Source organism: Nakamurella multipartita DSM 44233 (assembly GCF_000024365.1).
In the GTDB taxonomy this organism is placed as follows: Bacteria; Actinomycetota; Actinomycetes; order Mycobacteriales; family Nakamurellaceae; genus Nakamurella; species Nakamurella multipartita.
Window position 1 is genome coordinate 5,958,999 of sequence record NC_013235.1, and the last position, 56,488, is coordinate 6,015,486.

Annotated in this window: 49 protein-coding genes and 3 pseudogenes (2 of these 52 only partly in view); 15 read left to right on the top strand and 37 right to left on the bottom strand. The window is 70.6% G+C overall.

From position 1 onward, the window contains the following. Positions 1 to 702 carry the 3' portion of an ISL3 family transposase gene (locus NAMU_RS26420; RefSeq protein ID WP_015746744.1) on the top strand. The gene continues 600 nt to the left of window position 1, outside the view, so only the last 702 of its 1,302 coding nucleotides appear in the window; its start codon lies off the left edge, out of view; it ends in the stop codon at positions 700 to 702. Positions 703 to 834: 132 nt separating this feature from the next. Here the strand turns inward: NAMU_RS26420 and bar are convergent, their stop codons facing one another. Further along, positions 835 to 1,974 (bottom strand): barbiturase, encoded by a 1,140-nt coding sequence (bar, locus tag NAMU_RS26425; protein ID WP_015750397.1) that lies wholly within the window; start codon positions 1,972 to 1,974, stop codon positions 835 to 837. Between the two features lie 422 nt (positions 1,975 to 2,396). On the opposite strand from bar, the gene NAMU_RS26430 reads away from it, so the two are divergent. Next, entirely contained in the window at positions 2,397 to 3,833 is a 1,437-nt protein-coding gene (locus NAMU_RS26430; RefSeq protein WP_015750398.1) for a glycosyltransferase 87 family protein, read from the top strand. 48 nt (positions 3,834 to 3,881) lie between these two features. Here the strand turns inward: NAMU_RS26430 and NAMU_RS26435 are convergent, their stop codons facing one another. The 3 genes from NAMU_RS26435 to NAMU_RS26445 all read right to left on the bottom strand — a co-directional run bounded on the left by NAMU_RS26435 (position 3,882) and on the right by NAMU_RS26445 (position 6,994). After that, positions 3,882 to 4,754, bottom strand: a complete 873-nt coding sequence (locus tag NAMU_RS26435; RefSeq protein WP_138180497.1) for an AlbA family DNA-binding domain-containing protein — start codon at positions 4,752 to 4,754, stop codon at positions 3,882 to 3,884. A gap of 186 nt (positions 4,755 to 4,940) precedes the next feature. Then, positions 4,941 to 6,338 (bottom strand): IS1380-like element ISNml2 family transposase, encoded by a 1,398-nt coding sequence (locus NAMU_RS26440; RefSeq protein ID WP_012814030.1) that lies wholly within the window; start codon positions 6,336 to 6,338, stop codon positions 4,941 to 4,943. 101 nt (positions 6,339 to 6,439) lie between these two features. Further along, positions 6,440 to 6,994, bottom strand: a complete 555-nt coding sequence (locus tag NAMU_RS26445) for a recombinase family protein (protein WP_015750400.1) — start codon at positions 6,992 to 6,994, stop codon at positions 6,440 to 6,442. 255 nt (positions 6,995 to 7,249) lie between these two features. Between NAMU_RS26445 and NAMU_RS32055 the strand changes: the two are divergent. Continuing rightward, positions 7,250 to 8,463, top strand: a pseudogene (locus NAMU_RS32055) (IS110 family RNA-guided transposase). A gap of 57 nt (positions 8,464 to 8,520) precedes the next feature. Here the strand turns inward: NAMU_RS32055 and istB are convergent. Both istB and istA read right to left on the bottom strand, forming a co-directional pair. After that, positions 8,521 to 9,300, bottom strand: a pseudogene (gene istB, locus NAMU_RS26455) (IS21-like element helper ATPase IstB). Beyond that, entirely contained in the window at positions 9,297 to 10,901 is a 1,605-nt protein-coding gene (istA, locus tag NAMU_RS26460; protein WP_015748251.1) for an IS21 family transposase, read from the bottom strand. The pseudogene istB and the gene istA overlap by 4 nt, the downstream one beginning before the upstream one ends. Before the next feature lie 357 nt (positions 10,902 to 11,258). Between istA and NAMU_RS26465 the strand changes: the two genes are divergently transcribed. Continuing rightward, complete coding sequence (locus tag NAMU_RS26465; RefSeq protein ID WP_083785981.1) at positions 11,259 to 12,014, top strand: phosphatase PAP2 family protein; 756 nt, start codon at positions 11,259 to 11,261, stop codon at positions 12,012 to 12,014. A gap of 297 nt (positions 12,015 to 12,311) precedes the next feature. Here the strand turns inward: NAMU_RS26465 and NAMU_RS26470 are convergent, their stop codons facing one another. Continuing rightward, complete coding sequence (locus NAMU_RS26470) at positions 12,312 to 13,709, bottom strand: IS1380-like element ISNml2 family transposase (RefSeq protein WP_012814030.1); 1,398 nt, start codon at positions 13,707 to 13,709, stop codon at positions 12,312 to 12,314. Between the two features lie 265 nt (positions 13,710 to 13,974). Between NAMU_RS26470 and NAMU_RS26475 the strand changes: the two genes are divergently transcribed. Beyond that, a complete protein-coding gene (locus NAMU_RS26475) occupies positions 13,975 to 14,244 on the top strand; it encodes a hypothetical protein (protein WP_015750402.1) in 270 nt (89 codons plus the stop codon). A gap of 42 nt (positions 14,245 to 14,286) precedes the next feature. Here NAMU_RS26475 and NAMU_RS26480 read toward each other — a convergent pair whose 3' ends face one another. Then, complete coding sequence (locus tag NAMU_RS26480) at positions 14,287 to 15,693, bottom strand: glutamate decarboxylase (RefSeq protein ID WP_015750403.1); 1,407 nt, start codon at positions 15,691 to 15,693, stop codon at positions 14,287 to 14,289. Positions 15,694 to 15,828: 135 nt separating this feature from the next. Here NAMU_RS26480 and NAMU_RS29660 point away from each other — a divergent pair, with 135 nt between their 5' ends. Then, on the top strand, positions 15,829 to 16,017 hold the full coding sequence (locus NAMU_RS29660; protein ID WP_015750404.1) for a hypothetical protein: 189 nt from the start codon (positions 15,829 to 15,831) through the stop codon (positions 16,015 to 16,017). A 6-nt stretch (positions 16,018 to 16,023) separates the two neighbouring features. On the opposite strand, the gene NAMU_RS26485 is transcribed toward NAMU_RS29660, so the two are convergent. From NAMU_RS26485 to ilvA, 3 genes are read right to left on the bottom strand one after another with little or no spacing between them, the layout of a single operon-like run. Next, the gene (locus NAMU_RS26485; protein ID WP_015750405.1) at positions 16,024 to 17,925 is read right to left on the bottom strand and encodes a hydantoinase B/oxoprolinase family protein; all 1,902 of its coding nucleotides are present in this window, start codon (positions 17,923 to 17,925) and stop codon (positions 16,024 to 16,026) included. Further along, positions 17,889 to 19,988 carry a hydantoinase/oxoprolinase family protein gene (locus tag NAMU_RS26490; protein WP_015750406.1) on the bottom strand — a complete coding sequence of 700 codons (2,100 nt, stop codon included), beginning with the start codon at positions 19,986 to 19,988 and terminating at the stop codon, positions 17,889 to 17,891. Before NAMU_RS26490 ends, NAMU_RS26485 begins: the two co-directional genes overlap by 37 nt. Before the next feature lie 8 nt (positions 19,989 to 19,996). Then, on the bottom strand, positions 19,997 to 21,259 hold the full coding sequence (gene ilvA, locus NAMU_RS26495; protein WP_015750407.1) for a threonine ammonia-lyase IlvA: 1,263 nt from the start codon (positions 21,257 to 21,259) through the stop codon (positions 19,997 to 19,999). 109 nt (positions 21,260 to 21,368) lie between these two features. Here ilvA and NAMU_RS26500 point away from each other — a divergent pair, with 109 nt between their 5' ends. Further along, positions 21,369 to 22,199: a DeoR/GlpR family DNA-binding transcription regulator gene (locus NAMU_RS26500; protein ID WP_052308096.1), complete on the top strand. Its 831-nt coding sequence runs from the start codon at positions 21,369 to 21,371 to the stop codon at positions 22,197 to 22,199. A gap of 9 nt (positions 22,200 to 22,208) precedes the next feature. Here the strand turns inward: NAMU_RS26500 and NAMU_RS26505 are convergent, their stop codons facing one another. The 6 genes from NAMU_RS26505 to deoC all read right to left on the bottom strand — a co-directional run bounded on the left by NAMU_RS26505 (position 22,209) and on the right by deoC (position 29,016). Then, complete coding sequence (locus tag NAMU_RS26505; RefSeq protein WP_015750409.1) at positions 22,209 to 23,462, bottom strand: ROK family transcriptional regulator; 1,254 nt, start codon at positions 23,460 to 23,462, stop codon at positions 22,209 to 22,211. A gap of 117 nt (positions 23,463 to 23,579) precedes the next feature. Continuing rightward, positions 23,580 to 24,866 carry a sugar ABC transporter permease gene (locus NAMU_RS26510; protein WP_015750410.1) on the bottom strand — a complete coding sequence of 429 codons (1,287 nt, stop codon included), beginning with the start codon at positions 24,864 to 24,866 and terminating at the stop codon, positions 23,580 to 23,582. Beyond that, entirely contained in the window at positions 24,863 to 25,648 is a 786-nt protein-coding gene (locus NAMU_RS26515) for an ATP-binding cassette domain-containing protein (protein ID WP_015750411.1), read from the bottom strand. The genes NAMU_RS26510 and NAMU_RS26515 overlap by 4 nt, the downstream gene beginning before the upstream one ends. Positions 25,649 to 25,744: 96 nt before the next feature. Continuing rightward, entirely contained in the window at positions 25,745 to 26,869 is a 1,125-nt protein-coding gene (locus NAMU_RS26520; RefSeq protein WP_015750412.1) for a sugar ABC transporter substrate-binding protein, read from the bottom strand. A 481-nt stretch (positions 26,870 to 27,350) separates the two neighbouring features. Further along, the gene (locus tag NAMU_RS26525) at positions 27,351 to 28,175 is read right to left on the bottom strand and encodes a shikimate 5-dehydrogenase (RefSeq protein WP_015750413.1); all 825 of its coding nucleotides are present in this window, start codon (positions 28,173 to 28,175) and stop codon (positions 27,351 to 27,353) included. 76 nt (positions 28,176 to 28,251) lie between these two features. Beyond that, positions 28,252 to 29,016, bottom strand: coding sequence for a deoxyribose-phosphate aldolase (gene deoC / locus NAMU_RS26530; RefSeq protein WP_169312559.1), 765 nt, complete (start codon positions 29,014 to 29,016; stop codon positions 28,252 to 28,254). A gap of 175 nt (positions 29,017 to 29,191) precedes the next feature. On the opposite strand from deoC, the gene NAMU_RS26535 reads away from it, so the two are divergent. Next, positions 29,192 to 31,228, top strand: coding sequence for an MFS transporter (locus NAMU_RS26535; RefSeq protein WP_015750415.1), 2,037 nt, complete (start codon positions 29,192 to 29,194; stop codon positions 31,226 to 31,228). Positions 31,229 to 31,231: 3 nt separating this feature from the next. On the opposite strand, the gene NAMU_RS26540 is transcribed toward NAMU_RS26535, so the two are convergent. Continuing rightward, positions 31,232 to 31,753, bottom strand: a complete 522-nt coding sequence (locus NAMU_RS26540; RefSeq protein WP_015750416.1) for a flavodoxin family protein — start codon at positions 31,751 to 31,753, stop codon at positions 31,232 to 31,234. A gap of 128 nt (positions 31,754 to 31,881) precedes the next feature. On the opposite strand from NAMU_RS26540, the gene pdxY reads away from it, so the two are divergent. Continuing rightward, positions 31,882 to 32,754: a pyridoxal kinase PdxY gene (pdxY, locus tag NAMU_RS26545; protein ID WP_015750417.1), complete on the top strand. Its 873-nt coding sequence runs from the start codon at positions 31,882 to 31,884 to the stop codon at positions 32,752 to 32,754. On the opposite strand, the gene NAMU_RS26550 is transcribed toward pdxY, so the two are convergent. From NAMU_RS26550 to NAMU_RS26565, 4 genes are read right to left on the bottom strand one after another with little or no spacing between them, the layout of a single operon-like run. Then, positions 32,751 to 33,365 carry an SRPBCC family protein gene (locus tag NAMU_RS26550; RefSeq protein ID WP_015750418.1) on the bottom strand — a complete coding sequence of 205 codons (615 nt, stop codon included), beginning with the start codon at positions 33,363 to 33,365 and terminating at the stop codon, positions 32,751 to 32,753. The genes pdxY and NAMU_RS26550 overlap by 4 nt on opposite strands. Then, complete coding sequence (cutA, locus tag NAMU_RS26555) at positions 33,362 to 35,761, bottom strand: aerobic carbon-monoxide dehydrogenase large subunit (protein WP_015750419.1); 2,400 nt, start codon at positions 35,759 to 35,761, stop codon at positions 33,362 to 33,364. The genes NAMU_RS26550 and cutA overlap by 4 nt, the downstream gene beginning before the upstream one ends. Next, positions 35,761 to 36,249, bottom strand: coding sequence for a (2Fe-2S)-binding protein (locus NAMU_RS26560; protein WP_015750420.1), 489 nt, complete (start codon positions 36,247 to 36,249; stop codon positions 35,761 to 35,763). The genes cutA and NAMU_RS26560 overlap by 1 nt, the downstream gene beginning before the upstream one ends. Next, entirely contained in the window at positions 36,246 to 37,103 is an 858-nt protein-coding gene (locus tag NAMU_RS26565; protein ID WP_015750421.1) for an FAD binding domain-containing protein, read from the bottom strand. The genes NAMU_RS26560 and NAMU_RS26565 overlap by 4 nt, the downstream gene beginning before the upstream one ends. A 119-nt stretch (positions 37,104 to 37,222) precedes the next feature. On the opposite strand from NAMU_RS26565, the gene NAMU_RS28765 reads away from it, so the two are divergent. Beyond that, positions 37,223 to 40,237 (top strand): bifunctional FdrA/YlbE family protein, encoded by a 3,015-nt coding sequence (locus tag NAMU_RS28765; protein WP_015750422.1) that lies wholly within the window; start codon positions 37,223 to 37,225, stop codon positions 40,235 to 40,237. A 24-nt stretch (positions 40,238 to 40,261) separates the two neighbouring features. Here the strand turns inward: NAMU_RS28765 and NAMU_RS26575 are convergent, their stop codons facing one another. Further along, positions 40,262 to 40,900 carry an SIMPL domain-containing protein gene (locus tag NAMU_RS26575; protein ID WP_041369491.1) on the bottom strand — a complete coding sequence of 213 codons (639 nt, stop codon included), beginning with the start codon at positions 40,898 to 40,900 and terminating at the stop codon, positions 40,262 to 40,264. 151 nt (positions 40,901 to 41,051) lie between these two features. Between NAMU_RS26575 and NAMU_RS26580 the strand changes: the two genes are divergently transcribed. Then, positions 41,052 to 41,489, top strand: coding sequence for a hypothetical protein (locus NAMU_RS26580; protein WP_015750424.1), 438 nt, complete (start codon positions 41,052 to 41,054; stop codon positions 41,487 to 41,489). A gap of 141 nt (positions 41,490 to 41,630) precedes the next feature. Here NAMU_RS26580 and NAMU_RS26585 read toward each other — a convergent pair whose 3' ends face one another. The 3 genes from NAMU_RS26585 to dnaB form a co-directional block, all read right to left on the bottom strand. After that, positions 41,631 to 42,692, bottom strand: coding sequence for an IS30 family transposase (locus NAMU_RS26585; RefSeq protein WP_083785983.1), 1,062 nt, complete (start codon positions 42,690 to 42,692; stop codon positions 41,631 to 41,633). A gap of 96 nt (positions 42,693 to 42,788) precedes the next feature. Then, entirely contained in the window at positions 42,789 to 43,214 is a 426-nt protein-coding gene (locus NAMU_RS26590; protein ID WP_015750426.1) for a VOC family protein, read from the bottom strand. A 19-nt stretch (positions 43,215 to 43,233) separates the two neighbouring features. Beyond that, a complete protein-coding gene (dnaB, locus tag NAMU_RS26595; protein WP_015750427.1) occupies positions 43,234 to 45,732 on the bottom strand; it encodes a replicative DNA helicase in 2,499 nt (832 codons plus the stop codon). Between the two features lie 882 nt (positions 45,733 to 46,614). On the opposite strand from dnaB, the gene NAMU_RS26600 reads away from it, so the two are divergent. Continuing rightward, on the top strand, positions 46,615 to 48,021 hold the full coding sequence (locus tag NAMU_RS26600) for an amino acid permease (protein ID WP_052308259.1): 1,407 nt from the start codon (positions 46,615 to 46,617) through the stop codon (positions 48,019 to 48,021). Further along, positions 48,018 to 48,980 (top strand): universal stress protein, encoded by a 963-nt coding sequence (locus tag NAMU_RS26605; RefSeq protein ID WP_015750429.1) that lies wholly within the window; start codon positions 48,018 to 48,020, stop codon positions 48,978 to 48,980. Before NAMU_RS26600 ends, NAMU_RS26605 begins: the two co-directional genes overlap by 4 nt. Before the next feature lie 66 nt (positions 48,981 to 49,046). Here the strand turns inward: NAMU_RS26605 and rplI are convergent, their stop codons facing one another. The 5 genes from rplI to NAMU_RS26630 all read right to left on the bottom strand — a co-directional run bounded on the left by rplI (position 49,047) and on the right by NAMU_RS26630 (position 51,282). After that, complete coding sequence (rplI, locus tag NAMU_RS26610) at positions 49,047 to 49,502, bottom strand: 50S ribosomal protein L9 (RefSeq protein WP_015750430.1); 456 nt, start codon at positions 49,500 to 49,502, stop codon at positions 49,047 to 49,049. A gap of 19 nt (positions 49,503 to 49,521) precedes the next feature. Beyond that, complete coding sequence (gene rpsR / locus NAMU_RS26615; protein ID WP_015750431.1) at positions 49,522 to 49,758, bottom strand: 30S ribosomal protein S18; 237 nt, start codon at positions 49,756 to 49,758, stop codon at positions 49,522 to 49,524. Between the two features lie 59 nt (positions 49,759 to 49,817). Further along, the gene (locus NAMU_RS26620; protein WP_015750432.1) at positions 49,818 to 50,315 is read right to left on the bottom strand and encodes a single-stranded DNA-binding protein; all 498 of its coding nucleotides are present in this window, start codon (positions 50,313 to 50,315) and stop codon (positions 49,818 to 49,820) included. An 11-nt stretch (positions 50,316 to 50,326) separates the two neighbouring features. Next, a complete protein-coding gene (gene rpsF / locus NAMU_RS26625; RefSeq protein WP_015750433.1) occupies positions 50,327 to 50,635 on the bottom strand; it encodes a 30S ribosomal protein S6 in 309 nt (102 codons plus the stop codon). A gap of 203 nt (positions 50,636 to 50,838) precedes the next feature. Then, positions 50,839 to 51,282, bottom strand: coding sequence for a hypothetical protein (locus tag NAMU_RS26630; RefSeq protein WP_015750434.1), 444 nt, complete (start codon positions 51,280 to 51,282; stop codon positions 50,839 to 50,841). Between the two features lie 77 nt (positions 51,283 to 51,359). Between NAMU_RS26630 and NAMU_RS26635 the strand changes: the two genes are divergently transcribed. Continuing rightward, a complete protein-coding gene (locus NAMU_RS26635) occupies positions 51,360 to 52,529 on the top strand; it encodes a thiolase family protein (RefSeq protein ID WP_015750435.1) in 1,170 nt (389 codons plus the stop codon). Between the two features lie 75 nt (positions 52,530 to 52,604). On the opposite strand, the gene NAMU_RS26640 is transcribed toward NAMU_RS26635, so the two are convergent. Next, positions 52,605 to 53,066 (bottom strand): hypothetical protein, encoded by a 462-nt coding sequence (locus NAMU_RS26640; RefSeq protein WP_138180503.1) that lies wholly within the window; start codon positions 53,064 to 53,066, stop codon positions 52,605 to 52,607. Between NAMU_RS26640 and NAMU_RS30195 the strand changes: the two genes are divergently transcribed. Further along, the gene (locus NAMU_RS30195) at positions 53,041 to 53,283 is read left to right on the top strand and encodes a hypothetical protein (protein WP_015750437.1); all 243 of its coding nucleotides are present in this window, start codon (positions 53,041 to 53,043) and stop codon (positions 53,281 to 53,283) included. The genes NAMU_RS26640 and NAMU_RS30195 overlap by 26 nt on opposite strands. Positions 53,284 to 53,400: 117 nt before the next feature. On the opposite strand, the gene NAMU_RS26650 is transcribed toward NAMU_RS30195, so the two are convergent. From NAMU_RS26650 to NAMU_RS26665, 5 genes and pseudogenes are all read right to left on the bottom strand, one after another. Further along, complete coding sequence (locus tag NAMU_RS26650) at positions 53,401 to 54,087, bottom strand: TIGR00266 family protein (protein WP_015750438.1); 687 nt, start codon at positions 54,085 to 54,087, stop codon at positions 53,401 to 53,403. A 70-nt stretch (positions 54,088 to 54,157) separates the two neighbouring features. Continuing rightward, positions 54,158 to 54,520, bottom strand: coding sequence for a DNA alkylation repair protein (locus tag NAMU_RS31295; RefSeq protein ID WP_217180673.1), 363 nt, complete (start codon positions 54,518 to 54,520; stop codon positions 54,158 to 54,160). 106 nt (positions 54,521 to 54,626) lie between these two features. Next, a pseudogene (locus NAMU_RS32030) lies at positions 54,627 to 54,758 on the bottom strand (DNA alkylation repair protein); the annotation flags it as partial. Positions 54,759 to 54,848: 90 nt separating this feature from the next. Next, positions 54,849 to 56,195, bottom strand: coding sequence for a TetR/AcrR family transcriptional regulator (locus NAMU_RS26660; RefSeq protein WP_041369496.1), 1,347 nt, complete (start codon positions 56,193 to 56,195; stop codon positions 54,849 to 54,851). Between the two features lie 38 nt (positions 56,196 to 56,233). Further along, a protein-coding gene (locus NAMU_RS26665; RefSeq protein ID WP_015750440.1) for a 2-oxoacid:ferredoxin oxidoreductase subunit beta crosses the window boundary here: on the bottom strand, positions 56,234 to 56,488 show its end. The gene runs 879 nt beyond the window's last position; only the last 255 of its 1,134 coding nucleotides appear in the window; its start codon lies off the right edge, out of view; its stop codon occupies positions 56,234 to 56,236.

Sequence of the window (56,488 nt, forward strand, 5' to 3'; positions counted from 1 at the left end):
CTGGGCCCGGATCGGTGCGCTCTGCTGACCCATGTCTCGGCCGACGGCGCCACCTACATCAGCACGGTCGTCAAGCAGCGATGCCCGAACGCGGTCCGGTGTGCTGACCCGTTCCATGTTGTTGGGTGGGCTACCGACGCCTTGGACAAGCTACGACGCATCGTGATCAGCACGGCCCGTCGGCAGGCCCGCCGGGCCGCCGTCGACCGCATCGCGGGCGGCTCGAGCCCGGTCGTCACTGCCGGGCAAGCCGGCGCTGACCTGGTCAAGGGCATGGCCGGGGCCCGGTCGGCGTTGCTGCGAAACTCGGAGGACCTCACCGAGAATCAGCAGGTCAAACTGGCCTGGATCGCGCTGACCGACCCCGACCTGCACCGCGCGTATCTGCTCAAGGAAGGCCTTCGACTGATCTTCAAACTGCCGGTCGAGCAGGCCGCCACCGCCCTGGAGAACTGGATCACCTGGGCGCGGACCGCCGGCATCGGACTGTTCAGCAGCCTGGCGAAACGGATCACTCGACATCGAGCCAGCATCCTGGCCGCGATCGAGCACCACATGTCCAACGGCCGCGTCGAGTCCGTCAACGCCAAGATCAGGCTGATCACCCGAGTCGCGTTCGGGTTCGCCTCTCCACACGCCCTCATAGCCCTGGCTATGCTCCGGCTGGGCGGACACCGCCCAGCACTCCCAGGCCGCGGCTAACCCACAGACACGGCAGGAGAGCCCATTCGGTGCAGGTTCATCCGCGCAGGGGAAGTTGATCCGCGCGGCAAGCCGGGGGAGTTGATCCGCGCGACAAGCCGGGGGCGTTGATCCGCGCGACAGGCCGGGGGGTTAGCCGAGGTCGACGATCGCGGCGACGGGGCCGCCGCCGTCGGGGCCCTGGTGGGCCGCGGACACCGAGACGAAGGCGGCCGGGTCTCCGGTCACCGCGGCAGTGACGCCGCCGACGCAGGCCTTGATCTGCCGGTGCCAGTGCACATCGGAATCGTCGAGCATGGCGTTGCGCCGGCCGCGGACCTGCCCGTCCTGGGAGGCCTCGCACTTGAGGAACACGTTGACCAGGCGGCCGTCCAGGTCACGGGGATGGGGCCGGTCCGGCAGGTCCAGGCCGGCGTCCCGGATCGCCGCCCAGATGCCGTCGGCGTCCAAAGCGTCCTGCATCACCGAATGGCCGATGCGGTAGCGGCCACCGACGCCGCGGGCGTTGCCGACGACCACCACCTGGGCCTGGTCCAGCTCGACCCCGGACGAGCAGGAGGCGACCGAGGAGAACAGCGACCGGTCGTGCATGACGTCGGCGTCCCCGGGCATCTCGATCTCGCCCAGCGCGACCGCGACCCCCAACGCGGTGCAACCGTTGGACAGGTCCATCGACTCGTGGGTGTGCTCGGTCCAGACCGTCTGCCCGCGTTGCTTGGCGTCCCGGATGGTGTGGATGGTCAGCAGGGGCGTCTTGGTCTGCACGTAGTGCACGTCGGCCGGGTCGGTGATGCCGGCCCGGGCCATCGCCTCACGGACGGCCGCCGCGACCTTGGTGATCATCGCCGTCCGGCCGATGTCCTCGGGCCGCAGCTGCTCGCTCATCGCGAAGCCGACGGTCAGCCGGGGTTCGTCGGTCGCCGGCACCGAATCGGCCGGCACCGTGGCGAAGACCGTCGCGTGCGGGGACAGCACACCGTCGGTGCCGCCGGACCAGACGATCGGGATCTGCCGGACCTGGTCCAGGGTCCGGGTGCCGCCGGCGACGATCGCCTCCCGGAAGGCCCGGTCGGCGATGATCCGGGTGTAGTCGTTCACGCCGCCGTTGCCCTCGGTCTTGCCGATCACCGCGACCACCCGGTCGGCGTCGATGATCCCGGCGTCGAACAGCGCGGTCAGCTCGGAGGCGTCGGACACGCTGTGCAGCGGGATCTTGCGCACCTCGATCGGCTCGGGGGTCGACGGTGCGCTGGACAGGCCTGATTCGGGCATGCGGCTCCTCCCGGGGTCGGTGTGCGCCGACCGTACCGACCCCAACCGGGCCGGGCGCGACCGCGGTCGGTTCCCGCGCGTGCGGCGGCGCGCCGAAATGCAGCCGAATCGTGATGTGCGCTGGCTCACATTTGGTCTGAAGTTTACTCGGACGCACCCCGCCGGGCCATTGTTTGACCATTCCTTTACGTTTTCCCACCCGAGCCGACTTATGGTCGACGGGACCCGGTCAGCGGTCCAATCGTGACTCCGGCAGCGCTGTGAGCTGCACCGATGTCCCAGTATTGGGATCGAAGGCGAGGGTTGCGTCCGAACCCAGTGATCTTTGCGATGTACCGGAATGGTCAAAAGTGTTCCGTAGAAATGACCGGTCTTGGATAATCACAGACGTGACACAACCCGATCGAACAACCGTGACGTCCATGCGCGTGGTGCGCTGGTGGGATTCGCTGCCCCGCGCCACCCGGGTCGTGACGGTCGTGCTGCCCGTGCTGATGGCCGTGTTCGCGGCGTGGGCGTTCAACGAGGTCATCGGTCAGGACCACAACCAGTTCGATCTGCGGCTGTACTACGACGCCATCAACTTCTGGCTCTCCGGGCATGACCTGTACTCGTACTCGCAGCCCGATCCGGTCAACATCGAGCTCGGCTTCACCTACCCGCCGGTGGGCGCCCTGCTGATGACGCCGATGAGCCTGTTCAGCTACCCGGTCGTGCACGCCATGTCGATGCTGGGCATCGTGGCCGCCGGTGCGGCATTCGTCTACCTGACCCTGCGCGAGCGGGTCCGCCTGCCCAAGCCACTGATGCTGGCCGCCGTGGGCGTGGCCACCGCGTTCGCATTCACTCTCGAGCCGTTCCGGCAGACGCTGTCCTTCGGCCAGATCAACATCTACCTGACCCTGCTGGTCGCGGTCGATCTGCTGATCCTGCGTCGCCGCGGCAGCAAGTGGACCGGGGTGGGCATCGGCCTGGCCACCGCCATCAAGCTGACCCCGGGCATCTTCATCATCTACCTGCTGGTGGTGGGTCGCTGGCGGGCCGCGCTGACCGCGGTCGGCACGGTCATCGCCGCCAACCTGGTCAGCCTGGTCATCGCGCCGGCCGAGACCTGGAAGTACTTCACCGCGCTGATGTGGGAGACCTCCCGGGTCGGTTTCCTGGACACCACGGTCAACCAGTCGGTCAACGGCCTCATCGCCCGGCTCGACTCCCCGCTCGCCCCCGGCCGCCTGCCCTGGCTGGCGCTCGCCCTGGTGGTGCTGGTCGTCGGCTTCTGGCGGGCCCGGCGGGCCGCACTCGGCGGCGACGAGCTGGCCGCGATGACGCTGGCCGGCCTGGTCGGCGTGCTGGTCAGCCCGGTCAGCTGGGTGCACCACATCATCTGGATCTTCCCGGCGATGCTGATCATCGCGGTGCGGCTCAAGCGGACCATCGGTGAGCTGGCCGCCGACGACAGCGGGTACGGCTCGTCGGATCGGGCGCTCATGGGCCGCATCGGTCAGGCCATCGGGTACTCGGTGCTGATGACCGCGGGCCTGACGTTCTGGTGCATCCCGACGGCCGCGCTGATGGACGTCAAGGACTGGGAGTACGAGAACGGCGGCACGCTGCTGGCGTTCGCCGGCAGCGTGCAGCTGCTGTGGATGCTGGTCGCGCTGGTCGTGTTGCCGCTGGAGAAGTCGGGCGCCATGACCGGGACGCGTCCGGCCGACCGGATCCCGGGCCCGTCCGCCGATCGGGTCGACGAGCTCGAGGCCCAGTTCGCCGCCGTGGACACCGGCTCGGTTCCGGCCGCCGCCCGGGCCACCCGGGTGGTGCTGCCGGCGCCGGCGGCCAGCCCCGACATCCGGTCCTGACGCTGTCCTGACACTGTCCGGTCCCCGCCCGGTCCGGCCGGGCGGCGCTCAGGCGGCCGTTCCCGACCCGCGGGCCGCGGCCCGCAGCTGCGCGGACAGGGTTCGACCGACCCCCAGCGGCCAGCGGTGCATGACGTAGTCGACCGCCTCGTCGACCTTGAGCTGCCGGGTGGAGTTGCCGATGCGCACCCACAGCTCGGAGACGGCGCCGCCCTTGCCCGGCCGCAGGAACACCGGGCGGGGTGAGGCCGGGCAGGTCACCCGGCAGACGTAGGTGTCGGCGCCGTCCACGGTGACCGGAGTGAAGTCGATGACAACCTGGCCGGCGGCGGTCTGACCGAGCGCGGTGGCCAGGTAGTCCCGCAGCCATAGCTCGAACCGGTCCGCGTCGGGCGACTTGACCACCGTGAAGTCGTTGGCCAGGCCGATCACGTCGCCGGCGTCGTTCACCCCGATCAGCAGGGTCCCGCCGTCGGAGTTCAGGAACCCGGACACCGCCTTGGCGATGACCAGTTCGATCCGTTCGTCGCGGGCCTTGGTGTGCAGGTTCCAGCGGGCGCTGGACTTGAACTCGAGCCGGTCGGATTCCCCGCGCCGGATCAGCTCCTGCACGGGTTCGGCCGGCCGCGGCGGCTGCAGGCGGGCGGCGACCGCGGCGAACATCGCCAGCAGCGCGGTGGTGACCAGGACGGCCAGCAGCACCACCCGCAGGCTCCACGGGTTCGACGCGGAGTCGATCAGGCCACCGATCAGCATCCCGCCGGAGACGCCCAGCACCGCGATGACGGTCGTGCTGCTAGTGGACAGCGACACGCGCCCCCGGAGCAGCCAGCGGGCCAGCTGCCCGATCAGGTAGGCGACCAGCAGCCACACCGGCAGGGCAACCGCAATCGCGATCACCGAGTCCTGTCCGAATTCCACGATCGGGCAGCCTAGCCTCGATCTTTCTTCCGGTGGTCGGGCGGCCTCGTAGCCGTTCCTCATGATCATTTTTGTCCTCCTCTGTTGATCATGGGTTGGCTGCTGAACCCGTGGTCGCCTGGGTGGGCGCCGGGTTCCACTGCCCGGTTCGGGTCCTTGGTCGGAGATGGTGGTCGGGTCGGTGGGTCAGGTCAGTTGCGGCAGGTTCCGCAGCCGGGCCAGGCCGTGCAGGAGGAGGTCGCGGTGGGGTGCGTGCGCGGACAGGCGGAGCCAGGTACGGCGGGCTTTGCGGCCGATCCGGGCGGCGACGCTGAACAGTCGGTGCCGCAGCTTCTTGGGCTCCCAGGTCCGCGCCGGGGTGCCGGTGAAGGCGAGCATCTGCATCCATGCGGTCAGTTCGGTGGCCAGTTGCACGACCGCGATCCACACTTGATTCTGGGCAAAGTCGTTGAGGGGCAGGTTGTTCAGGCCGGTGTCCTTCGAGTTGCGGATCCGGTCCTCGCAGCGGGCGCGGCGCCGATGCCGCAGTTCCAGATCCGCGAGCTGTCCGCCTTTGGTGTTCGTGGCGAACGCGGTGAGCCGGTTGCCGTTCGAGTCGGTGAACTTCAGCTGGGCACCGGGATGGGGTCGTTCGGCGCGGACGATGACCCGCATGTCCTTGGGCCAGCCCTTGAGCTTGAGGACCCCGGTCAGTTCGGCCACCCAGGCCCCGTCCCGGGGCTCCTGGTCGGCGTTGTACGCGGGTGTCCACGCCGCCTCCGGCAGGGCGTCGACCTTGGCGGTGATGTCGGTGGTCAGGGTGAACCCGACCGAGTACTGGACCCGTTGCCGGGCCATCCAGTCCACGAACTCGTGGGTTCCGCCGGCCCCGTCGGTGCGGACCAGCACACCGCGGCCGGGCCGTCGGTCCGCCGTGGTGCAGGGCAGTTGCGCGAGCGCGGCCTTGACCACGCTGATGTGGTCGGCTGCGGTGTTGGAGCCGGCGTTGCCCGGCCTCAGCAGCATCGCCAGGGGTTCACCGGTGCCGTCCGGGCCGTGGTCGGCCCACGCGCCGATCGGGTGGAACCCGAAGCCCTTCTTGAATGTTGCTGCTGCCAGCTGCTTTTCGGAGTGCGCGGTGACCAGGGTGGCGTCCACGTCGACGACCAGCGGCGCCTTCGCCGACCGGTCATGGTTCGGTGCGGCGGGTCCGGCCAGCTTCCACGCCCGGGCGCGGGCTGCCGCCCGCGCGGTGTCGATCGCCTTCAGCGCTGCCGTCGCGTCCGAGGCGAGGGTGTCGATCAGCCGGGACACAGTCGGGTCGGACGCCACATGACCGAACACGGCGGGCTCGGCCCGCAGTTGGGCGATGTCGGCCAGGCAGTCACCGCCGATCGCCAGCGAGATCGCCAGGTCGAGCAGGATCTTGCCCGGGTCGTGCACCGCCATCGGCTTGCGCCACGGCCTCAACGCCGCCGACAACCCACGACCCAAACCGACCCTGTCCGCGGCCAAGGCCAGCAGCACCGACCCGCCGTGGGACACCACCCGCTTGCCGGTGGCATCGACTCGGAGCGACGGGTACAGCCCGGTAGACTTCCGCATCGGAAAGGTGCTCCTGGTTCTGGTTCGATTGGTCCCTCAGCAAGACCTATCTTCCCAGGTCAGAGCACCTTTCCTCATGATCAACACTCTGCCGATCAGAATTACGATGAAAGCGGCAGGCTAACACCGAACTCTCCCGCGATCTGGGCGACCGTGTATCGGCGGCGACCGTCCTCGCTGGTCTCGTCGTACATGTCGCGTGCCATCCGAGCCTGCCGCGGGCCGAGCTTCTTCTTCTGGCCTCCTGTGCGGCCGCGCGCCCGGGCTGCCTTGAGTCCGTCGATGGTTCGCTCGGAGATGAGCGCGCGCTCGAACTCCGCGATCGAACCAAGGATCTGAAAGAACATCCGTCCGACCGCGGTCGACGTGTCGATTCCCTGATCGAGCACCACCAAATCGACATCACGGATCCGCAGGTCCTCCGACAGCCGGTTCAAGTGGTCCAGTGAGCGCCCGAGCCTGTCCAACTTGGTCACGAGCAGTTGGTCACCCGCGCGGCTGGCGGCGATGAGCGCCTTGTCGAGCTCAGGGCGGCTGGCCAGCTTGCCACTCGCTCTGTCGATGAACACCTGGTCGCAGCCCGCGGCATCCAGAGCATCCTGCTGGGCTTCTGGTCGCTGGTCCCGAGTCGACACTCGTCCGTATCCGATCCGCATGGCCAGACGGTAACGCGAAGGTCCGACAGTGATGCTGTTATGGCGTCCTCTGGGGTTGTGACTCTGGGTCCGACCGACGCCCTGCTGGGCTGTCTTTCCGATGTTCCGTCCAACCCTGGGGGACGCGTTCCACCCGGGCTGCCGGGCTGGTTGGACATGACCTCATAGGGGCCTGGCCTCACCTGCTTGATCATTGTCCTGTCTGACCAGCCGGCCTGGTAGCCGCAAACGACAACGGATAGGACACCTGCTCTGATGACACCACCGGAGGTGATCGGCGGCGCCGACACCCACACCGACACACTGCACGTCGCCCTGATCACCACCCTTGGCCAGCAGCTCGCCGACCACGAGTTCCCGACCACCGCCGCCGGCTACACAGCGGCGATCACCTTTCTGACCGGCCAGGGCGCTCTGCAGCGAGTAGGGATTGAGGGCACCAGCTCCTACGGCGCGGGCCTGGCCACCGCCTGCCTGACTGCCGGGATCGAGGTGGTGGAGGTGAACAGTCCCAGCCGAGGTGACCGCCGCCGGCAGGGCAAGTCCGATCCGCTCGATGCCTTCCACGCCGCCCACGCGGTGCTGTCCGGCCGCGCGACCGCCGCACCGAAGGATCCCTCGATCGAGGCCATCCGCAGCCTGCACACCGCTCGCCGGTCGGCGGTCAAGGCCCGGACTGCGACGATGCAGCAGATCCACACCGGGCTGGTCCGCGCGCCTGAGCCGGTGCGCGGCAAGTACCGCGAGCTAACCGATTCGAAACTCGTCTCGGCGCTGGCCCGCTGCCGGCCCGCAACAGCCAGCGACCCGGTCGTTCGCAGTGTGCTGACCGCGCTGCGCAGCCTGGCTGAGCTGAGCGGCACCAGTTCCTCGGCGCTCAGATCAAGGAACTGGACTCAACTGTCGACGATCTGGTGACCACCGCGAACCCCGGGCTGCGGGCCAGCCATGGCGTCGGGTCCGACACCGCCGCGCAGCTGCTGATCACCGCCGGCGGCAACCCCGAACGCCTCGGGTCGGAGGCCTCGTTCGCCGCGCTGTGCGGCGTCGCACCCGTCCCGGCATCGTCGGGTCGGACGGTGCGGCACCGGCTGTCCCGCGGCGGGGACCGGCACGCGAACAACGCCCTGTACCGGATCGCGATCGTGCGAATGTCCAGCCACCCGCAAACCCGGGCCTACGTTGCTCGGCAGATCGCCGCCGGCCGATCGAAACCCGAAATCATCCGGATGTTGAAACGCGCCATCGCCCGCGAAATACATCGCCACCTCACCCGAGCGACCCCGGTACCGGCCTACGACGACCTCCGGCCAGCCCGACAGGCCCAGAACATCACCCTGACCGCCGCCGCGAACCACTTCGGTGTCTGGCCGATCGTGATCTCCCGCATCGAACGCGGACTCCAACGCCACGACCAACTCGCCAACCACTACCGCCAGTGGCTCGCCGCTCTGGCTATGTCAACTTGAGCTGGCCCCGGGGTGACGGTTTGATCTGGCCCCGTTCGGATTGGTTGCTCGGCCGTGCTACTTGCTCTTTGCGGCTCGGGCGTGGGCGAGCCGGTAGCTGGTGGTCCCGGTTTCGATGATTTGACCGGCGAAGGTGAGTCGGTCGACGATGGCGGCGCAGAGCCGGGGGTCGGTGAAGGTCTTCGTCCAACCTGAGAATGCTTCGTTGGAGGCGATGGCGATGGCGGACTTCTCTTCTCGTTCGGTGAGGACCTGGAACAGCAGTTCGGCGCCGCGGCGGTCGAGTTCCATGTAGCCAAGTTCGTCGATGCAGAGGAGGTCGACTCGGCCGTAGCGGGCGATCGTCTTCGACAGTTGTTTCTCGTCGGCAGCTTCGACGAGTTCGTTCACGAGCTTGGACGCCAGGGTGTAGCGGACCCGGTAGCCCTTCTCGGCGGCGGCGGTGCCGAGCGCGATCAGCAGGTGGGTTTTGCCGGTGCCGGAGTCGCCGATCAGGCACAGCGGTTGACCGGTCTTGACCCATGCGCAGGTCGCGAGCTGGTTGATGACCGCCGGCGTGATGGAGGTGTTGGCGGCGAAGTCGAACTCCTCGATCCGTTTCGGGCGAGGGAATCCGGCCGCGGTGATCTGCCGGATGGATCATCGTTTGTCCCGGTCATCGCACTCGGCCATGACCAGTTCGGCGAGGAATCCGAGGTAGGTCAGTTGTTCTCGTTCCGCCGCGGATGCGATCTCGCCGAACCGGGACCGGATCGTCGGCAATCGCAGCAGCCGGCAGGCGGAATCGACCGCAGCGACGGCGGCTTCCTCGGTGACGCCCCGTCGGGTCGCGGTCATGACGATTCCCTGGTCAGCAGCTCGTCGTACTGCGACACCGACGGCAACGGGCGCGAGTCGGCGGGCAGCTCCGCCAGGCGCCGCTCGGTCAGGCTGACCACCCGATCCCCGGCCGGTGTGGTGTTCGGTGATGCGATCACTGCGTCTGCGCTGCACTGGTGCGCGGTTTTGCGGGCCTGGACAGCGACGACGTCCGGGCTGACCGAGCCCACCGTGAGAGCGGCGGTGATCCCCGCGATCACATCGGAGGCGGCCAGGTGCCGGTGCAGCAGCAGCACCTCGATCAACGCTCGGGTGCCGCCGGAGTCACCATGAGCCTTGCGGGCGGCGGCCCAGAACGCCTCATGCGCCGCGGTGAACATTCCGGACGCGCGGGCCTGCACCAACGCGGTCGCGTTGGGCAGTGCGCCGGGTTTGCGTTGCAGCACCTCGAGGTAGTGGTCCAGGACCAGGGACTGGCCGCCCTTGAGCATGACCCGTTCATGGGTGGCGATGACGGTGCGACCGTCGAACGCGGTCACCGATGAAGCGCCGAGCTGCACCCGGACCCGGCGGCCGATGAACCGGGCCGGCACCGAGTAGTGCCGTTGCCGGACGGTCACCCGGGCATACCGGTCAACCCTGGGGGTCAGAGTCAGCCAGGTCGGGAACACCTCGGACGGCAACGGCCGCAGCGTGTCCCGTTCGAACGCCCAGTCCTGGGCGACGGTGTTGGTGCGGCTCGCGATCCGCCGGTAGTTATCCTTCGCGTCCGCCGCGACGAGCAGCTCATTGAGCTGCTCGATGGAGTCCACGACCGGCATCGGGACGCAGTGGTTGCGGCGGAACCGGCCGCCCTCGCCTTCGACGCCGCCCTTCTCGTGGGCACCTTCCTGCCCGGGGTGGCAGTAGAACGCATCGAACCCGAAATGGGATCGGAACGCCACCCACCGGCCGGATTCCTCCCGGCCACGACCGAACAGCACCCGGGACACCGCGGCTTTGAGGTTGTCGTAGCGGATCTTGTCGATCGGGGTGCCGCCCAGTTCGGTGAACGCGTGCACATGACCTTCCAGGAACGCCTCCTGGCCCTGGGTGGCGAACGCCCGGTGCACCGCCTTCCCGGAATACGACAGGCGCAGGGTGAACAGGAACGTCTTGGTCTTCACCCCGCGCAGCACGACCCACAGATCGGCAAAGTCGACCTCGGCCTCACCACCCGGCTCATGGGTCTGCGGGACGAAACCCTGCGACAAGGTCCGGCCGGCCGCGGCGGCGATCTCCGGGCGTCGCCGGGCGACGTAATCCCGCACCGTCGAGTACGACACATCGGCGGCGCCGTGTTCGTCGAGGAGCCGGTCCAGCACCCGCTTCGCGGTGTGGCGTTGCTTCCTCGGCGCGTCCAGGTCCGCCCGCAGCCAGTCGTCGATCGTGACCTTGAACGGTTCGAGCTTCCGGGAGACCCGCACCGGTGTCTTCCGCGGCGGCGGTAACGCACTGGCCATCGCCTGCCGAACGGTTCTGCGGTGCACGTGATGCCGATCAGCGAGCTCGCGGATCGACAATCCCTCGACCCGGGCGTCGCGCCGGATGACAGCGAACAACTCCACCCTCGACCCCATCCCTGCCCCTTCACCCGAGAACACCGAACAACTCGGATTCACCGTCGGGGTGGGGCCAGATCAAACCGTCACAACGCGCCCGGCGTGTCGAAGGTGGGGCCACTTCAAACCGTCACGCCTCGACCTGCCGACACCGGTGGTGGGGCCAAGTCGAACCGCCAACCCGGGGCCAGATCAGACTGTCAGGGCCACCGCTCCTTAGCTCCGTCCCCGTCCCGGGGTCTGTTCGTGCCGGACACGGCCTGGCAGACGACCACATGACGAACAGTCGCGGCGCTTGCGATCGGGGCGAAGGATCTTGATGTGCCTTGTCCATCTGCCGGTGACGCGCGGGTACGGTCGCCCGATGGTGACGTCATGAACGGCGCTGACCGGCCGGCTGAGGCACGTCCACACTCACGTCTCGCTCCGCACGGGTGGCGTCGCCCGGCGGTCGAGCTGGCCGGCCTAGCAATCGGACTGGTGTTGTTCTCGTGGTTGCACAATCGCGCAGGCACGGACGTCGCTGCAGCGACGGCGCACGCGCAGGCACTGCAATCCATCGAACGTTCGCTGCACCTGGACATCGAGCTGGCCGCCAACCAGTGGCTCGCCGAGCGACCGGCGCTGATACAGGCGGCAGCGCTGTACTACCGGTTGTACTACCTACCGCTGATCGGGGTGTTGCTGTGGGTGCTTTTCGCTCGTGCCGATGTGTATCCCAAGGTCCGTCGCACGTTCGTGGTCATGGCACCGCTGGCCCTGCTGATCTTCTGGCTCCTGCCGATGTCTCCGCCGCGGTTCGCCCTGCCAGGGATCGTCGACATCGTGGCCCAGCACGACCTGTTCGGGAATGACACCTCGCGCGATCTGACCACTGGCCAGAACCACTTCTCGGCAATGCCGAGCCTGCATGTCGGGTGGTCAGCGCTGTGCGCCTATACAGCGTGGCTGGCGCTGCGTGACAAACATCCGAGGTTCGGATTGCTCGTCTGGCTGTTTCCCATCGTGATGGTCGCCGTCGTCATCACGACCGGTAATCACTACGTCCTGGACGTGGTTGGAAGCGTGCTGCTGCTAATCATCTCGATCGCCGCGACAACAGTGTGGAATCGGTGGCGTCGCTCCCCATAGACAAACACCTAGCACATACTCCTCAACCCGACGAGTTCCGTTTGACAGACATAGGAGCATCAGCGTGACATAGTCGCGGACACGGCACGTGTTACACGGACGGCCGCACGGCTGGAGCCGATCTAGCCTCGATCTTTCTTCCGGTGGTCGGGCGGCCTCGTAGCCGTTCCTCATGATCATTTTTGTCCTCCTCTGTTGATCATGGGTTGGCTGCTGAACCCGTGGTCGCCTGGGTGGGCGCCGGGTTCCACTGCCCGGTTCGGGTCCTTGGTCGGAGATGGTGGTCGGGTCGGTGGGTCAGGTCAGTTGCGGCAGGTTCCGCAGCCGGGCCAGGCCGTGCAGGAGGAGGTCGCGGTGGGGTGCGTGCGCGGACAGGCGGAGCCAGGTACGGCGGGCTTTGCGGCCGATCCGGGCGGCGACGCTGAACAGTCGGTGCCGCAGCTTCTTGGGCTCCCAGGTCCGCGCCGGGGTGCCGGTGAAGGCGAGCATCTGCATCCATGCGGTCAGTTCGGTGGCCAGTTGCACGACCGCGATCCACACTTGATTCTGGGCAAAGTCGTTGAGGGGCAGGTTGTTCAGGCCGGTGTCCTTCGAGTTGCGGATCCGGTCCTCGCAGCGGGCGCGGCGCCGATGCCGCAGTTCCAGATCCGCGAGCTGTCCGCCTTTGGTGTTCGTGGCGAACGCGGTGAGCCGGTTGCCGTTCGAGTCGGTGAACTTCAGCTGGGCACCGGGATGGGGTCGTTCGGCGCGGACGATGACCCGCATGTCCTTGGGCCAGCCCTTGAGCTTGAGGACCCCGGTCAGTTCGGCCACCCAGGCCCCGTCCCGGGGCTCCTGGTCGGCGTTGTACGCGGGTGTCCACGCCGCCTCCGGCAGGGCGTCGACCTTGGCGGTGATGTCGGTGGTCAGGGTGAACCCGACCGAGTACTGGACCCGTTGCCGGGCCATCCAGTCCACGAACTCGTGGGTTCCGCCGGCCCCGTCGGTGCGGACCAGCACACCGCGGCCGGGCCGTCGGTCCGCCGTGGTGCAGGGCAGTTGCGCGAGCGCGGCCTTGACCACGCTGATGTGGTCGGCTGCGGTGTTGGAGCCGGCGTTGCCCGGCCTCAGCAGCATCGCCAGGGGTTCACCGGTGCCGTCCGGGCCGTGGTCGGCCCACGCGCCGATCGGGTGGAACCCGAAGCCCTTCTTGAATGTTGCTGCTGCCAGCTGCTTTTCGGAGTGCGCGGTGACCAGGGTGGCGTCCACGTCGACGACCAGCGGCGCCTTCGCCGACCGGTCATGGTTCGGTGCGGCGGGTCCGGCCAGCTTCCACGCCCGGGCGCGGGCTGCCGCCCGCGCGGTGTCGATCGCCTTCAGCGCTGCCGTCGCGTCCGAGGCGAGGGTGTCGATCAGCCGGGACACAGTCGGGTCGGACGCCACATGACCGAACACGGCGGGCTCGGCCCGCAGTTGGGCGATGTCGGCCAGGCAGTCACCGCCGATCGCCAGCGAGATCGCCAGGTCGAGCAGGATCTTGCCCGGGTCGTGCACCGCCATCGGCTTGCGCCACGGCCTCAACGCCGCCGACAACCCACGACCCAAACCGACCCTGTCCGCGGCCAAGGCCAGCAGCACCGACCCGCCGTGGGACACCACCCGCTTGCCGGTGGCATCGACTCGGAGCGACGGGTACAGCCCGGTAGACTTCCGCATCGGAAAGGTGCTCCTGGTTCTGGTTCGATTGGTCCCTCAGCAAGACCTATCTTCCCAGGTCAGAGCACCTTTCCTCATGATCAACACTCTGCCGATCAGAATTACGATGAAAGCGGCAGGCTAGTGGGCCGCCCGGGCTGTCCCCCGATCGGAGGAGGTCGGTTCCTCCGGCGGGTCGGCCGATCGGCCGACCCAGCGAGCCGACCGTGGACGGGAAGCTCAAGGCACGGCCACGACAGGCCGGAGATTCGATGAGGAGCCCGCCATGCCCAGCCCGCTGAACCAGACCGGCAACACCCCGAACGAGACCGCGAACCAGACCGGACGGCGCAGCGCCAACCCGCTGCGGCTGGCCCTGGCCGGGGCGGCCCTGATGGTGGCGATGCTCTTTCAGTTCCTGCGCTCGGTGCCGGACTGGTCGGCGGTCACCGCCGACCCGGCCGGGTTCGCCAGCAGTCACGTGTGGCCGCTGGCCGGCCTGGTGGTCGGTGGCGTGCTGGTCGTCGTCGGGGTGGTCCAGGGCCTGCGGCGTTGAGCCGCCGGCCCCGGACCGGGCCCCGCGCCCGGTCAGCCCAGCTCAGTGCCGGAAGCCGGACGGCCCGCTCATCGCGGCCGACGTCGATTCCTCGTTCAGCGACTGCACGGCGCCCTTGAGCTCCTGGAAGAACAGGTGCGCCATGTCCTGGGAGAACCCGTTACGCACGACGATGCGCAGGACGGCCAGATCCTCGCGGTGCTCGGGGAAGGTGTAGGCGGGCACCTGCCATCCGCGCTCGCGCATGCGGCGGGAGAGCGCGAAGACGTCCCAGCCGGTGACCGACTCGGACGTGGTGAAGGCGAAGACCGGCAGCTGGTCGCCCTTGGTGATCAGCCGGAATTCGGGCAGTTCGCCGATCTGCTCGGCCAGGTTCATCGCCACGTTGCGACTGGCCTGCTGGACGTCGACGTAGCCGGAGCGACCGAGCCGGAAGAAGCAGTAGTACTGGGCGATGACCTCGGACCCGGGCCGGGAGAAGTTCAGCGCGAAGGTGGGCATGTTCCCGCCCAGGTAGTTCACGTTGAACACCAGCTCGTCGGGCAGATGGTCCTTGTCCCGCCACACGACCCAGCCGACACCGGGGTAGACCAGCCCGTACTTGTGGCCCGAGGTGTTGATGGAGGAGACCCGCGGGAGGCGGAAATCCCACTCCAGATCGGGGTCCAGGAACGGCGCGATCATGCCGCCGGAGGCGCCGTCCACGTGCACCGGAACGTCCGGACCGCCGCTGGCGGCCAGCTTGTCCAGGGCGGCGGCGATCTCGGCGACCGGCTCGTAGCTGCCGTCGAAGGTGGAACCCAGGATGGCGACGACGCCGATGGAGTTCTCGTCGACCGCGGCCACCGCACCGTCGGCGTCCAGGTGGAACCGCTCACCCTCCATCGGCACGATCTTGGGCTCGACGTCCCAGTAGCGACAGAACTTCTCCCAGCAGACCTGGACGTTGGCGCCCATCACCAGGTTGGGCTTGCGGACGTTCAGGTCGCCGCCCTCGGCCCGGACCTTGGCCTCCCAGCGGCGCTTGAGCGCCATGCCGGCCAGCATGCAGGCCTCGCTGGACCCGGTGGTCGAGCAGCCCGTCGCGTCGTCGGGGGAGGGCGCGTGCCACAGGTCGGCGATGATCCCGACGCAGCGCCGCTCGATCTCCGCGGTCTGCGGGTACTCGTCCTTGTCGATCATGTTCTTGTCGGCGCAGTCCGACATCAGCTGCTTGGCCTGGGGCTCCATCCACGTGGTGACGAAGGTGGCCAGGTTCAGCCGGGCGCTGCCGTCCAGCAGCAGCTCCTCCCGGATGAGCTGGTAGGCGATGTCCGGGGGGACCGGATCCTCGTTGAGGGAGATCTCCGGGAGCGCGAAGGCGTCGCCGACGGCCGGCGAGGCCAACGTGGCCATCGGATTCGTGTGCGGGGGGTGAGTCGGCTCGGACGAACCGGTATGCAGGGCCATGCGCGTGAGTATCACGGAGCCGAAGATGGCTCGCGTCGTCCTGGCCGGGTGAGTACCCGAAAGGGTTCCGGTCCGGGCCGACCCGTGGCATGCTGTCACCATCGATTCCGACAATTAGTGCATATAGGAGGAATCATGTCTGACGCTCACCATGACCTTCGCTGCCGGCTGGGCCGGCACCACTACGTCGGCGTGATGGACGACAACCCCGAAAAGCGGGGCGGCTCGCACCTGGAGTGCACGCGTTGCGGACACATCAAGGACGTCAACGAATACGGCCCTCCGCCGCCGGGAACCGCCCTTGGCACGGTCGGCGGCGGCTGAGCCGGCTCAGCGGTGGTCCACCTCGGCCCAGGAGCGTCCACCCGACAGGCGGGAGTACCCGGGACCACGGTCGAACATCGGTTCCTCCCCCGCGCGGTCGGCCACCAGCGTCGCGCGCAGGGAAGCGGTGGCCGGTCCGTCCACGCCCAGGGTGTCGGCGCCGGCGTCGGGTGAGCCGGTCAGCACCACGCCGTAGTCCCGTCGCGCACCGTCGACGGAGACCTTGCGCCACTGCACGTCCCGCAGCACCTCGACGACCGGCCGGGTCAGCGGGTCGCCCCACCCGCCGCCACCGGTCGTGCGGATGCGGATGATCTCCCCGGCGCGCACCGGCTCGGCGTCGGCCAGGGCATCGACGGCGCGCTCGTGCGGTCCGCCCGGGTCGATGACCACCTCGAACGGCCGGCCGGCCCGGCCGCCGGCCACGCCCCAGCAGGACAAAATCGATCGGTCGGCGATCGACATGAAGTGGGCGTCCACCAGCATCCGGATGTGCTTGTCGTAGCCCAGGCCGCCCCGGTGCCGGCCGGGCCCGCCGGAGTCGACGGCCAGGCCCAGGCGTTCGACGACGAACGGGAAGCGGGCCTCGGAGAACTCGGTCGGCAGGTTTCGCGAGTCCGGGACGACGTGCACGGTGTCCTCGCCGTCGGCGTAGGGCCGGCCGCCGGACCCGCCGCCGAGCACCTCGCGCATCAGGTACGGCCGTCCGTCCAGGTCGGTGCCGTAGACGCCGGTGTAGCGGATGGTCTCCTGATCGGCCGGCATCCGGCCGCCGACCGCCTTGGCCAGCACCCCGGTCAGCACGCCGAGCAACCGCAGGATGACGAACGTGCGCGCGTTGGTCGGCGCCGGAAAGATCGGCGTGAGCAGGGTGCCCTTGGGGGGGAACCGCAGCTCGAGCAGCGGCACCACCCCTTCGTTGGCGTTCAGCTGGGCCATCCGCTCCGGCGAATCGGCCAGATTCCGCAGCACCGGGGCCAGCCACTTGGCCAGGAACACCCCGTCGGCGTAGTCGGCGCAGTGGTTGATCGGGCCGCGGGCCTGCGGCGAGGTTCCGGTGAAGTCCAGGATCAGCCGGGCGCCGCTCACCCCGTCGCCGTCGGAGAGCTTGGTCAGGGTAATGCGCTGGGCGTGCAGCCGGGGCGGGTCGACGCCGTCGTGCTCGGCGTAGTCCTCCCAGACGTACTGCCCGTCCGGGATCTTGCTCAGCAGCTCGGTCCGGTACGCGCGGGTGGTCGCCGACAGGATGGCCGCGAACGCGGCCTCCACCGCGGATCGCCCGTACCGGTCGAACAGGTCGGCGATCCGGCGCGCGCCCATCAGGCAGGCGCTGCACTCGGCGTCCAGGTCGGCCGAGAGCGACTCGGGCATCCGGGAGTTGCGGGTCATGATCTTCAGCGCGGCCTCGTTGGGCACGCCGGCCGCCCACAGCTTGATCGGCGGCACCATCAGGCCCTCCTCGAACACGCTGGTGGCGTGCGAGGGCATGGAACCGGGCACGGTGCCGCCGATGTCGTCGTGATGGCCGAACGCCTGCACGAACGCGACGACCTGCCCGTCATGGAAGACGGGCACGGTGACGCACAGGTCGGGCAGGTGCCCGATGCCACCCTCGGACAGGTAGACGTCGTTGTGGAAGAAGACGTCGCCCGGCACCATGGTGGCGATCGGGTAGTCCCGGACGACCGGTTGCACGAGCGCCGAGTACGACCGGCCGGTCAGCTTGCGCATGTGCACGTCGTGGATGCCGACCCGGAAGTCGTGGGCGTCGCGGATCATCGGCGAGCGCGCGGTACGCCCGATCGCGGTCTCCACCTCGGACTCGACCGAGGCCAGGGTGCCGGCGACGATCTCGACCAGGATCGGATCGCTCACCGGTTCGTCCTGGTCAGCAGCAGGTTGCCCCATCGGTCCACCTCCGCCCGGAATCCCGGATGCACCGGCACGGTCGAGCCGAACTCCTGGATCACCGCGGGCCCGTCGACGACGTCGCCGGCACGCAACTCACCCCGGTCGTAGAGCGGGGTGTCCACCCAGTCCCCGAACCGCACCCGGCGCACCCCGATCGCCACGGGAGCGCCCGTGGTGGCGGGGATCTCGGGCACCGGTGGTCGCTCGATCGGCCCGATCCCGGTGACCCGCAGATTGACCCACTCGACCGGCTGGTCGCTTCGGTCGCGAAAGTCGTACCCGTAGAGCGCGTGGTGGGCCCGGTGGAACCGCGCCACCACCGCATCGGCCCAGTCCCGGTCGATCGGCCCGTCGGGGCCGCGCACTCCGACCTCGTAGGCCTGACCGACGTAGCGCAGGTCGGCCACCCGCTGCAGCACCCCGGTCGACCGGTCGAATCCCTCCCGCCGCAACGCATCTCCGACCCGCGACAGCAGCAGGTCGTAGGTCAGGGCCAGCTCGGTCGGGTCCAGGTCGTCGTCCCGCTGCACCCAGGTCCGCAGGTCGTCGCAGCGCACGTCGACGGTGAGCAGGCCGTAGGCACACACGTTGCCCGGATCGGGCGGCACCAGCACCGTCGGCGAGCCGAGCAGGTCCAGCAACCGGCAGGCCAGCAGCGACCCGGATCCGCCGAAGGTGACCAGGGGGAAGTCGCGGACGTCCAGGCCACGCCCGGTGGTGATGCGGCGCAACGCATTGGCCTGGTTCCAGGCGAAGATCTCGAGAATGCCGGCGGCGCAGTCCGGTCCGGTCAGGCCCAACTCGGTGGCCACCGGGTCGACGGCCGCGGCGGCGGCCGCCGGATCCAGCGGCACGGCGCCGCCGAGCAGATGCGGCGGGATGCGCCCGAGCAGCACGGCCGCATCGGTGACCGTCGGCTCGGTCCCGCCGCGGCCATAACAGGCCGGGCCGGGCGACGCCCCGGCGGATCGGGGCCCCACCTTGAGGGTCCGCTCCGGCGAGACCCAGGCGATCGATCCGCCGCCGGCGCCGACCGTGACCACGTCGACCATCGGTACCCGGACCGGGAAGTCCCCGACCCAGGCGTCGGTCGTCACCGCCGGGCGGCCGTCCCGGACGACGGCGACATCGGTGGAGGTGCCGCCACCGTCGCAGGTGACGATCGAGTCGAAACCGGCCCGGTGTGCGATGGCCGCCGCCCCCAGCACGCCGGCCGCCGGCCCGGACAGCACGGTGCTGATCGGCTGCTCGACGACCTCGGCGACCGAGAGCACCCCGCCGTTGGACCGCATCACCGAGAACGGGATCGAGTGGTCCCCGGCCAGCCCGGCCAACCGGTCCTCGATCCGCGAGATGTAGCCGGCCACGGTCGGTTTCACCGCCGCGTCGACCAGGGTGGTCATCGCCCGCTCGTACTCGCGGTACTCGGGCAGGACCTGGCTGGACAGGGACACCATTGCCTGCGGGTATTCCCGGGCGATGATCTGCGCCAGCCGGCGCTCGTGCCGGTCGTCGGCGTAGGCGTGCAGCAGGCAGACCCCGATGGCCTCGACGCCGCGGGCCCGCAGGTACCTCACCGCCGCCACCGCGGAATCCTCGTCGAACGCGCGGATCTCGCGGCCGCTGAAATCCAGCCGGCCACCGACGGTGCGCACCAGATCGGCCGGCACGATGCGCGGCGGCTTCACCCAGAAGTAGGAGTTGCCGTAGCCCTCGGGCACCGACTGCCGGGCGATCTCCAGGATCGACTCGTAGCCCTCGGTGGTGATCAGGCCGAGCGAGCCGACCGCGCCCTGCAACAGCTGGTTGGTGGCCACCGTGGTGCCGTGCCGCACCGAGTCCACCTCGTCCGAACCGGCGGCCAGCAGCGCCAGCGCCGCAGCCAGCCCGCGAACGAACGCCGTGGACGGATCGTCGGGCGTGGACGGGGTTTTCGTGCTGACCCGGCGGCCGGTGGCGGTGTGCACGGCCACCACGTCGGTGAACGTGCCCCCGGTGTCGATGCCGATCCTGATGCCAGTCCGGATGCCGGGCCCGTTCCCGGCGGCAGGGTTCGCCATCGCCGGCCTCAGGTCAGGAAGCGGTAGGCCGCGGAACTCGGATCGATCCGCTCGACCTCCATGGAGGCCTGGGCCATCCGCTCGAGCAGGCCGGGCAGACCGTCCGCGGCACCGATCTCGATGCCGACCAGGGCCGGCCCGGTCTCCCGGTTGTTGCGCTTGACGTATTCGAACAGGGTGATGTCGTCGTCCGGGCCGAGCACCTCGTCCAGGAACCGCCGCAGGGCGCCCGGTTCCTGCGGGAAGTTGACCAGGAAATAGTGCTTGAGCCCCAGGTGCACCAGGGATCGTTCGAGAATCTCGCCGTAGCGGGAGACGTCGTTGTTGCCGCCGCTGACCATGGCCACCACGGTCGAGCCCGGGGTCAGGTCCAGGCCGCGCAACGCGGTCGCGGCCAGCGCGCCGGCTGGCTCGGCCACGATGCCCTCGTTCTGGTACAGCCCCAGCATCTCGGTGCAGATCGCGCCCTCGTCGATGGCGACCATCTCGATCGCGGCCCCGGCGACGATCCGGTAGGGCAGCTCGCCGATCCGGCGCACCGCGGCGCCGTCGACGAACGGGTCCAGGGTGTCCAGCCGCACCGGACCGCCGGCCGCCAACGCGGCCTGCATCGACGGCGCCCCGGCCGGTTCGGCCCCGATGACCCGGACCTGCGGGGCCCGTTCGCGCAGGTAGGTGACGAAGCCGCTGAGCAGACCCCCGCCACCGACCGGCACCACGATCGCGTCGGGCAGCCGGCCCAGCTGCTGCAGCAGTTCGCGGACCACGGTGCCCTGCCCGGCGATGGTCCGGGCGTCGTCGAACGGGGCGACGGGCACCGCCCCGGATTCGGCGGCGTGCTCGGCGGCAGCCGCGGCGGCATCGTCGAACGTGTCGCCGATCATCACCAGCTCGACCATGCCCGCGCCGTGCGAGAGGATGCGGTCCCGCTTCTGCCGGGGCGTGGTGTTGGGCAGGTAGATCCGGCCCTTGATGTCCAGGGCCCGGCAGGCGAAGGCGACCCCCTGAGCGTGGTTGCCGGCACTGGCGCAGACCACGCCCGCGGCCCGTTCGGACGGGGTCAGCTGGGCCATCAGGTTGTAGGCGCCGCGCACCTTGTAGGAGCGGACCACCTGCAGATCCTCGCGCTTGAGCAGGACGGTGACCCCGAGTTCGGCGCTGAGCCGGGCGCACTCCTCCAGCGGGGTGACGGCGGCGACGCCGTGCAGCCGTCGGGCCGCGGCGTCGATGTCGGCCGCCCGCACCGGGGGCGGCGCGCTGGTGTCCACCATCGGTCGATCTTGTCACGGGTCCGCGTCACCGGGACCGTCGCGAACCCGATCGCCGGCCATATTCAACATGTCACAACATCGCAACGTTCGATTCGGTACGTTTGGCGACGTGCTCGCCGCGATGCGCCAGGCCAAGATCCTGGAAGAGGTCCGCCGGACCGGGGGTGCCCGGGTCGCCCAGCTGACCGCACTGCTGGGCGTCTCGGACATGACGGTCCGCCGGGACCTGGAGACGCTGGACCGCAAGGGCCTGCTGTCCAAGGTGCATGGCGGGGCGACCGCGATGGAGACGGCCAGCGCCGTCGAGCCGGGCTTCGAGGTCACCAGCCTGCGCGAGGTGCCCGAGAAGGAGGCCATCGCCACCCGGGCGGCCGAGCTGGTCCGGCCGGGCATGGCCATCGCCATCACCGCCGGCAGCACGACATGGACGCTGGCCCGGCACCTGGGCGACATCGCCAACCTGACCGTGGTCACCAACTCGCTCAAGGTCGCCGAGGTGCTGCACGGCCGCCAGCGCCCCGACCTGACCGTCGTGCTCACCGGTGGGTTGCGCACCCCGTCCGACGGCCTGGTCGGACCCGTTGCCGTGCAGGCCATCCGGTCGCTGCACGTGGACATGGTGATCATGGGCGTGCACGGCATCGACGAGCGCGCGGGGCTGACCACGCCGAACCTGCTGGAGGCCGAGACGAACCGGGCGCTGGTCGAATCGGCCCGCCGGCTGGTGGTGGTGGCCGATCACACCAAGTGGGGCGTGGTCGGGCTGGCCCAGATCGCCCCGCTGCGCGCGGTCACCACCCTGCTCACCGACGACCGGCTGCCCGCCCACGCCGCCGAGGTGCTCTCCGAGCAGGTCCCCGAGGTCATCATCATCCCGACCAGCGAACCGGAGTTCGATCCGGACGAGGATCCGGACGAGGCGGACGACACCGAGCGCTGACCGCGTGGGTCAGCCGGCGCTGTCCGGACCGGCGTGCCGGATCCGGGCCAGCGTGGGGTCGGCGATCAGCTGGGCGATGCCCACGTGCGCGGCCCCCAGCGAGGCGGCGTCGAATTCCAGTTCGGAGAACTCGACCCGGCTGACCGCCCCGGCCAGCACCCGCGAGCGCAACTCGGCCAGTACCGGCTCGCGGATGTACTCGCGCAACACCGAGAAATGACCGCCCAGCACGAAGGTGTCGGGGTTGAGGATGTTGGACAGCACGGACATGCCGATGCCCAGCCAGTGGGCCTGCTCGGCGATCGCATCCAGCACCTGACGGTCACCGTCGGCCGCCCGCTGCTTGATCCGCACCAGCTCGGCCCGCAGGTCGGCCGGGTGCTTGCTGATCGCATCGCCGCAGACCGCGTCGAGCAGGGCGGACAGGCTCACCGCGGTCTCCCAGCAGCCGCGGCGCCCGCAGCCGCACTGGCGGTCCGGCGAGCCCAGCGCGATGTGCCCGACCTCACCGGCGAAACCGGCGGCGCCCCGGACGATCCGGCCGTCGACGATCATGCCCGCGCCGACCCCCACGGCGCCGGCCAGGTAGAGCAGGTTCTGCGAGCCGGACGAGTCAGACGTCGCGTAGTGGGCCATCGCGCCCATGTTGGCGTCGTTGTCGACGCCGATCCGGGCGTCGTTCCACTGCAGGCGACCCATCAGGGTGTGCACGATGTCCACGTCACGCCAGTGCAGGTTGGGGGCCAGCGCGAGCATGCCGGCATCGGCGTCGATCAGGCCGGGCACGGCCAGATGCAGGCTCTGCACCTGATCCACCCGGCTGCCCGCCTCGGCGACCAGCGAGCGGGCCAGGTCGGCCACCTCCCCCAACGCCCGGGCCGGACCGAGCTCGGCCATCGACCGGCTCAGCCGTTGCCGGGCCAGCACCCGGCCGGGCAGATCCAGCACCATGCCCGAGATGTCGTCGACCTGCAGCTCGATGCCCAGGAACCGCACGCCGTCCGGGTCGAGCTCGACGGCCCGTCCGGGGCGTCCCAGACCGCTGCGCTCGACCGTGCCCTCCACCACCAGGCTGCGTTCGATCAGTTCGGCCACCAGGCTGGAGACGGTGGCCTTGGTCAGCCCGGTGTCCTGCGCCAGCCGGGCCCGGGACCGGGCCCCGCCGACGGCCAGGTTGCGCAGCAACAAGGACAGGTTGAGCCGGCGGACCGTGGCCTGATCGGCGGGGGTCGATCCGGCGCTGGATCGAACGGCGATCGGCACTGACCAACCCTTCGCTGAGACGGTGAGCGCGAGAGCCCGGGATAGGAGAAGCAGGCGGCCTGCGGGGTTGCCGACCTCCCCCGGGGTCGATCGCCCCGGGGGAGGTCCGGCCGGTCGTCAGCGACCGGCGCTGGCCCGCCGCCGGCGGCTGATCGCGTCCACGCTGGCGGCCAACAGCAGCACCAGACCGGTCACGATGTACTTGATGTAGGCCTGGAGGCCGAGCAGGCCCAGACCGTTGTCGATCACCGCGATGACCAGACCACCGATGATGGCGTCCCGGGCCTTGCCCTTGCCGCCGAACAGCGAGGTGCCACCGATGACGGCCGCGGCCACCGCGTACAGCAGGGTGTTGCCGGCACCGGCGTCCGGGGTCACCGAGTTCAGCCGGGACGCGGCGATGATGCCGGAGATCACGGCCATGGCCGAGCTGATCACGAAGCACGCGATGGTGATCTGACCGACCCGGATACCGGCCCGGCGGGCGGCCTCGGCGTTGCCGCCGACCGCGTAGACGTGCCGGCCGAACGCGGTGCGGTTCTGGATGAAGGTCCAGAACACGAGCAGCACACCGACGATCGGCGCGATCCAGGGGATGCCCTCCAGCGGAATGGTGCCCTTGGAACGGTTCTGGGACAGCAGGAAGGTCGCGCCCAGCAGCAGCACCGCGATGACCACGATGCGCAGCACGATGACCTGCAGCGGCGGGGTGACCAGGTTGGCCGACCGCCGGCGTTGGTAGACAACCAGATTGATCCCGGCGTAGGCGGCGATCGAGGCGATCACCACGATCCAGCCCAGAGTCACCGGCATGTTGCCGTTGGAGACGGCGACGATGACCTCGTTGTTGATCGGCACGGTGCCACCGGTGCCGATGATCCACAGCAACACACCCTGGTAGGCCAGGAAGGTGGCCAGGGTGACCACGAACGAGGGGATGCCGACCGCGGAGACCAGCACACCGGTGAACACACCCATGACCACGCCGACCAGCAGCGCGATCAGGATGGTCAGGTACCAGGGCAGGCCCTTGAGCAGCATCTCGGCCATGACCCCGGCGCCGACCCCGCCGATCACGCCGGCGGACAGGTCGATGTGGCCGAGCAGCAGGACGAACCCGATGCCCATGGCCAGGACGCAGATCGACCCGGCCTGGGTCAGCAGGTTGGCCAGGTTGAAGGTGGACAGGAAGGTGCCCGGGGCGGCGATCGTGAAGACGATCAGCAGCACCACCAGGCCCAGGATGGCGGGCAGCGAACCGACGTCGCCGGCCCGCAGCTTGTTGGTGTACTGCTGCCAGTACTGGCCGAGGGAGACCGGGCCGGCGGCGTCGCCGGCGAACATCGCCCGGGCCTCGACGTCGTCGACCGGCTTGGTGACCTCGACCTTCTTCGGGGTGGTCATGCGGACTCCTGCGCAACCGCGGCGGACAGGCCGATCGAACCCGACCGGCCACTGGTGATCAGTTCGACGATCTGGCCGGTGGACACGTCCTTGGCGGCCACGTCGGCGGCGACCCGGCCCAGGTACAGCGCGGTGATCCGGTCGCTGACCTCCTTGACGTCGTTCATGTTGTGGCTGATCAGCAGGACGCCCAGGCCGTTGTCGGCCAGCCGCCGGACCAGGTCCAGCACCTGCCGGGTCTGCGCGACACCCAGTGCGGCGGTGGGCTCGTCGAGCAGCACGACCTTGGAGTTCCACAGCACGGACTTGGCGATGGCCACGGTCTGCCGCTGGCCACCGGAGAGGCTGGCGACCAGCTGGCGGACCGAGGTCACGGTCCGCACGGACAGCGAGGCCAGGGTGTCCCGGGCCTTGATCTCCATCTGGGCCTCGTCGAGCACCAGGCCGGACTTGGGTTCGCGGCCCAGGAACATGTTCTGGACGATGTCCAGGTTGTCGCACAGCGCGAGATCCTGGTACACGATCTCGATGCCCAGGTGCGCGGCGTCGCGTGGATTGGCCACACTGACCTGGTTCGACTCGAAAAGATAATCGCCACTGTCGATGCCGTGGATACCGGCCACGCACTTGACGAGAGTGGACTTGCCCGCGCCGTTGTCGCCGACCAGGGCGGTGACCTGACCCGGGTAGATCTTCAGATCGACCCCGTGCAACACCTGCACGGCGCCGAAACTCTTGTTCACCCCCCGAAGTTCGAGGATCGGGGTGCTCGGATCTGTCATTGGGCCGCTCCTTGGCCTCGGCGGGGACATTGACTCGGGCTGCATTCCGGGCCCGGACGACGGCGTGTCGTCCGGGCCCGGAAAACTCTCAACCGGTCAGCTGATGCCCAGCTCGGTGCAGGCGGCGGCGTAGGCGCCGGTGCACAGTTCGGCGGCGGTGGTGCCGCCGGCCGTGACGACGTCCTTGACGTTCTCCTTGTAGATGGCCTCCGGGGTCTCCAGGATCGCGGCCACGTCCCGGTTGCCGGTGGTGTCCTTGACCGTGCCGGTGGTCTGCGGGGTCTGGCCCTGGGCCAGCGCGATGGCGACCTTGGCCAGCGCCGCGGCCTCCTTGTTGGTGTCCTTGAAGACCGTCATGCACTGGTCGCCGGCCAGGATGTTCTGCAGGCCCTGGACGGTGGCGTCCTGCCCGGTGACCGGGATCTGCAGGCCGTTCTTCTTGTTGATCGCGATGGCCGCGTTGCCCAGGCCGTCATTGGCCGCCAGCACGCCGTCGATCTTGCCGCCCTGCGCGGTGTACATCTGCTCGTAGATCACGCCGGCCTGCTGGTTGTCCCAGTCCGGCACGGCCTGCTCGGCGACCACGGTGTAGTTGGTCATCGGGTCGAGCACCGAGTGCGCGCCGGCCGAGAACGCGGTCGCGTTCGAGTCCGACGGCGAGCCGTTCAGGTAGACGATCTTCTTGTCGCCGCTGCCCAGGCACTTGGCCAGGCCGGTGCCCTGCAGCTTGCCGACCTCGGTGTTGTCGAACGAGACGTAGTAGTCCGCGCCGCCGCCGAGGGTCAGCCGGTCGTAGTCGATGGTCTGCACGCCCTGGCTGGCGGCCTTCTTCTCGATCGCCGCGCCGGACTCGTTGTCCAGGTTCACGATGGCCAGCACGGTCGCCCCGTTGGCGATCATCTGGTCGGCGATGGTGGCCATGGCCGCCTTGTCACCGTTGGCGTTCTGGATGTCGAACTCGACACCCGCAGCCTGGAAAGCCTTCTCCAGCGCCGGCCGGTCCTGGGTCTCCCAGCGAGCGGAGGACTTGGTGTCCGGCAGGATGACGCCGACCTTGCCGGTCGCGCCGCCGGCCGCCGAACCCGAGGCCGCCGCACTGGTGCCGCTCCCGGAGGCCGCCGCCGAGGTGGTGCCCGATGAGGAGGAGCTGGAGCCACAAGCGGCCAGCAGCAGCGCGCCGGCCGCCACCATTCCGACCATGACAGGGGACTTCAGACGCATGGACAATTTCCTCTCCGATGAGGACCGAACGGCCGGACGGCCGTCGGTGTACGCAGGTCAACCGACGAGGCGGTTGAACCGGATCACGCGCGCTACCGATCCGTTCAAATCACGCTAGTACGGTGGTCACACAAACTATGGAGCGCGACATGCCGTGTCAATGAACGCGATGGTCACGGTTTGGTAAGTGTCCCAACGAAGTCGCTCCGTCGACTCCCGGGCGAAGTGAACCACCGTGAACGCGGTCACCGGACCACCCGATCGGCGGATGGGAGCGATTCCACCATCCGGCGGTGTGCCCCGCACCACCGGCCACCCCAGCGACGATCCGCCGCCGTGACCAGCCCCGTCGACCCTGCGTGCGGCCGCGCCCGGCCGCGGCACCACCGGTCGTCGTGACAAGATCTGACCCGATCGGTCGGCGTCTCCCCGAATGGGTGAATTTCGCCCGAGAGGTCCGAATCGGGCCCCGCGGGGACCATCAGGCGCGGGAGAACTCCGACGCGCGCCGGATCTGCTCGTCGTCCGGCCGGATCCCGGTGTAGAGGGCGAACTGCTCGGCCGCCTGGGCGGCGATGATCTCCGCCCCGGTGATGGTGGGCTTGCCCGCTTCCTCCGCGGCCCGGATCAGGGGCGTCCGGGCCGGGAAGGCGATCACGTCGAACACGGTGTGCGCCTGGGCAATTGCCGCCCGGTCGAAGGACATCTCGTCCGACTGCGGACCGCCGGCCATCCCCACCGGCGTCACGTTCACCAGCAGTGGCGCCGTCCGGTCACCGGCGTCGGCGACCCAGTCGAACCCGTACTGGGCGGCCAGCGCCGGCCCGGTCCGGGCGTTGCGGGCGACGATGGTGCCGGTGCCCAGCCCGTGATCACGCAACGCCGCCGCCACCGCCTTGGCCATCCCACCGCTGCCGCGGAGCAAGAACTCGGTGCCCACCGGGATCTCGTGCCGGGCCAGCGCGGTGGCCACGGCCAGGTAGTCGGTGTTGTACCCGACGAGCCGGCCGTCGGTGTTGACGATGGTGTTCACCGAGTCGATCACCGCCGCCGACGGGTCCAGCTCGTCCAGCAGGGGGATGCATACCTCCTTGTACGGCATGGACACCCCGGCCCCGCGGATACCCAGCCCGCGGATACCGGCCACCGCAGCGGCGATGTCGGTCGGGGCGAACGCCTTGTAGACGAAATCGAGCCCCAACTCGTCGTAGAGGTAGTTGTGAAAACGCGTACCCAGGTTGCTGGGTCGCGCGGCGAGCGAGATGCACAGCGTGGTCTCGCGATTGAGCGTGTCGGTGGTGGGCACGTGTTCCTCCTGGCGTGGCGCGCGCGGCGGCGCCGAGTCCGGCCCGGGGGCGCCGGGTCGGGACGGGTTTGTCGGGCTAGTACGAGTTCCGGGGTCCGCCCGCGGTGCCCTTCTCGGTGACGATGGCGATGCCGGTGGAGGTGCCGATCAGGTCGGCGCCGGCGGCCAACAGGGCCCGGACCTGTTCGATCGTGCGGATCCCACCCGAGGCCTTGACCCCCATCGACGGCGGCACGCAGCGGCGCAGGTATCCGATGGACGCCGGATCGGCCACGCCCACCGAGAACCGGGAGGCGATCGCGACGAACGCGGCGCCGGCATCGATCGCGGCGCTCACCGCTCGTTCGCGCTGCCGCGCGTCGAGCAGGGGTAGCTCGAGCATGAGCTTGACGCCGATCGGGGCGGCCGCCCCGACCACGGCGGCCAGGTCGTCGGCGAACTCGGTGACCCGCCCCGAGAGCAGGAAGCCGACGTTGACCGTGGCGTCGAGCTCGTCGACCCCGGCGTCCACCAGCGCCCGCACCTCGGCCACCCGGACCGAGGTCTGCGCCGACCCGTGCGGGAAGTCGACGATCGAGCCGATCCGGGCCACCGTGCCCCGCAGCTCGCGGCGGGCCAGCGGCACCCAGCACGGCGGGACGATGGCGGCGTCGAAGCCGTGCTCGACGGTCTGCGCGACATGCTCACGAATCTGGCGGTCGGTGATCGCCTGACCGATCAGGGTGTGCTGAATCCGGCCGGCCAGCTGGGCCGGCGGCAGCACCAGCGCCGGATGGGTGGCGCCGGCGGGATCCGCCGGATCGGTCGGGTCGATCAGGTCGGTCGGGGAGTCGGGCCGCACGCGAGCCAGTCTGGCACCGGACCCGGCCGGCCGCAGGTTCGACGGTGTTCGCCCGGCCCGGGTTCGCCCGGCCCGGGGGGACCGCGGCCGCGCAGTGGCATGCTGCTGGATGGACCGGGTCCCGGTGGCCGCCCGGTCACCCGGCCGGGCAGCCGGCGTCGAGGAAGGTGGGCCGATGGTGACCGAACGGACGGACAACTCCTCCGGCCCCGATCTGGACACCGACCCGGGCCTCGATCCCGAGACCGGCCGCCGCCCCACCGTGGCCATCGTGGCCGTGCTGGCGTTGTGCGGCACCGCGGTGGCCCTGCAGCAGACGATGGTCGTCCCGTTGCTGCCCGAGTTCCCCACGATCCTGGGCGTCAGCGCCGACGACGCGTCCTGGCTGGTCACCGCCACCCTGCTGACCAGCGCGGTGGCCACCCCGGTGATGTCCCGGCTGGCCGACATGGTCGGCAAGCGGCTGATGATGCTCGTCTGCATGGTCGCGATGACGGCCGGATCCGTGCTCGCCGCGCTGTCCTCGGCCTTCCCGCTGGTCATCGCCGGGCGAGCGCTGCAGGGCTTTGCGGCCGCCCTCATCCCGATCGGCATCAGCATCATGCGCGACGAGCTGCCCCGGGAGCGGGTGAGTTCGGCGGTCGCCCTGATGAGCGCGACCCTGGGCATCGGCGGGGCGCTGGGCCTGCCGCTGGCCGGCATCGTCTCCGAGAGCCTGGGCTGGCACGCCAACTTCTGGCTGTCGGCGATCGTCGGGGTGATCCTGCTCGGCGCGATCCTGCTGGTGATCCCCGAGTCCCGGGTGCGTACCGGCGGCTCGTTCGACTACCTGGGTGCGGTGCTGCTCTCGATCGCCCTGACCGGCCTGCTGCTGGTGATCTCCAAGGGCAGCGCGTGGGGCTGGCGCAGCGAACCGGTGATCGTGCTGTTCCTCATCGCGGTCGGGGCGCTGAGCGCGTGGGTGCCGTTCGAGCTGCGCGTCGGGCAACCGCTGGTCGACCTGCGCACCTCGGCCCGGCGGCCGGTGCTGCTGACCAACATCGCCTCGGTGCTGCTGGGTTTCGCGATGTTCGCCAACCTGCTGCTGACCACCCAGGAACTGCAGATCCCCACCGTCACCGGGTACGGATTCGGCCTGCCGATCATCACCGCCGGCCTGCTGATGGTCCCGTCCGGGCTGGCCATGGTCATCTTCGCCCCGGTGTCCGGCGGGATGATCAACCGGTTCGGCGGCCGGATCACCCTGCTCACCGGTGGCCTGGTGATGGCCCTGGCCTACATCGCCCGGGTCTTCCTGTCCGGGAACCTGACCGCGGTCGTCATCGGCTCGACCCTGGTCAGCATCGGCACGGCCATCGCCTACGCGGCGATGCCGACCCTGATCATGGCGTCCGTGCCGATCACCGAGACGGCCAGCGCCAACGGGCTGAACACCCTGCTGCGGGCCATCGGCACCTCGACCTCCAGCGCCACCGTCGCGGCCATCCTGGGCACCGTCACCATCACCGTCGGCACGCTCACCGCGCCGTCCGCGCAGGCCTTCCAGGACGTGTTCTGGATCGCCGCGACCGCGGCCCTGCTGGGCTGCGTGGTGGCCTGGTTCATCCCCCGGCCGTCCGCGGCCGCGGCGAGCGGGCCGGCCGGGGAGCCGACCCCGATGCGGGTCGGGCCGGCGGTGAGCGCGGGCGACAGCAAGGACGTGGTGCTGCGCGGACGGATCCGCCGGCCGGACGGCGCCGTGCCGTATCCCGCGGTGGTCACCGTGGTCACCACCGACGGTGACCCGGTGGACTGGGGACGGGCCGACCACGACGGCCGGTACTCCATCGCCCTGCCCGGCCCGGGCCGGTACCTGGTGCTGGCCAACGCCCAGGGCTGGTCACCCAAGGCCCAGGTGATGACGTTCCGGCACCGAGCGGAGATGACCGGGCTGAGCGAGATCACGCTGACCGATCAGCTGACCCTGTCCGGTCAGGTGACCTGCGGGGCGGCGCCGGTGCCGCACGCGCTGGTCTCGCTGTCCGAGGCCGCCGGCGCGTCGGTGTGTTCGCTGACCGCCGACGAGCACGGCCACTGGTGCCTGCCGCTGCCGCCGCCCGGGCGGTACGTGGTGGCCGTGCTGGCCCGGGACTCGGGTGCGGCCGGGGCCCGCAAGGTCGTGCTGGACGCCCGGTCCGCCGTGGTCGACGTGAGCATCCCGGCGGCCGGCTGAGTGCTAGCTCACCCGGTGGATGGCCGCGTCGATGACCAGGTTCGCGGCCCATTCCCGGGCTCGCTCGCGCTCACCGTCGACCAGCGGGCCGAACGCGCCGTGCACGTGGAACGTGCGGCTGCCGATGATCGTGGCGCCGCGATCCCGCAGGCGCCGGGCCGCCGACCGGGCCGCCGAGCCGGGTAAGCGGGGCTTGTCGACCTTGGTGTCGAACGTGGCGGTCGGCTGGCCCTTGTCCAGCACCACCCGGTCCGCCCACTCCCGGACCCCCGTCCCGGTGGAAACCAGCGCCCCGTCATCCAACCGGCGGGCCGCATCGGCCCGGCTCTGCGGCTTGGGCAGGCTGAACGCGTGGGTCGGCGCCCCCGCCACCACCAGATCGAAGCGCCCGGTGAGCTCGGCCGGGGCGGCGTCGGCGTCGACGAGTTCGACGGTGGCCCCGCGGGCGGACAGTCCGTCGGCCATGGCCGCGGCCAGATCGCGGGTGTTGCCATACATCGATTCGTAGACGACCAGCGCGCGCATGCTCGTTCATCCCTTCGGGTCGGTGACGGGCCGCTCCCAGCCTGACCGGGATGACCCGCCGGCCGGCAGAGCCGAAGGTCCCGGAAGTCCGTTTCGCCTTCCCTGCCCGCCCGTGTCAGGCTGCCCGGATGCGCATCCTGTCCATTCAGTCGTCGGTCGCGTTCGGCCACGTCGGGAACTCCGCGGCGGTCTTTCCGCTGCAGCGCCTGGGCCACGAGGTGATCGCGGTCAACACGGTGCACTTTTCCAACCACACCGGCTACGGCGCCTGGCGCGGCCTGGTGATGGATCCGGCGGTGATCGCCGAGGTCATCGAGGGGGTGGCCGACCGGGACGCGTTGACCGGGGTCGACGCCGTGCTGACCGGTTACCAGGGCTCGCCCGGGGTGGCCGCGGTCGTGCTGGACACGGTCGCCCGGGTGCGGGCGCTCAATCCGGACGCCGTGTACTGCGCGGACCCGGTGATGGGGGACGTCGGGCGGGGCATGTTCGTGCTGCCCGGGGTGCCCGAGCTGATCCGGGAGCAGGTGGTGCCGGTGGCGGACGTGCTGACCCCCAACGCCTTCGAGCTGGCCTACCTGGCCTTCGGCGGCGACCCAGCCGCGGTCGACGTCGACCGGGTGGGGACGTTGGAGCAGCTGCTGGCCGCGGTGGACCTGGTCCGGGCGATGGGCCCGCGGACGGTGCTGGTCACCTCGGTGCTCGGGTCAGTGGTCGAAGCGGGCCAGATCGGCCTGCTCGCCGTCGACGACTCGGGCGCCTACCTGGTGCGGACGCCGGAGCTGCCGCTGTCGGTGAACGGCGCCGGCGACGTCACCGCCGCCCTGTTGCTGGCCCACCTGGATGCGGGGATCGCCACCGCGCTGGCCCGGGTCGCCTCGTCCGTGTACGGGGTGCTGGCCGCCACCCACCGGGCCGGATCGCGGGAGATCGCCCTGATCGCCGCCCAGGACATGATCGCCGACGCCCCGGGCGAGTTCGCGGTGGACAAGGTTCGTTAGCGGCGCCGGCGGCCGACCAGGACGCCGACCAGGACCCCGGCCAGCGCCGACACCGCCCCGACCGCGACGGCGCCGAGCAGGTCCCACCGCGGGGCCGCCGCGGGGGCGGCGACGGCCGGCCCCGGGGTGGGACCGGCCGCCCGGACCGGAACCGGCCCGGCCACGGCGACCGCAGTGGTGAACGTGCCGTCGATGGCGGTGAAGAACGCGTCCGCGGTTCGCTTGGCCACCGCGCCGAGCACCCGCTGGCCGACCCCGCCGACCATCCCCCCGACCACCGCGTCGGCGTCGTAGTCGACCCGGGTGCGCTGCTCGTCCAGCCCGGTGAGGGTGACCGCGACGGTGGTGTCGATGGTGCCGGGCGCGCCGGATCCGTTGGCCCGCAACGTGAGCGAGTGTGGAGCGGCCATGTCGGCGAACGACACCTCGCCGGTGTAGGAGCCCTTGATGGAGGCCACACCCAGGGTCACGCCGAGCCGGAAGCGGTCCGGGGCCAACGGGGTCAGGCCCTCGCACCCGGGGATGACGCCGGCCAGCACATCCGGATCGGTGATCGCCTGCCACACCTGTTCGAGCGATGCGTGCAGCACGGAACTGCCGGTGACCTTCATTGCGCGGGCCCCTCCCCGGATCGATCCTGCCGCAGGTGGAACAGCCGGCTCGGCGAGAGCGGCATGGATTCGATCCGGATGCCGGTGGCGTCCTCGACGGCGGCGGCCAGCACCGCGGACACCGGGATCACCCCGGCCTCGCCGGCCCCCTTGATGCCCAACGGGTTCAGCGGCGACGGGGTCTGCTGGTGGTCCAGCTCGAGCCGGGCCGGCAACTCGGTCACGTAGGGCATCAGGAAGTCCATGAAGGAGGCGTTGCGCAACTGCCCGTGCTCGTCGTAGTCCAGGGTCTCGTACAACGCCCCGGCGATGCCCTGGGCGACCCCGCCGTGCACCTGACCGCGGACGATCATCGGGTTGATCAGCGTGCCGCAGTCATGCACGACGCAGTACTTCTCTATGCTGATCTCGCTGGTCTCCGGGTCGATCTCGACGATGGCGGCGTGCATCCCGGAGGCGAAGGTGCAGCGGGGCGGCGAGAAGTAGTCCCGCGATTCCAGGCCGGGGGCCTCGCCTTCGGCCACCGGCGGCCGGTCCGGGTCGGCCGGCCGGGCGAATTGGGTGGCCGCCTTGGCCGCCTCGTCGAAGGCGTACCGCAGCGGGTTGGACAGCACGGCGACCTGGCCGAGCCCGATGCACGCCGTCGGGTTCCCGCGGACGGCGACGACGCCGTCGACGATCTCCAGGTCGTCCTCGCTGGCCTCCAGCGCGTCGGCGGCCACCCGCAGCGCCTTGGCCCGCACCGAACGGGCGGCCAGCGCCACCGCGGACCCGGACATCACCGCCGCCCGAGAGGCGAAGGTGCCGACCGCGTAGCCGAAGCGGCGGGTGTCGCCGGTGGTGACCCGCACCTGCTCGAACGGCACGCCCAGCTCGTCGGCGACGATCTGGGCGAACACCGTCTGGTGTCCCTGCCCCTGCGAGGTCAGACCGATGGCGACCTCGACGCTGCCGTCGGTGAGCACCTGCACGTGCGCGCCCTCGTACGGGCCGGGCCCGGTTCCTTCGACGTAGCACCCGATCCCGATGCCCAGCAGGTGGCCCTGGGCCTGGGCGGCGGCCTGGCGGTCGGCGAACCCGTCCCAGTCGACCAGGCGCTTGATCATCTCCAGCTGGGCCGGATAGTCACCCGAGTCGTAGATCAGCGGCCGGCCGTCCTGGAAGATCAGGCCCTGGTCGAACGGGAACTCGTCGGGCTGGATGAAGTTCGCGGCCCGCACGGCCGTCCGGTCCAGGCCCAGCGACTGCGCGATCCGGTCCATGGTGCGTTCCATGGCGAACGCGCCCTGCGGCCGGCCCGCCCCCCGGTAGGGGGTGACGATCACCGTGGTGGTGTACATCGAGTGGAAGTCGACCCGGTAGGCGCCCGGTTTGTACGGCCCGAGCAGCTGGGTGGAGGTCACGATGGGGCAGATGATCCCGTACGGGGTGTAGGCGCCGTTGTCGTGCCAGAAGGTCACGTCGAGCGCGAGAATCCGCCCCTGGTCGTCGAATCCGACGCTGATGTGCTGCTGCTGGCCCCGCTCGTGGGCCGAGGAGATGAAGTGCTCGCGCCGGTCCTCGGTCCACTTCACCGGACACTGCAGGCGGATGGCGGCCATCGGCACGAGGATCTCCTCGGGCCAGGGGTGCATGATCTTGACCCCGAACCCGCCGCCCACGTCCGGCGCGATGACCTCCACCTTGGGCAGCGGCAGGCCGAGCTTGGCCGCGATCGCGGCCCGCACCGAGGTGGCCGTCTGGGTCGCCGAGTAGACCCGCAGGCTGCCGTCGTCCGGGTCCCAGCGGGCGTGCACGGCCTTGCCCTCCAACGGCATCGAGCACGACCGGCTGATGTCCAGGTCGAAGTCGAGCCGGTGCGGGGCGGCGGCCATGGCCGTGTCGACGTCGCCGACCTGCTGGGTCAAGTGGGCGGCCACATTGTCCGGGACGTCCTCGTGCACGGCGTGCTCGGCGGCCCGGGCGGCGTCCAGACCGACCACCGCGGGCAGGATCTCGTAGTCGACGGCGATGCGGGCGACGGCGTCCTCGGCCAGGTAACGGTTCTGCGCGACGACCATGGCCACCGCCGCGCCGACGTGGTGCACCACCCCGTTGGCCAGCACGTACGCGGTCCGCCCGGCGTGCAGCGCGGGATGCGGGATGAGGATGGGTAACGGCTCGGCGGCCGCGCCGGACAGATCCTCGTAGGTGTAGATGGCGACGACGCCGTCCACGTCCAGCGCGCCGCTGACGTCGATGTCGCGGATCCGGGCGTGCGCGTGCGGGGACCGGACGAAGGCCGCCTCCAGGGTCCCGGTGTGCACGCCGATGTCGTCGGTGTAGCGGCCGTTGCCGGTCACCAGCCGGCGGTCCTCCACCCGCCGCACCGGGGCGCCCACGTACCGGCCGACCATCAGGATCGCTCCCGCCGCAGCTCGGCGGCCCGCAGGACCGCGTCCACGATGGCGTGATAACCGGTACACCGGCACAGGTTTCCGGCGATCATGGCCACCGCCTGGTCCCGGGTGGGGTCCGGATTCTCGGCCAGGCCGGCGGTGATGGTGGTCAGGAACCCGGGAGTGCAGAAACCGCACTGAAGGGCGTGACATTCACCGAACGCCTGTTGCTCCGGCGAGAGCTGCTCGCCCTCAGCCAGTCCCTCGACGGTGGTCACCTGATGACCGTGGACCGAGACGGCGAAGATCAGGCACGAGCGGACCGGCTCGCCGTCCAGCAGCACCGTGCAGGCGCCGCAGACCCCGTGCTCGCAGCCGACGTGGGTGCCGGTCAACCCCAGGTCGTGCCGCAGGTAGTCGCACAGGGTGCGCCGGGCGACGGCCGGCTGGGAGCGCCGGACGCCGTTGACGGTCAGGGTGATCGGGTGGGTCGGTTCGTCGCTCATGCCGCGCTCCGCTGCGGGCAGGCCGAGATCGCTTGCCGGGCCGCCCGCACCGTCAGCACGGCGGCCAGATGCCGCCGGTAGTCGGCGGTGGCGTGCAGATCGGTGACCGGGTCGACGCTGCGCCGGGCCAGCTCGGCCGCCTCCTGCGGATCGGCCTGCCAGGCCCGGGTCAGGTCGAGCACGAGGGGCACGTCGGCCACGCTCAGGTACCCGCAGCGCAACCCGGTCAGCTTGCCGTCGTCGACCTGGGCCACCGCGGCCACCCCGCACAGGGCGTAATCGCCGTTCCGGCGGGCGATCTCGACGAACGCGCTGCCGCTGCCGGCCGGTCGGGCCGGGAAGTGGGCGCTGACCGCCAGCTCGTCCGGGGCCAGCGCGCTGGTCAGCGGGCCGAGGAAGAAGTCGGCCGCGGCGATGGTCCGCGTGCCGGCGGCGGACCGGGCGGTGACCGTGCCGTCGCACAGGGCCAGCACCGCGGTCAGCTCGCCGGCCGGATCGGCGTGGGCCAGCGAGCCGACGCTGGTGCCGCGGTTGCGGATGGTCGGGTGAGCCACGTGCGCGAGGGCCTGGCGCAGCAGCGGCTGGACCCGGAACGCGTTCTCGTCACGCTCGACCCGACGGTGGCGGGCCAGCGCTGCGATCGTCACCCCGGCCGCGTCGGACCGCACCGCGTCGAGCTCGGTGACGCCGTTGATGTCGACCAGGTGGGCCGGCTGGGTCAGCCGCATCGCCAGCAACGGCACCAGGGACTGGCCGCCGGCCAGCACCTTGGCCTGCCCGTCGTGCTCCGCCAGCAGCGACACGGCCTCCGCGACGGTCCGCGGGCCATGCCACTGGAACGGGGCGGGCTTCATCCCCCGATCTTTCCCCAGCCCTCGCGGCGGCGCAGCCCCCGCCCCGTCCGGGGCCGTCGACAATGGTCCGATGCCGGCCCGCGGGCGAGCCGCCCCGGCCGCGATCCGAAGGAGGCACGATGACCGACGTCGAGCACGCTCCGGTCGAGCAGGTGCAGGTCCAGCGGGGCGTGTACCACGATTCGGTCAGCCTGCTGCGGGTCTCCCAGGCGGCCGCCGACGTCCCCGGGATCAGCGCGGCGCAGGTGGCCATGGCCACCGCCCTGAACCTCGACCGGGCCCAGGCCCTCGGCTTCGAGATCCCCGAGGACCTGACCGCCAACGACCTGGTGATCACCTTGCGGGCCACCGACGCTGCGGCGTTGGCCGCCGGATCCGCCGCCGTCGAGCAGGCCCTGGCCGTGCGCGCCCCGATCGCGACCGCCGGCGGCGAGGCCCCGGCCCGGACCGTCCGCGCGGCCGCCCGGGCCAACCCGGACGCCGGGGTGGTGCTGCTGTCCGTGCCCGGCCCGGCGGTGCTGGGGGAGGCGCTGGACGCCATCGAGGCCGGCCGGCACGTGATGATCTTCTCCGACAACGTCCCGGTGGCCGACGAGATCGCCATCAAGACGGCGGCGCGGGCGGCCGGGGTGCTGGCCATGGGGCCGGACTGCGGGACGACGTTGCTCGGTGGGATCGGGCTGGGGTTCGCCAACGTGCTGCGCGCCCATCCCGGCCCGCGGGTCGGCATCGTCGCGGCCTCCGGCACCGGGGCCCAGCACCTGATCGCGCTGCTCGACGACGCCGAGGTGGCCGTCTCGCACGTGCTGGGGGTCGGTGGACGGGACCTGTCGGCCGACGTCGGCGGTCTAAGTACCGGGGCGGCGCTGGCCGTGCTGGACGCCGATCCGGGCACCGATCACATCGTGCTGATCTCCAAGCCGGCCGATCGCACCGTCGCCGCCCGGATCCGGGCCGTCGCCGACCGGCTGACCACCCCGGTCAGCCTGCTGGTGATCGGGCCGGGCCAGGGTGATCTGACCGCGGGGGCGGAACGGGTGATCAGCGCCCTGGGCGCGCGGCCGCCGGTCTGGCCCCGCTGGGGGCGGGCCGCGCCGGCCGGTCGCCGCGGCGCGCTGCGCGGCCTGTACTCGGGGGGCACCCTGGCCGACGAAGCCATGCTGGTGCTGGCCGACCTGATCGGCGACGTCCGCTCCAACATCCCGCTGCGTCCCGAGTTGGCGCTGGCCCCCGCCGGGCCCGGCCGGGCCCGGCTGGCCGGGTCGGGGCACGCGGTGGTCGACCTGGGCGACGACGAGTTCACCGTCGGGCGGCCGCATCCGATGATCGACCCGACGCTGCGGCTGGCCCTGCTGGCCGAGCAGGCCGCCGACCCCGACGTCACCGTCGTGCTGCTGGACGTGGTCCTCGGGCATGCCGCCGACGCCGACCCGGCGGCCGGCCTGGCGCCGGCGATCCGGCATGCCCGCGCGGCCGCCGACGAGCAGGGCCGGGCGCTGGCGGTGGTGATCGCCCTGTGCGGCACCGCGGCCGATCCACAGGACCGCGAGCGCCAGGCTCGGGCCCTGGCCGGGGCCGGGGCGGCCGTGTTCGCCTCCAACGCGGCCGCGGCCCGGGCCGCCGCGGCGTTCGCCCGGCCCGGGGACCGGTCCGGCATTCCCGCGGGCGCCGTCCCGGCCACGGACGCCCCCACGGACGCCGACCCCGGGGAGCCGGCCGCGGCGCCGCCGGTCCGGTCCGATCTGCTGACCGCCCCGGCCGGGGTGATCTGCGCCGGGGTCGACCTGCTCGCCGACGCCCTGCGCGCGCAGGCCGTGCCGGTGGTCCCGGTGCAGTACCGGCCGGCCGCCGTGGCGGACGAGAGTGCCCTGCACGCGGTGCTCGCCGACCCCCGCCGGGCGGCGGCCAACGCCCATGCGACCCGGCGGATGCTCGATGTCCGGGCCGAGCTGGTCGCCGTCCGGCCGGCCCGGGAGGCGCTGGGTCTGCGACCCGGCGAGTTCGCCCACGCCGGCCCGCCGATCACCTTCGACCGGGCCTCCGGCCCGCTCCGGGGGGCGTTGATCGGGGCGATGCTGTTCGAGGGGCTGGCCGCCGACGCCGACGACGCGCAGGCCCGGCTGGCGGCCGGCGACGGCATCTCGCTGACCCCCTGTCACGACCGGCACGCGGTCGGACCGATGGCCGGAGTCATCTCGCCGTCGATGTGGCTGTTCGAGCTGGCCGACCGGGCAACCGGCGCCCGCGCCTTCTGCTCGCTGAACGAGGGCCTGGGCAAGGTGCTGCGCTACGGCGCGTACGGGCCGGAGGTGATCGACCGGTTGCGGTGGATGACCGGCGTCCTCGGGCCGGCGCTGGCCGCCTCCGTGCGCGCGACCGGCCCGGTCGACATCACCGCGATCATCGGCCAGATGATCCAGATGGGCGATGAGGGGCACAACCGCAACCGGGCCGGCACCCTGATGCTGCTTCGCGAGCTGATGCCGGCCCTGATCACTTCCGGGCTGCCTGCGAACGACGTCGCGCAGGTCGCCCGGTTCGTCTCAACCAACGACCACTTCTTCCTGAACCTGGTGATGCCCACCGGCAAGCTGATGGGCGACGCCGCCGCCGGGGTGCCGGGGAGCAGCATCGTGACCGCGATGTGCCGCAACGGGACCGACTTCGGCATCCGGGTCTCGGGCACCGGCGACGAATGGTTCACCGGACCCGCCCTGTATCCCGAGGGGCTGTTCCTGCCCGGGTTCGGACCCGACGACGCGAACCCGGACATCGGCGACTCGGCGATCACCGAGACGATGGGCATCGGCGGCATGGCGATGGCCACCGCGCCGGCGATCGTCCGCTTCGTCGGCGGGACGGTGCCGGATGCGCTGGCGGTCAGCCGCCGGATGTACGAGATCACCGAGGCGGAGAACCCGGCGTTCGCCATCCCGATCCTGGAGTTTCGCGGGGCGCCGACCGGGATCGACGTGACCCGGGTGCTGCGCACCGGCATCCTGCCGCAGATCAACACGGGGATGGCCGGGCGGGAGGCCGGCACCGGTCAGGTCGGGGCCGGGCTGGTCACCCCGCCGATGGACTGCTTCACCGCGGCCGTGCACGGGCTGGCCGCGCGGGTACCGGCCGGCTGACCGCACCCGCACCGGGCTGGTCGGTCAGTCCGCGAACTCGCGGAACAGGGTGATCGTGACGCCGACCTCGGCGTCCCCGGTGGCCGCCGGCATGCTCTCGGCGGCCACCGCCCGCATGGCCATCATCGGGCGCGGACCGCCGCCGGCCGGCCGCTCGTCGACCCAGCGCACCCGCCCCAACCGGCGGCCGGCCAGCGTGGCCAGTTGCTCGGCCTTGGCGGTGGCGTCGGCGAAGGCGGCGTCCCGGGCCTGGGTGAGCGCGTCCTGCGGATGACCGGGGGTGAGCGAGACACCCTCGATCCGCACGCCCTCGCCGCCAAGCCGGGCCACGTCGGTGAGCATCCGCTCGATGCCGTGCAGGCCGTCGCGCACCACGGTGAGCCGCTGCCCGGCCTGGTAGCCGACCAGCTGCTGCCGGTTGCCGTTGAAGTCGAACCTCGGACCGAGCGTCAGGTCGGACGTGCGGACCGACCGGGCGTCGACCCCGTCGTCGGCCAGGACGGCCAGCAACCGGGTCGCGGTCCCGGAGGCGACGGTCCAGGCGTCACCGGGTTCGGCACGCACCACCTCGACCGCCAGCGAGATCGTCACCCGGTCGACGGTGGCGGACGCCGTCCCGGATCCGACGACGGTGACGCCGTCGGGCTGCTCTGCGGAAGTCACCGACCCAGTGTGCACCGGCCCGCTCGGCCCGGCCGGGCCCGATCTGCTTGGACCAGGCCCGTAGCGGGAACCGACCATGGGCAGCCCACCTCCGGCGTGCGCCGCGGAGGCTGGGATGCTGCACGGGTTCCCACCAACAGGAGGTCCGATCATGGCCTTGGCCGCCAAACTTCGTCGCGCGCCGGTTCGCCTGGCCACCGGTGCCTACATCGTCAACTCCGGGGTCAACAAGCTCTCCGCGGACGGCGGGACCGCAGTGTTCCTGCACAACGCCGCCGCGAACACGTTCCCCGTGCTCAAGCGGCTCGAGCCGAAGCTGTTCACCAAGGTGCTGGCCGTCGGGGAGATCGCCGTCGGCGCCGCCCTGCTGCTGCCGGTGGTGCCGGCCGGCCTGGCCGGCCTGGCCCTGATCGGCTTCGGCGGCGCGCTGACCGCCGTCTACGTGCGCACCCCCGGGTGGCACGACCGGCACCTGCGGCCCACCGCCGAGGGCACCGCTCCGGCCAAGGACGTGTGGCTGGTCGGCGCTGGCGTCGGCCTGCTGCTCGACGCGGCACTGGCCGAGTCCCCCATCACCGCCACCGAGTAGGCCCGCCCGCACGTGGCTCCGGCCGGCCCCCGGCTGGGGGCTGTCTCCGGCCGGCTTGGGCTAGCTCCGGCCGGGTTCGCTGATCAAAGCCGCGCTCGCCCGGCCGATCTGTCCGTTTCGGCGCGGGAAAGATCCGGAATGTCAAGTGGTGGTTGCAACTGTCAACTCCTGCAGCACTTCTGCTGGGGTTCGGTACCCCAGGACCTTGCGGGGGCGGCTGTTGAGCAGGTCCGCGACGTGATCGAGTTCTTCCTGACTGATCGTGCGGAAGTCGGCGACGCCGCGGGGGAAGTAGTAGCGGATGAGCCGGTTGGTGTTCTCGTTCGTTCCGCGTTGCCAGGGGCTGTAAGGGTCGGCGAAGTACACCTTGATGCCCGTGGCGATGGTGAAGTCCACGTGCCGGGCCATCTCCTTGCCCCGATCCCAGGTGAGGCTGCGGTGCAGATCGGCGGGCAACGCGGTGATCTTCGAGGTCAACGATGCGTTGACCGCAGCTGCGGTGCGTCGTCCGCCGGGCAGGCCGCAGATCAGGGTGAACCGGGAGGCCCGTTCGACGACCGTAGCGATCGCCGAGGATTTGCCGACCCCGATCACCAGGTCACCCTCCCAGTGCCCAGGGACCCTGCGGTCATCGGCTTCGGCGGGGCGCTGCGTAATCGGGACGGCATCGGAGATTTTGCCTCGCAACGACTCCGGACGGTCGCGGGTACTTCGCCTGCTCCGTTCGATACGAGCCTCGGCCTGCAGCGCCAGCCGCAAACTGCCGCGGCCGCCGACGTACCACGCGTGATAGATCGTCTCGTGGGACACACGTAAGCCTGGCTCATCGGGATGCTCACGAGCCAACCGGCCCGCGATCTGCTGCGGTGACCACCCCCGCCGCAGATCCGAAACCACCCTTTCCCGTAGCGCGGTGCCCGGCGCGAGCTTGCGCGGCTTGGGTCGAGGAGCCCGCGCGCAGGACTGCGAATGAGCCGCATGCGGCCGATACCCGTACGGCGAGGGAAGGCTGTTGCGCTTGATCTCGCGACAGATCGTTGACCGATGCCGGCCAAGCTGGCGACCGATCGCCGCCGCCGTCGCGCCGGCCAACAACAGATCGGCCAGCACGATCCGCTCCTCCACCGTCAACCGAGCACCCGGCACAAGATCACTCTCCCCAGCTGTCACACCGACGTTGCAACAGATACTGGAACCCACCATCAGCGAACCCCCAAAGCGGCGCGGCTTTGGTCCGCTCAGCCAGCGGCCGGGGACAGCAAAAAGCAGACCGGGACGGGAGCCGGGGAGCCGCGGAGCTCAGACGGGCAGGTCGAGCGACCCGTCCTCGGCGAGCGGGAAGAACGGGTTCCAGGCGACTTCCCAGAGGTGGCCGTCGGGGTCGGCGAAATAGCCGTTGTGGCCGCCCCAGAACACGTCGTGGGCGGGCGTGACGATCCGCCCGCCGGCTGCTTCGGCCGCGGCCAGCACGGTCGCCACGTCGCTCCGGTCGCGCACGTTGTGGGCGATGGTGACGCCGCGAAAGCCCTCCCCCGCGGCGGGGACGCCGGCGTCCTCGGCCAGCTCGTCCCAGCCGAAGAGCCCGAGGACGACCCCGCCGGCGCGGAAAAAGGCCACGGACTCGTTGCCCGACGACGACGCGACGAACCCAAGCGCCTCGTAGAACGCCTGGGCCCTGGCCAGGTCGCGGGTGGCCAGGGTGATCAGGCTGATCCGGGGTTCCACGGTGGTCCCTTCTTGCCGGCTACCCGGCCAGGTCGGCGAAGCGCGAGTAGTGCAGCTGGTGGGCGACCGCGATGGTGGTGGTGGGGCCGTTGCGGTGCTTGGCGATGATCAGGTCGGCCTCGCCGGCCCGCGGGTCGTCGGCCTCCCAGGCGTCGGGCCGGTGCACCAGGATGACCATGTCGGCGTCCTGCTCGAGCGAGCCGGACTCACGCAGGTCGGAAAGCATCGGCCGCTTGTCGGTCCGCTGTTCGGGACCTCGGTTGAGCTGGCTGATCGCGATCACCGGCACCTCGAGCTCCTTGGCCAGCAGCTTCATCTGCCGGGAGAACTCGCTGACCTCCTGCTGGCGGGACTCGACCCGCTTGCCGCTGGTCATCAGCTGCAGGTAGTCCAGGATGACCAGCTTGAGGTCGTGCCGCTGCTTGAGCCGCCGCGCCTTGGCCCGGATCTCCATCATCGTCATGTTCGGCGAGTCGTCGATGTACAGCGGCGCGTCGGAGATCTCCGACATCCGGCGGACGATCTTCTGCCAGTCCTGCTCGTTCATCGTGCCGGCCCGCATGTGGGACAGGCGGATCCCGGCCTCGGCCGACAGCAGCCGCATGGTGATCTCGTTCTTGCTCATTTCCAGCGAGAAGATCGCCGACGTGAGGTGGTGCTTGACCGATGCGTGCCGGGCCACGTCCAGCGCCAGAGTGGAGTTGTGCGTCGGGATCATCGCCCGACCGGCTAGGTAGAGATGATCGTGATTGTCGACCTGCACGCAACGGACCGGCACACTCGGCACTGGTCGCACGTCGACGACGAAGTGGGTCTCGTGGTCACGGTGCCACCGGGCATCGGTGGAGCAGACCTTGCGGGGCAGGCGGGCCAGGCCGGTGCGCGACCGGACCGCGATCTCCCACACGGGCGGTCGTGGGTGACCTTCATGGCTCAGGTACCTCCGTTGCATCGTCGTGGCGCACCCTTGCGCCGACAGCAGCTCGCGGATCCCGTGGGCGAGTTCGATGGTGCTGGTGCTCCAGCGGTACCGGCCGTGCCGGTCGACGTCGCCGGCGCAGTCCATCAGTCCCTGCACGAGCGCGAGCCGCTGCTCGGCCGACCCGCGCAGGTAGGCCGAGGGCACCCGCAGCCGACGGTGCAGATCCAGTTCCAGCCAGCCGTCCTCGAGCCCGTCCAGCTCGAACCGATCCGCGCGAGCGCCGACCAGGACGTGGCAGCCCAGGCGGTCGAACTCCTTCATCACCCATTCGCGGTCGCTGGCCGCGCAGTGGACCACTCGAGGCGCGACCCCACCGTCGCTCTCCTGGTCGGCGCCCCGGTCGGCGCCCCGGTCGGCGCCCCGGTCGGCGCCCCGATCTGCACAGCCGAGCAGGAAGCCCAACACCCACGGATCCAGCGGCAGCGACTGGTCGACCGCGACTAGCGGGGCACAGGTGGGGATGGCGTGATTGAACAGCGACCCGCGGTAGACGCTGTCGGCCAGCTCGGCCGTCGTCCGCGGGCTGGGGCCGTCGCCGCCGGCGATGCGGGCGGTCGCCGGCCAGCCGAACCGGCCACCGCGCACCGTTTCCAGCTCGTCGCGTTGGGCCGCGTCCCAGGTCCGCCACTGGTGCTCGGCGTCGGCGACGATCACCTCGCCGTCGGAGAACTCGACCTCGAAGCAGGGCCGGTCGGTGAGCACGTCGGTGACGGCCAGCACCATGGTGGGCCGCCCGTCGGCGCCGATGAGCTGGTCGCCGACGGCGACCTGGCCCATCGTGGTCCAGCCGGTCGGGGTGACCAGCGGGGTGTCCAGGGCCAGCGCCTTGCCGATGCCCGGACGGGCCGCGACGATGATCATCTGCCCGGGGTGCAGACCGTTGGTCAGGCTGTCCAGATCGGCGAACCCGGTCGGCACGCCCTTGGACTGGCCGCCCTGGGCGGCGATCGCGTCGATCTCGTCCATGGTCGGCTGCAGCAGCTCTTCCAGGACGACGTAGTCCTCGGAGGTGCGCCGCTCGGTGACGTCGTACAGCTCGGCCTGGGCCCGGTCGACGATCTCGTCGACCTCGCCGCCGCCCATCTCGCCGTCGTTGCCGCCGTACCCGAGCTGCACGATCCGGGTCCCGGCCTCGACCAGCCGGCGCAGGATCGCCTTCTCGGCCACGATCTGGGCGTAGAACGCGGCGTTGGCCGCGGTGGGCACGGTCGCCATCAACGTGTGCAGGTAGACCGCGCCGCCGATGCGGCCCAGCGACCCGGACTTGTCCAGCTCGGCCGCCACGGTGACGGTGTCCGCCGGCTCGCCCCGCGAGTACAGGTCCAGGATCGCGTCGAAGATCAGGGCATGGGCCGGCCGGTAGAAGTCCGCGGAGGTCAGGGCCTCCAGCACGTCCGCGACCGCATCCTTGGACATCAGCATGCCGCCGAGCACGGACTGCTCGGCCGCCTGGTCCTGCGGAGGCTGCCGATCGAAACCCGGCGGAGGTGGGGTGCGCACCGGTCCTTCGGACCACCGCTGATCGACCACCGCCATGCGAGTGTCCCCTCCCGTTCCGACGTGTTCGGATCCGACGCCAGGTGACCGCGGTGCGTTGGCCCCGCGTAACCCCCATCGATCGGACATGTGTTCTGTCTACCGAAGGGGTCGGACAGTGCGTGCAGCACTGGTCGCGGCGATCGTCATTGATCACGCAGCGTGATGAATTTGGCCAGCCCGGGCGGGAACGGGGTTCCGGTCCCACCGAGCTCATGAGCACGCTAGGGCCATCCACCGGCCGGAACCAAACCGGCTTGTGCACAACGTGGGGACAGGATGTGGGCAACTGCCCGCGGCGCGCCGCAGCTATCCCCGTTCCCTGTGGACAACCTGGGGAAAACTCCGCCATTTTATGCCATCGCTGCAGGTCACAGGGATGTGGACGAGTGGAGATCTGTGGACAACCAAAAGGTCCGCAGACTCGGCGTGGCGTCCTCGGCGTGTTGCGTTCGTCCGGCCGTGCATCGGCCGTCACTGAGTCGTGACCGTTTCGTAACCGAACGGGTCCCCGCACGGTCCACCCCGTCGGCATCCCACCCCGGCCCGGTGACCGGAGGCGACCATCGATCGACCCGTCCCGCCCCCCATTACCGACAGTGACTTTTTTCGAGTGTGGCGCGGCGGACCTGATCTCGCTGCGTCACGATCGTGGTTCGGCCGTGTTTCGACATGACCGAAGCGCTTGACCCACCTGATGGGGCGTGATTGGTTTCCGGCGACCCGCGACGCGGCGCCGACAGGCGTGACGGCCAGCGGTCGGTCGGCGACGGGGGGCACACGGTGAGCAGCGCAGCACCACATCCAGGAGCATCGGGTTCAGGAGCAGGACCGGGCGCCGGGTTGAGCACCCAGCTGTTCCGGCGCAAGCCGGTCAATCACATGCGGGCCGGCGCGGCGCACGGCCCCGAGCTCAAGCGGACCATCGGCACGTTCCAGCTGACCATGTTCGGGGTCGGCGCCACGGTCGGCACCGGCATCTTCTTCGTGCTCTCCGAGGCGGTGCCCAAGTCCGGCCCGTCGGTGATCATCTCGTTCCTGGTCGCCGGCCTGGCCGCCGGTCTGGCGGCCATCTGTTACGCGGAGCTGGCCTCGGCGATCCCCGTCTCCGGCTCGACCTATTCCTACGCCTATGCGGCGCTGGGCGAGGTCGTCGCGATGGGGGTGGCGGCGTGCCTGCTGCTGGAGTACGGGGTGTCCACCGCCGCCGTGGCGGTCGGCTGGAGCCAGTACCTGAACAAGCTCATGGACAACGTGATCGGCGTCCACCTGCCCGATTCGCTCTCGCACGCGCCGTGGGACGACAGCCCGGGCGTGCTCAACCTGCCGGCCGTCATCCTGATCGCGCTCTGCGCGCTGTTGCTGATCCGGGGGGCCAGCGAGTCCGCCGCGGTCAACACCGTCATGGTCATCATCAAGCTGTCCGTGCTGGGCATGTTCATCGTCATCGGCTTCACCGCGTTCGACTCGGGCAACCTGAGCGACTTCGCCCCGTTCGGCGTCTCCGGGATCGGCGCGGCGGCCGGCACGATCTTCTTCTCCTTCATCGGCCTGGACGCGGTGTCCACCGCCGGCGAGGAGGTCAAGGATCCGCAACGCACGATGCCGCGGGCGATCATCTTCGCCCTGCTGACCGTGGTCACCATCTACGTGCTGGTCGCCCTGGCCGCTCTCGCCGCTCAGCCCTGGCAGCAGTTCGAGGGCCAAGAGGCCGGTCTCGCCCAGATCCTGGAGACCATCGTCGGCAGTCCCTGGCCGGGCACGGTGCTGGCCGCCGGGGCGGTCATCTCGATCTTCTCGGTCACCCTGGTCACCATGTACGGGCAGACCCGCATCCTGTTCGCCATGGGCCGCGACGGCATGCTGCCCAGGCAGTTCGCCCAGGTCAACCCGCGCAGCCAGACCCCGGTGTTCAACACCGTCGTGGTGGCCGTGGTGGTCGCGATCCTGGCCGCGCTGGTGCCGCTGGACAAGCTCGCCGATCTGGTCTCCATCGGCACCCTGGTCGCGTTCATCGTGGTCTCGCTGGGTGTGATCATCCTGCGCCGAACGCGGCCCGACATCCCCCGCGGCTTCAAGGTGCCCGGCTACCCGGTCACCCCGGTGCTGTCCGTGCTGGCCTGCCTGTACGTGCTGTCGGGGCTGTCCTGGGTCACCTGGGCCTGGTTCCTGCTGTGGCTGGCGATCGTGCTCACCTTCTACTTCTTCTGGGGCCGCCGGCACTCCGAGCTCAACGCCGGGGCCACCGTGGTCGACCCCGATGCGCCGACCCAGGACGACGCCCGATGACGATCGTCGTCGGCTTCAGCCCGCACAAGGGCGGCCGGGACGCCCTGGAACTGGCCGTGCTGCTGGCCCGGTCGGGCCGGCCCGAGCCGGTGGTCGTCACCACCGTCACACCCCAGCACTGGACCACCCCGTCGATGGCCAAGGTGGATGCCGAGTTCCAAGCCTGGGCCACCGCCCAGGGCGAGGCCGCCCTGGACCAGGCCCGGCAGTTCATGGCGGCCAAGGCGCCGGAGTTGTCGGTCTCCTACGGCCAGGTGGCCGGGCGGTCCGTCCCCGCCGCGCTGTCCCGCTCGTGCGCGGACGCCGAGGGCGACCTGCTGGTGCTGGGCTCCTCCCGGGACGGCCGGTCCGGGCAGGTCGTGCTGGGGTCGACCTCCGAACCGTTGCTGCATTCCTCGCCGCTGCCGGTGGCCATCGCGCCCCGCGGGTACCGGGCCCACTGCACCGCGATCAGCCGGATGAGCTGCTCGTACTCGGGCACCGAGGAGTCCGGCGATCTGCTGCTGGCGGTGGCCGGGATGAGCCGGCGGATCGGCGGGGCCCTGCGGGTGGTGACCTTCGGCGTGCGTGGACGCACCATGTACCCACCGGAGGTGGGGCTGGGCGCCGAGGACATGGTGCTGAGCCAGTGGACCGAGCAGGTCCGCCAGTTCCAGCGGGCGGCGCTGGACCGCCTGAGCGAGTTGGCCCTGCTGCCCGCGTCGGCCTCCGCGGAGATCGCGACCGGTTCGGACTGGGCCGACGTGATGGACGAGCTGGAGTGGGAGCCGGGCGAGGTCCTGGTGGTCGGCTCGTCGCCGCTGGGCACTCTGGCCCGGGTGTTCGTGGGCTCCCGGGCGACCAAGATCATCCGGTACTCGCCGGTGCCGGTGGTGGTCGTGCCGGCCGCCGTGGCCAGCAAGGTGGCCGAGGATCTGGACCCGAGCCCGGACCCGAATCCGCACCCCGACCCGAACTGAGGGCCCACACACGACGACGGCCGGCCCCGGAGTCCGGGACCGGCCGTCGGCCGTGCAGTGATTCGGTCAGCCGGCGGTGATCCGGACGACCAGTTCGGCGGTGACGCCGGGGTGCAGCTTGACGGCGACCTTGTGCGCGCCGACGGTCTTGATGTGACCGTTGGTGTCGATGGTCCGGCGGTCGAGCACCGGACCGCCGACCGAGCGCACCTTGTCGGCGATCTCGACGGCGGTGATGGAGCCGAACAGTTTGGTGCCGTCACCGGTGGTGCGGGCGGCGATGGTCAGCTTCTCGCCCAGCGCCTCCAGAGCCTGCTTGACCTCGTTGGCGTGCTCGACGCCGCGGATCTCACGGGCCAGCTGCGCGCGCTGGATGGTGGCAACCTGCTTCTGCGCACCCTTGGTGGCCACGATGGCCTTGCCCTGGGGCAGCAGGTAGTTGCGGCCGTAGCCGTCGCGAACCTCGACGGTGTCGCCGGGGGCACCCAGGCCGGGCACGTCCGCGGTCAGAATGAGCTTCATGATGCGTCGTCCTTCCTGGCTAGCGGGCGGTGGAGGTGTACGGCAGCAGAGCGACCTCGCGGGCGTTCTTGACCGCGGTCGCGATATCGCGCTGGTGCTGGGTGCAGTTGCCGGTGACCCGACGGGCCCGGATCTTGCCGCGGTCGGAGATGAACCGGCGCAGCAGGGTGGTGTCCTTGTAGTCGATCGGCTGCGCGTTCTCCTTGCAGAACGCGCACACCTTCTTCTTGGGCTTGCGGATGGGGGGCTTGGCCATGGGAATGTCTCCGTGGGTACGTGAGCGTCAAAAAGATCGGAAAGGGTGACGACGAGCCGTTAGAAGGGCGGTTCGTCCGAGTAGCCGGACGACGAACCGGCCGGCGGGGCCGAACCCCACGGGTCGTCGTTCTGCGCGGCCGGACGAGACCCACCGCCGGAGCCGTAACCGCCTCCGCCGCCGCCGTCCGAGCGCTGCGCCCGGTTGACCTTGGCGGTCGCGTACCGCAGCGAGGGGCCGATCTCGTCGACCTCCAGCTCGATGACGGTGCGCTTCTCGCCTTCCTTGGTCTCGAACGAGCGCTGCTTGAGCCGGCCCGAGACGATGACCCGGGCACCCCGGGTGAGCGACTCGGCCACGTTCTCAGCGGGCTGGCGCCAGATGTTGCAGCGCAGGAACAGCGCCTCGCCGTCCTTCCACTCGCCGGAGGCCCGGTCGAAGGTGCGCGGGGTGGACGCCACGGTGAAGTTCGCGACGGCCGCACCGGAGGCGGTGAAGCGCAGTTCCGGATCGGCGGTCAGGTTGCCGATCACGGTCATGATGGTGTCGCCGGCCATGTGATCTCCCCTTACTTGGCGTCAGGGCGGATGATCTTGGTGCGGAGCACGGACTCGTTCAGGTTCAGCTGACGGTCCAACTCGGTCACCACGGCGGACGGGCAGGTCACCTTGATGACCGCGTAGATGCCTTCCGGGTTCTTCTTGATCTCGAACGCCAAGCGGCGCTTGCCCCAGATATCGACGTTCTCCACGGAACCGCCACCCTGGCGGATGACGTTGAGGAACGTGTCGATGGACGGTGCCACCGTCCGCTCGTCGAGGTTGGGGTCGAGGATGAGCAGCAGCTCGTAGTGACGATGAGCAGTCGAAACGCTCATGTGCACCTCCTATGGGCTAGGTCGGCCGCGGTCGGTCCGCGACAGGAGGGTGAAGCATGACTGAACCCGCCTGGGCCACGATGACCCGGCGGGTTCGGTTGCAACCCCACGATGTTACCAGCCGGGCACAGCGTGACCAGCCGGGCACAGCGTGGCCAGCCGAGCGCAGCGTGACCAGCCGAGCGCAGCGTGACCAGCCGACCTCAGCGATCCCGCCGCCGGATCACGAACTTCAGGCCGGACCAGGTCGCGTCGATCGCCACGACCTTGACGTCCACCCGCCCGTGGGTCAGGCCGTACTCCCGGACGGCGTTCTCGTCCAGATCGGTGACGACGCCGGAGGCCCGCTTGGGCCAGCAGACCCAGATCATGCCGTCGACGGTGTGCCGGGCGGCCGCGCCGACGAACCGGCGCGCGAGGGTGGCCCGATCCGGGCAGAACAGGATCACCACGTCGTAGGGACCCCGGCCGGGCCGCCGGTGGAACGGGGCTCCCGGATCGAAGCCGTCAACGGCGCCCAGGACCAGCACCCGCGAGTCGGGGCCGACCCCGAGCTTGCGCGGCAAGGGGGTGCCCGAGTAGCCGGCCGCCCCGCCGGAATGCGGGCCGGCAGACCCGGCTGTCGCTGCGCCCGACCCGACGTTCACGGTCGTTCACTTCCTCGTAGGCTGATGCTCGTAGGCTGGGCGTCCGGAAGATGTTCGCCCCAGGTTGAGGAGTCCCCATGCGCGATGCGGTGATCGTCGAAGCGGTCCGCACCCCGGTCGGCAAGCGCAACGGCGGCCTGTCCGGGGTCCACCCGGTCGACCTGTCCGCCCACATCCTGCGGTCGTTGGTGGATCGTACCGGCATCGATCCGGGCCTGGTCGACGACGTGATCTGGGGTTGTGTCAGCCAGGTCGGGGAGCAGACCTCCGACATCGCCCGCACGGCGCTGCTGGCGGCCGGCTGGCCGGATTCGGTGCCCGGGGTGAGCATCGACCGGCAGTGCGGCAGCTCGCAGCAGTCGGTGCACTTCGCCGCGGCCGGGCTGATCGCCGGCCAGTACGACCTGGTCGTGGCCGGCGGGGTCGAGTCGATGTCCCGGGTCCCGATGGGAGCCTCCGGGCAGGTGGCCGGATCGCCGTTCAGCGCCAGCGGCTGGACCGGCCGGTACGGCGAGGTGACGCCGCACCAGGGCGTCGGCGCCGAAATGGTGGCGCAGCAGTGGGGACTGTCCCGGACCCAGCTCGACGAGTACAGCCTGCGCTCGCACGAGAAGGCCGCGGCTGCGCAGGACGCCGGCTGGTTCGACGACCAGATCGTGCCGGTACCCGAGGAACTGACCGGTGGCGAGCCGGTCCAGGTCGACGAGGGGGTACGCCGCGGCGGCAACCTGGCCGCCATGGCCTCGCTGCGGCCGGCCTTCGCGGCCGACGGCGTGGTCACCGCCGGCAACGCCAGCCAGATCTCCGACGGGGCCGCGGCGTTGCTGATGACCACCTCGGACAAGGCCCGCGAGCTGGGGTTGACCCCATTGGCCCGGGTGCACACGGCGGTGCTGGCCGCGGCCGACCCGGTGATCATGCTCACCGCACCGATCCCGGCCACCCGCAAGGCGCTGCAGCGCAGCGGGCTGCGGCTGGACGAGATCGGCGTGTTCGAGGTGAACGAGGCGTTCGCCGCGGTGCCGCTGGCCTGGCTGGCCGATCTGGCCGGCGGTGACACCGGGGTCGAGAAGGCGCTGAACCCCGGCGGCGGAGCGATCGCCATCGGACACCCGCTGGGTGCCTCCGGGGCCCGGCTGATGACGGCGATGGTGCACCACCAGCGCGCCTTCGGGATCCGTTACGGGCTGCAGACCATGTGCGAGGGCGGCGGGCAGGCCAACGCGACCATCCTGGAACTGCTGTAGACGGTGCACTCGAAGCTGGTTGCCGGTCCGGGGTGATCGTCGCCGCAGCCGACGATCACCCCGGCCGGCGTTCGATCAGGAACTGCCCAGCGTCTGGCAGGCGGGGATCTGCTGAACGGCCTTGGTCAGCTCCGGGTTGAGCTTGATCTGAGCCGCCGGCGACTCGGCGGCGGCCGCCTGCAGGTCCTGCTGGAACTGCTGCTGCGCCGCGGTGTCGCCGTCCTTGATGGTCAGCACCCGCTGGCCGAACTCGGTGAAGGTCTGGCCGAAGGACTGCATCGCCGCCTGCGAGGTCTGAGACAGCTCCGAGCCGCCCTCGAAGGTGGGCGGCGGCAGGGTCGCCAGCTGCGCGGCGGTGGCCTGGAAGGCCTGACCGGCCTGCGTCATCGCGTCGGCCAAGCCCTGCTGGGAGTCCACGTTGCGGAGCGCATTCAACGGCTGCAGGCCGGTGCAGAAGGTCTCGAACCAGGCGGTGGACTGCGCATCCAGCGTGGTGGCATCCCCGCCCACCGTGGTCGTCGGGGACGGCACGGTCATCGAGTCGGCGTCCGACGAGGTCGCCATCGGCGAACTGGCGGACGAACTGGTCATCGCCGCCGACGAGGAGGTCGAGGTCGCCGCGGACGTGGCCGCCGACGTCGTGCCCGCGGAGTTCGACCCCGAGCTGCACCCGGCCATCAGCACCAACGACGTCCCGACGGCTGCTGCCGTCGCCCACCCCCGACGAATCGCCACGATGCGTCTCCCCACTTGAAGTCTCGATCTGCCCCCCGCGGACGCGAGGGACACTCACGGTACGTGACCGTGAACCGTACGTACCCGCCGCACCCGCCGGTCACACCGCGTTTCATCCGGTCCGGCGGCGGACCGGTCAGGACCGGCTGAAGGGCAGCACCTGGGTCAGCCAGTCGACCAGGGCATTGGCGTTGCGGCTCTGCGTCCACACCCGGCCGGGACCCTGGATGTCCATGACGAAGCCCTCGCCGGACTTCCCGGTCTGGATCCAGCCCTTGGCCACCTTGCGCAGTTGCACCTGCATGCCGTCGTCGTAGGCGACCAGGTGGCCGGTGTCGATGGTGAACCCCTGACCGGGCGCGAGTTCGATCAGATCCAGGGCACCGAACGAGCCGGCGACCACCTTGCCCTGGCCGGTGCAGTGCACGACGAAGCCACCCTCGCCGCCGAACAGCAGCTTGGCCCCGCCCCACTTGGTGTCCAGGTTGACGCCCATCTCGCTGGCCAGCCAGGACCCCTTGGTCAACACGAGCGGCCGGTCGGGCCGGCATTCGATGACGGTGGCGTCGCCGGGCAGCCGGGCCGCCACGTCGACCCAGGTCGGTGACTGCGCGTGCCCGGTGAACGTGGTGATGAAGAAGGACTCACCGCCCAGCGCGGACCGCTTGAGCGCGGACATGAAGCCGCCCTGCATCTGCGAGGACACGGTGACCCCGAACGACTGCATGACCATGACCCCGGCCTCGCCGAGGAACTGCTCGCCCGGCGCCAGGTGCAGGCGAACGACGGCGAATGAGGGGCTGTGGCGAAGTTCGACCTGCATGATGCAACCTCCGCGATGTTCCGGGCCGGATCTGTCGGAGCCGGGCCGTCCGCCCGGCATCGCCACCCTGTCAGGTCAGGTGCATGACCGCCTCCCGATAGGACAGCGGGCTGAGCGTGTCGCGATGGGTGACCACGAAGGCGCGCACCCAGTCGGCGTCGGTCCGCGCGTACTGGCGCAGGGCCCAGCCGATGGCCTTGCGGACGAAGAACTCCCGGTCGGCCAGGTTCGCCTCGATGACGTCGGTCAGCAGTCTGCGGTCGGTCGCCGCCTTGGCGTCGAGCTGGCAGATGATCGAGGCCCGCCGCAGCCACCGGTCCGGGTCCACCGACCAGCCGCGCACGAGCGGCTCGACGGCCGGCCGGTGCGCCCGCAGCATCGCGCCGACCAGCGGGGCGACGGCGTCCACGTGATCCCACCAGGCCCCGGTCACGATCATCTCGGTGGCCAGGGCAAGCGTGGCCAGGTGTCCGCGGGTTGGCCCGTAGACCCAGCAGGTCGATTGCGGCGTACCGCTCTTCCCGGTAGTGACCCGTGCGCCACAGGTCGGTGGCCGCGGCCAGCAACTGGCTCCGCTCGGCCGCGGGTCCGGCGAGTTCACGGGCCAGCCGCCGCACCAGCGGGCGACGGACGCCGAGAAAGGGCATCGTCGACCGCATGTAGGCCTGCATCTGCGGCGCCCGGTCGGGCTCGGCGACCGCCCGCAACCCGGCCCGGATCTGCTCGACCAGCGTCACCACGGGCTCCGGTTCACCGCGAGGTCACGACGGGGGCGGGCCCACGCCCAGCCCGGCCCGCAGCAGGGCCGCGACGAACCCGCTGGCCGCCGCCCGGGGCAGGATGGCCAGCTGAGTGGACAGCACGTAGGGCACGTCGGTGAGCACCGCGCGCAGGGCCACCGACATCGGTTCCCGGCCGTCGGGCGGATCCGCGGCCAGCGCCAGCAGCCGGTCGACGATGCCGTCCAGCACCTGGTCGCGCCGGTCGGCCAGGGGACCCAGCGCCGGCGCGTCCACCTCGTGCTGCCAGACATAGAGCACGCTGCCGTGGGTCTCGATCATCGAGGCCCAGCCCTCCACCCACGCGTCGATCGATTCGCCGGACGGCGGCCGGCTGGGCAACAGTCGCTGCTGGCGCTCGATCGCGACCAGCACGTCCTGAGCCAGGGTGGCGAACAGCGCCTCCCGGTCGGCCCAGTAGGTGTAAACGCTGCCGTGGCTGACGCCGGCCCGGGCAGCCACGTCGTTCAGGCTCGTCCCGCGGTAGCCGTTGACCCGGAACCGATCGGCGGCGGCCAGCATGATCCGCTGGACCGTCCCGACCCCACGAGAGGTGACCGGCCGGCGCAACCCGAGAACGTCGCCGAGCGGGATCACCGGCAGCCGGTCGACGGCCACCGGATCGTCCTCGCCGTCGGACGACGCCGCGGACGGTGAGGGGCTGAACAGGAACGCATTGAGCATCCGGGCCAGGGCGGCCGCCAGGGCCGTCCGGTCGACCGGGTCGGGCCGCCGGGCGTTGAGCAGCGTGCTCCACTGGACGACCGAGAGCAACCCGACCGGCACCACCTCGGGCGTCGGCGGATGGACCCCGGACCGGGCCAGGCCGTCGACCACGCCGGCCTGGTACTTCTGGAAATTGGCCTGACCCAGGATGCCCAGTTCCGGCTCCCCGTACTGGACCTGCGACCAGCCCAGGAACGTGCCGGAGTGGTACTCCACCACCTCGATCAGCTGGGCGATCCAGTCCCGCAGCCGGGCCCGGCCGGCTGCGTCGTCGCTGAGCTGGGGGAACTGCAGGGCCAGCCGCAACAGCTCGTCGCCGATCTCCTGCAGGAACATCGCGAAGATCTCGAACTTGCCCGAGAAGTACTGGTAGACGGCGGCCCCGGACCGGCCGGTGGCCTCGCCGATCGCCTCCACCGTGGTCGCCTGGTAGCCGTTGCGGGTGAACAGGTCCCGGGCCGCTTCGACGATCTCGGCCCGGGCCCGGACGCCGTGCGCGGCCAGCAACGGATTGCGCCCGTACGGGGGCCGGCGCTGCGGGCCGGGGACTGCCCCGGGGCCCGCCGGCCCCCCGTCCGAGCGGGGGTGGGCCACCTCGTCCACGTCGTGTGGTTCGAGGTCGCCGGGTTCGACCTGACCGGTCAGCTGACGGTCCAGGTGTCGCGGCCGGCGAGCAGCCCGGCCAGATCACCGACTCCGTGCGCAGCGACGGCGGTGTCGATCTGGGCGCGGATCGCCGAGTCGTAACTGCCCCGGGTGACGTCCCGGAACACCCCGATCGGGGTGTTGTCCAGGTTCTCCGGATTGGCCAGCCGGGCCAGCGCGAACGCGGTCGAGGGGTCCGGGTCGTGCGCATCGTGCACGATCAGCGCGTCCTCACCGACCTGGTCGACGTC

What these genes read in the sequence shown, in the direction of transcription:
- NAMU_RS26480 (WP_015750403.1), bottom strand. Translation starts at nt 15,693, where the DNA reads ATGGCCCTGCATACCGGTTCGTCCGAGCCGACTCACCCCCCGCACACG.
- NAMU_RS26535 (WP_015750415.1), top strand. Translation starts at nt 29,192, where the DNA reads ATGGTGACCGAACGGACGGACAACTCCTCCGGCCCCGATCTGGACACC.
- NAMU_RS26510 (WP_015750410.1), bottom strand. Translation starts at nt 24,866, where the DNA reads ATGACCACCCCGAAGAAGGTCGAGGTCACCAAGCCGGTCGACGACGTC.
- NAMU_RS28765 (WP_015750422.1), top strand. Translation starts at nt 37,223, where the DNA reads ATGACCGACGTCGAGCACGCTCCGGTCGAGCAGGTGCAGGTCCAGCGG.
- ilvA (WP_015750407.1), bottom strand. Translation starts at nt 21,259, where the DNA reads ATGGTGGACACCAGCGCGCCGCCCCCGGTGCGGGCGGCCGACATCGAC.
- NAMU_RS26620 (WP_015750432.1), bottom strand. Translation starts at nt 50,315, where the DNA reads ATGGCCGGCGACACCATCATGACCGTGATCGGCAACCTGACCGCCGAT.
- bar (WP_015750397.1), bottom strand. Translation starts at nt 1,974, where the DNA reads ATGCCCGAATCAGGCCTGTCCAGCGCACCGTCGACCCCCGAGCCGATC.
- NAMU_RS26475 (WP_015750402.1), top strand. Translation starts at nt 13,975, where the DNA reads ATGCCCAGCCCGCTGAACCAGACCGGCAACACCCCGAACGAGACCGCG.
- NAMU_RS26440 (WP_012814030.1), bottom strand. Translation starts at nt 6,338, where the DNA reads ATGCGGAAGTCTACCGGGCTGTACCCGTCGCTCCGAGTCGATGCCACC.
- rpsF (WP_015750433.1), bottom strand. Translation starts at nt 50,635, where the DNA reads ATGAGCGTTTCGACTGCTCATCGTCACTACGAGCTGCTGCTCATCCTC.
- cutA (WP_015750419.1), bottom strand. Translation starts at nt 35,761, where the DNA reads ATGGTCGGCCGGTACGTGGGCGCCCCGGTGCGGCGGGTGGAGGACCGC.
- NAMU_RS26515 (WP_015750411.1), bottom strand. Translation starts at nt 25,648, where the DNA reads ATGACAGATCCGAGCACCCCGATCCTCGAACTTCGGGGGGTGAACAAG.
- NAMU_RS26605 (WP_015750429.1), top strand. Translation starts at nt 48,018, where the DNA reads ATGACGATCGTCGTCGGCTTCAGCCCGCACAAGGGCGGCCGGGACGCC.
- NAMU_RS26540 (WP_015750416.1), bottom strand. Translation starts at nt 31,753, where the DNA reads ATGCGCGCGCTGGTCGTCTACGAATCGATGTATGGCAACACCCGCGAT.
- rpsR (WP_015750431.1), bottom strand. Translation starts at nt 49,758, where the DNA reads ATGGCCAAGCCCCCCATCCGCAAGCCCAAGAAGAAGGTGTGCGCGTTC.
- NAMU_RS26565 (WP_015750421.1), bottom strand. Translation starts at nt 37,103, where the DNA reads ATGAAGCCCGCCCCGTTCCAGTGGCATGGCCCGCGGACCGTCGCGGAG.
- NAMU_RS26485 (WP_015750405.1), bottom strand. Translation starts at nt 17,925, where the DNA reads ATGGGGCAACCTGCTGCTGACCAGGACGAACCGGTGAGCGATCCGATC.
- NAMU_RS26465 (WP_083785981.1), top strand. Translation starts at nt 11,259, where the DNA reads ATGAACGGCGCTGACCGGCCGGCTGAGGCACGTCCACACTCACGTCTC.
- NAMU_RS26470 (WP_012814030.1), bottom strand. Translation starts at nt 13,709, where the DNA reads ATGCGGAAGTCTACCGGGCTGTACCCGTCGCTCCGAGTCGATGCCACC.
- dnaB (WP_015750427.1), bottom strand. Translation starts at nt 45,732, where the DNA reads ATGGCGGTGGTCGATCAGCGGTGGTCCGAAGGACCGGTGCGCACCCCA.
- NAMU_RS26550 (WP_015750418.1), bottom strand. Translation starts at nt 33,365, where the DNA reads ATGAAGGTCACCGGCAGTTCCGTGCTGCACGCATCGCTCGAACAGGTG.
- NAMU_RS26520 (WP_015750412.1), bottom strand. Translation starts at nt 26,869, where the DNA reads ATGCGTCTGAAGTCCCCTGTCATGGTCGGAATGGTGGCGGCCGGCGCG.
- NAMU_RS26560 (WP_015750420.1), bottom strand. Translation starts at nt 36,249, where the DNA reads ATGAGCGACGAACCGACCCACCCGATCACCCTGACCGTCAACGGCGTC.
- NAMU_RS29660 (WP_015750404.1), top strand. Translation starts at nt 15,829, where the DNA reads ATGTCTGACGCTCACCATGACCTTCGCTGCCGGCTGGGCCGGCACCAC.
- pdxY (WP_015750417.1), top strand. Translation starts at nt 31,882, where the DNA reads ATGCGCATCCTGTCCATTCAGTCGTCGGTCGCGTTCGGCCACGTCGGG.
- NAMU_RS26635 (WP_015750435.1), top strand. Translation starts at nt 51,360, where the DNA reads ATGCGCGATGCGGTGATCGTCGAAGCGGTCCGCACCCCGGTCGGCAAG.
- NAMU_RS26490 (WP_015750406.1), bottom strand. Translation starts at nt 19,988, where the DNA reads ATGGCGAACCCTGCCGCCGGGAACGGGCCCGGCATCCGGACTGGCATC.
- NAMU_RS26585 (WP_083785983.1), bottom strand. Translation starts at nt 42,692, where the DNA reads ATGGTGGGTTCCAGTATCTGTTGCAACGTCGGTGTGACAGCTGGGGAG.
- NAMU_RS26430 (WP_015750398.1), top strand. Translation starts at nt 2,397, where the DNA reads ATGCGCGTGGTGCGCTGGTGGGATTCGCTGCCCCGCGCCACCCGGGTC.
- istA (WP_015748251.1), bottom strand. Translation starts at nt 10,901, where the DNA reads ATGGGGTCGAGGGTGGAGTTGTTCGCTGTCATCCGGCGCGACGCCCGG.
- NAMU_RS26600 (WP_052308259.1), top strand. Translation starts at nt 46,615, where the DNA reads ATGCGGGCCGGCGCGGCGCACGGCCCCGAGCTCAAGCGGACCATCGGC.
- NAMU_RS26650 (WP_015750438.1), bottom strand. Translation starts at nt 54,087, where the DNA reads ATGCAGGTCGAACTTCGCCACAGCCCCTCATTCGCCGTCGTTCGCCTG.
- NAMU_RS26445 (WP_015750400.1), bottom strand. Translation starts at nt 6,994, where the DNA reads ATGCGGATCGGATACGGACGAGTGTCGACTCGGGACCAGCGACCAGAA.
- rplI (WP_015750430.1), bottom strand. Translation starts at nt 49,502, where the DNA reads ATGAAGCTCATTCTGACCGCGGACGTGCCCGGCCTGGGTGCCCCCGGC.
- NAMU_RS26580 (WP_015750424.1), top strand. Translation starts at nt 41,052, where the DNA reads ATGGCCTTGGCCGCCAAACTTCGTCGCGCGCCGGTTCGCCTGGCCACC.
- NAMU_RS26640 (WP_138180503.1), bottom strand. Translation starts at nt 53,066, where the DNA reads ATGACCGTGCCGTCCCCGACGACCACGGTGGGCGGGGATGCCACCACG.